At 63.7% G+C, this 57,671-nt stretch carries 52 protein-coding genes and 1 tRNA gene (2 of these 53 running past the window's edge); 33 read left to right on the top strand and 20 right to left on the bottom strand.

What is annotated here, in order from left to right:
- From IB277_RS23045 to IB277_RS23030, 4 genes are all read right to left on the bottom strand, one after another.
- A protein-coding gene (locus tag IB277_RS23045; protein ID WP_060519282.1) for a hypothetical protein crosses the window boundary here: on the bottom strand, positions 1-282 show its 5' portion. 132 nt of this gene lie to the left of the window's left edge; only the first 282 of its 414 coding nucleotides appear in the window; the start codon lies at positions 280-282; its stop codon lies off the left edge, out of view.
- A gap of 382 nt (positions 283-664) precedes the next feature.
- Entirely contained in the window at positions 665-1,348 is a 684-nt protein-coding gene (locus IB277_RS23040; protein ID WP_034789687.1) for a response regulator transcription factor, read from the bottom strand.
- Positions 1,309-3,117 carry a sensor histidine kinase gene (locus tag IB277_RS23035; protein ID WP_192371904.1) on the bottom strand — a complete coding sequence of 603 codons (1,809 nt, stop codon included), beginning with the start codon at positions 3,115-3,117 and terminating at the stop codon, positions 1,309-1,311. Before IB277_RS23035 ends, IB277_RS23040 begins: the two co-directional genes overlap by 40 nt.
- Complete coding sequence (locus IB277_RS23030) at positions 3,114-3,281, bottom strand: hypothetical protein (RefSeq protein WP_156400694.1); 168 nt, start codon at positions 3,279-3,281, stop codon at positions 3,114-3,116. Before IB277_RS23030 ends, IB277_RS23035 begins: the two co-directional genes overlap by 4 nt.
- A 317-nt stretch (positions 3,282-3,598) precedes the next feature.
- Between IB277_RS23030 and IB277_RS23025 the strand changes: the two genes are divergently transcribed.
- Genes IB277_RS23025 through IB277_RS23015 form a run of 3 tightly spaced genes read left to right on the top strand, consistent with a single transcriptional unit; the run spans position 3,599 to position 6,070 of the window.
- Positions 3,599-4,030, top strand: a complete 432-nt coding sequence (locus tag IB277_RS23025; RefSeq protein ID WP_034789693.1) for an SxtJ family membrane protein — start codon at positions 3,599-3,601, stop codon at positions 4,028-4,030.
- 46 nt (positions 4,031-4,076) lie between these two features.
- The gene (locus IB277_RS23020; RefSeq protein ID WP_192371902.1) at positions 4,077-4,226 is read left to right on the top strand and encodes a DUF5989 family protein; all 150 of its coding nucleotides are present in this window, start codon (positions 4,077-4,079) and stop codon (positions 4,224-4,226) included.
- Between the two features lie 11 nt (positions 4,227-4,237).
- Positions 4,238-6,070, top strand: a complete 1,833-nt coding sequence (locus IB277_RS23015; RefSeq protein ID WP_034789695.1) for a carbamoyltransferase — start codon at positions 4,238-4,240, stop codon at positions 6,068-6,070.
- A 107-nt stretch (positions 6,071-6,177) separates the two neighbouring features.
- Here IB277_RS23015 and IB277_RS23010 read toward each other — a convergent pair whose 3' ends face one another.
- From IB277_RS23010 to IB277_RS23000, 3 genes are all read right to left on the bottom strand, one after another.
- Positions 6,178-7,065, bottom strand: a complete 888-nt coding sequence (locus IB277_RS23010; protein ID WP_192371900.1) for a LysR family transcriptional regulator — start codon at positions 7,063-7,065, stop codon at positions 6,178-6,180.
- Between the two features lie 206 nt (positions 7,066-7,271).
- Complete coding sequence (locus tag IB277_RS23005; protein ID WP_060606083.1) at positions 7,272-8,975, bottom strand: amidohydrolase; 1,704 nt, start codon at positions 8,973-8,975, stop codon at positions 7,272-7,274.
- Between the two features lie 325 nt (positions 8,976-9,300).
- Positions 9,301-9,711 (bottom strand): hypothetical protein, encoded by a 411-nt coding sequence (locus IB277_RS23000; protein ID WP_034789708.1) that lies wholly within the window; start codon positions 9,709-9,711, stop codon positions 9,301-9,303.
- A gap of 315 nt (positions 9,712-10,026) precedes the next feature.
- Here IB277_RS23000 and IB277_RS22995 point away from each other — a divergent pair, with 315 nt between their 5' ends.
- The 4 genes from IB277_RS22995 to IB277_RS22980 all read left to right on the top strand — a co-directional run bounded on the left by IB277_RS22995 (position 10,027) and on the right by IB277_RS22980 (position 12,815).
- Positions 10,027-10,725: an RNA polymerase sigma factor gene (locus tag IB277_RS22995; protein WP_371813658.1), complete on the top strand. Its 699-nt coding sequence runs from the start codon at positions 10,027-10,029 to the stop codon at positions 10,723-10,725.
- Between the two features lie 89 nt (positions 10,726-10,814).
- Positions 10,815-11,336 (top strand): DUF4142 domain-containing protein, encoded by a 522-nt coding sequence (locus IB277_RS22990; protein ID WP_113188632.1) that lies wholly within the window; start codon positions 10,815-10,817, stop codon positions 11,334-11,336.
- Between the two features lie 8 nt (positions 11,337-11,344).
- Complete coding sequence (locus IB277_RS22985) at positions 11,345-11,659, top strand: cupredoxin family copper-binding protein (protein ID WP_112975228.1); 315 nt, start codon at positions 11,345-11,347, stop codon at positions 11,657-11,659.
- A 133-nt stretch (positions 11,660-11,792) separates the two neighbouring features.
- Positions 11,793-12,815 carry an LLM class flavin-dependent oxidoreductase gene (locus IB277_RS22980; RefSeq protein ID WP_192371897.1) on the top strand — a complete coding sequence of 341 codons (1,023 nt, stop codon included), beginning with the start codon at positions 11,793-11,795 and terminating at the stop codon, positions 12,813-12,815.
- A 111-nt stretch (positions 12,816-12,926) separates the two neighbouring features.
- Here the strand turns inward: IB277_RS22980 and IB277_RS22975 are convergent, their stop codons facing one another.
- From IB277_RS22975 to IB277_RS22955, 5 genes are all read right to left on the bottom strand, one after another.
- Positions 12,927-13,313 carry a hypothetical protein gene (locus IB277_RS22975; protein ID WP_192371895.1) on the bottom strand — a complete coding sequence of 129 codons (387 nt, stop codon included), beginning with the start codon at positions 13,311-13,313 and terminating at the stop codon, positions 12,927-12,929.
- Between the two features lie 113 nt (positions 13,314-13,426).
- Positions 13,427-14,197: an ABC transporter ATP-binding protein gene (locus tag IB277_RS22970; RefSeq protein ID WP_034789724.1), complete on the bottom strand. Its 771-nt coding sequence runs from the start codon at positions 14,195-14,197 to the stop codon at positions 13,427-13,429.
- A 9-nt stretch (positions 14,198-14,206) separates the two neighbouring features.
- Positions 14,207-15,190 carry an ABC transporter substrate-binding protein gene (locus IB277_RS22965; protein WP_192371893.1) on the bottom strand — a complete coding sequence of 328 codons (984 nt, stop codon included), beginning with the start codon at positions 15,188-15,190 and terminating at the stop codon, positions 14,207-14,209.
- A gap of 35 nt (positions 15,191-15,225) precedes the next feature.
- Positions 15,226-16,110, bottom strand: coding sequence for an ABC transporter permease (locus tag IB277_RS22960; RefSeq protein ID WP_060528972.1), 885 nt, complete (start codon positions 16,108-16,110; stop codon positions 15,226-15,228).
- Positions 16,111-16,119: 9 nt separating this feature from the next.
- Positions 16,120-17,472, bottom strand: coding sequence for an LLM class flavin-dependent oxidoreductase (locus IB277_RS22955; protein ID WP_112975230.1), 1,353 nt, complete (start codon positions 17,470-17,472; stop codon positions 16,120-16,122).
- Between the two features lie 399 nt (positions 17,473-17,871).
- Between IB277_RS22955 and IB277_RS22950 the strand changes: the two genes are divergently transcribed.
- The 4 genes from IB277_RS22950 to IB277_RS22935 all read left to right on the top strand — a co-directional run bounded on the left by IB277_RS22950 (position 17,872) and on the right by IB277_RS22935 (position 21,645).
- Entirely contained in the window at positions 17,872-19,233 is a 1,362-nt protein-coding gene (locus tag IB277_RS22950) for a dicarboxylate/amino acid:cation symporter (RefSeq protein WP_192371891.1), read from the top strand.
- An 81-nt stretch (positions 19,234-19,314) separates the two neighbouring features.
- Positions 19,315-19,773: an SRPBCC family protein gene (locus IB277_RS22945; protein ID WP_034789739.1), complete on the top strand. Its 459-nt coding sequence runs from the start codon at positions 19,315-19,317 to the stop codon at positions 19,771-19,773.
- A 225-nt stretch (positions 19,774-19,998) separates the two neighbouring features.
- The gene (locus IB277_RS22940; RefSeq protein WP_089042985.1) at positions 19,999-20,274 is read left to right on the top strand and encodes a metal-sensing transcriptional repressor; all 276 of its coding nucleotides are present in this window, start codon (positions 19,999-20,001) and stop codon (positions 20,272-20,274) included.
- Between the two features lie 48 nt (positions 20,275-20,322).
- Entirely contained in the window at positions 20,323-21,645 is a 1,323-nt protein-coding gene (locus IB277_RS22935) for an MFS transporter (RefSeq protein WP_060528975.1), read from the top strand.
- Positions 21,646-21,655: 10 nt separating this feature from the next.
- Here IB277_RS22935 and IB277_RS22930 read toward each other — a convergent pair whose 3' ends face one another.
- Positions 21,656-22,258: a TetR/AcrR family transcriptional regulator gene (locus IB277_RS22930; protein ID WP_060519254.1), complete on the bottom strand. Its 603-nt coding sequence runs from the start codon at positions 22,256-22,258 to the stop codon at positions 21,656-21,658.
- A gap of 457 nt (positions 22,259-22,715) precedes the next feature.
- Here IB277_RS22930 and IB277_RS22925 point away from each other — a divergent pair, with 457 nt between their 5' ends.
- Complete coding sequence (locus IB277_RS22925) at positions 22,716-25,859, top strand: efflux RND transporter permease subunit (protein ID WP_192371889.1); 3,144 nt, start codon at positions 22,716-22,718, stop codon at positions 25,857-25,859.
- Positions 25,860-25,874: 15 nt separating this feature from the next.
- On the top strand, positions 25,875-27,026 hold the full coding sequence (locus tag IB277_RS22920; RefSeq protein ID WP_034789769.1) for an efflux RND transporter periplasmic adaptor subunit: 1,152 nt from the start codon (positions 25,875-25,877) through the stop codon (positions 27,024-27,026).
- Positions 27,027-27,044: 18 nt separating this feature from the next.
- Here IB277_RS22920 and IB277_RS22915 read toward each other — a convergent pair whose 3' ends face one another.
- On the bottom strand, positions 27,045-27,941 hold the full coding sequence (locus IB277_RS22915) for a DMT family transporter (RefSeq protein ID WP_371813657.1): 897 nt from the start codon (positions 27,939-27,941) through the stop codon (positions 27,045-27,047).
- Between the two features lie 133 nt (positions 27,942-28,074).
- Between IB277_RS22915 and IB277_RS22910 the strand changes: the two genes are divergently transcribed.
- Positions 28,075-28,548 carry an Lrp/AsnC family transcriptional regulator gene (locus IB277_RS22910; RefSeq protein WP_034789774.1) on the top strand — a complete coding sequence of 158 codons (474 nt, stop codon included), beginning with the start codon at positions 28,075-28,077 and terminating at the stop codon, positions 28,546-28,548.
- A gap of 109 nt (positions 28,549-28,657) precedes the next feature.
- Here the strand turns inward: IB277_RS22910 and IB277_RS22905 are convergent, their stop codons facing one another.
- The gene (locus IB277_RS22905) at positions 28,658-29,137 is read right to left on the bottom strand and encodes an Rrf2 family transcriptional regulator (RefSeq protein ID WP_082572810.1); all 480 of its coding nucleotides are present in this window, start codon (positions 29,135-29,137) and stop codon (positions 28,658-28,660) included.
- Between the two features lie 320 nt (positions 29,138-29,457).
- Between IB277_RS22905 and hmpA the strand changes: the two genes are divergently transcribed.
- The 9 genes from hmpA (at position 29,458) to IB277_RS22860 (ending at position 41,512) form a co-directional block, all read left to right on the top strand.
- Positions 29,458-30,672, top strand: coding sequence for an NO-inducible flavohemoprotein (gene hmpA, locus IB277_RS22900; RefSeq protein WP_192371887.1), 1,215 nt, complete (start codon positions 29,458-29,460; stop codon positions 30,670-30,672).
- Between the two features lie 224 nt (positions 30,673-30,896).
- Complete coding sequence (locus IB277_RS22895) at positions 30,897-31,499, top strand: ANTAR domain-containing response regulator (protein WP_034789780.1); 603 nt, start codon at positions 30,897-30,899, stop codon at positions 31,497-31,499.
- Positions 31,496-32,710 (top strand): CmpA/NrtA family ABC transporter substrate-binding protein, encoded by a 1,215-nt coding sequence (locus tag IB277_RS22890; protein ID WP_112975234.1) that lies wholly within the window; start codon positions 31,496-31,498, stop codon positions 32,708-32,710. The genes IB277_RS22895 and IB277_RS22890 overlap by 4 nt, the downstream gene beginning before the upstream one ends.
- 325 nt (positions 32,711-33,035) lie before the next feature.
- On the top strand, positions 33,036-34,292 hold the full coding sequence (locus IB277_RS22885; RefSeq protein ID WP_034789792.1) for a nitrate/nitrite transporter: 1,257 nt from the start codon (positions 33,036-33,038) through the stop codon (positions 34,290-34,292).
- 17 nt (positions 34,293-34,309) lie between these two features.
- Positions 34,310-36,760, top strand: coding sequence for a nitrite reductase large subunit NirB (gene nirB / locus IB277_RS22880; RefSeq protein WP_192371885.1), 2,451 nt, complete (start codon positions 34,310-34,312; stop codon positions 36,758-36,760).
- Between the two features lie 4 nt (positions 36,761-36,764).
- Complete coding sequence (gene nirD, locus IB277_RS22875) at positions 36,765-37,100, top strand: nitrite reductase (NAD(P)H) small subunit (protein WP_370689609.1); 336 nt, start codon at positions 36,765-36,767, stop codon at positions 37,098-37,100.
- A 2-nt stretch (positions 37,101-37,102) separates the two neighbouring features.
- Positions 37,103-39,760, top strand: coding sequence for a nitrate reductase (locus IB277_RS22870; protein WP_192371883.1), 2,658 nt, complete (start codon positions 37,103-37,105; stop codon positions 39,758-39,760).
- The gene (cysG, locus tag IB277_RS22865; RefSeq protein ID WP_192371881.1) at positions 39,732-41,204 is read left to right on the top strand and encodes a siroheme synthase CysG; all 1,473 of its coding nucleotides are present in this window, start codon (positions 39,732-39,734) and stop codon (positions 41,202-41,204) included. Before IB277_RS22870 ends, cysG begins: the two co-directional genes overlap by 29 nt.
- On the top strand, positions 41,198-41,512 hold the full coding sequence (locus IB277_RS22860; RefSeq protein ID WP_034789799.1) for a hypothetical protein: 315 nt from the start codon (positions 41,198-41,200) through the stop codon (positions 41,510-41,512). Before cysG ends, IB277_RS22860 begins: the two co-directional genes overlap by 7 nt.
- Positions 41,513-41,718: 206 nt before the next feature.
- Here IB277_RS22860 and IB277_RS22855 read toward each other — a convergent pair whose 3' ends face one another.
- Complete coding sequence (locus IB277_RS22855; RefSeq protein ID WP_034789801.1) at positions 41,719-41,898, bottom strand: hypothetical protein; 180 nt, start codon at positions 41,896-41,898, stop codon at positions 41,719-41,721.
- A 375-nt stretch (positions 41,899-42,273) separates the two neighbouring features.
- On the opposite strand from IB277_RS22855, the gene IB277_RS22850 reads away from it, so the two are divergent.
- Entirely contained in the window at positions 42,274-44,343 is a 2,070-nt protein-coding gene (locus IB277_RS22850) for an ATP-dependent helicase (RefSeq protein ID WP_192357078.1), read from the top strand.
- A gap of 98 nt (positions 44,344-44,441) precedes the next feature.
- Here the strand turns inward: IB277_RS22850 and IB277_RS22845 are convergent, their stop codons facing one another.
- Entirely contained in the window at positions 44,442-44,600 is a 159-nt protein-coding gene (locus IB277_RS22845) for an intracellular growth attenuator family protein (RefSeq protein ID WP_162728707.1), read from the bottom strand.
- Positions 44,601-44,796: 196 nt separating this feature from the next.
- Positions 44,797-45,252, bottom strand: a complete 456-nt coding sequence (locus IB277_RS22840; RefSeq protein WP_112975237.1) for an SRPBCC domain-containing protein — start codon at positions 45,250-45,252, stop codon at positions 44,797-44,799.
- Between the two features lie 169 nt (positions 45,253-45,421).
- On the opposite strand from IB277_RS22840, the gene IB277_RS22835 reads away from it, so the two are divergent.
- Entirely contained in the window at positions 45,422-46,375 is a 954-nt protein-coding gene (locus IB277_RS22835) for an adenylate/guanylate cyclase domain-containing protein (RefSeq protein WP_192371879.1), read from the top strand.
- On the top strand, positions 46,345-46,476 hold the full coding sequence (locus IB277_RS38700) for a hypothetical protein (RefSeq protein ID WP_256436337.1): 132 nt from the start codon (positions 46,345-46,347) through the stop codon (positions 46,474-46,476). The genes IB277_RS22835 and IB277_RS38700 overlap by 31 nt, the downstream gene beginning before the upstream one ends.
- A 212-nt stretch (positions 46,477-46,688) precedes the next feature.
- Here IB277_RS38700 and selD read toward each other — a convergent pair whose 3' ends face one another.
- Positions 46,689-47,735 carry a selenide, water dikinase SelD gene (selD, locus tag IB277_RS22830; RefSeq protein ID WP_371813662.1) on the bottom strand — a complete coding sequence of 349 codons (1,047 nt, stop codon included), beginning with the start codon at positions 47,733-47,735 and terminating at the stop codon, positions 46,689-46,691.
- A 194-nt stretch (positions 47,736-47,929) separates the two neighbouring features.
- Between selD and fdnG the strand changes: the two genes are divergently transcribed.
- The 7 genes from fdnG (at position 47,930) to IB277_RS22795 (ending at position 57,075) form a co-directional block, all read left to right on the top strand.
- Positions 47,930-51,016, top strand: coding sequence for a formate dehydrogenase-N subunit alpha (gene fdnG, locus IB277_RS22825; RefSeq protein ID WP_192371875.1), 3,087 nt, complete (start codon positions 47,930-47,932; stop codon positions 51,014-51,016).
- A complete protein-coding gene (fdxH, locus tag IB277_RS22820; protein ID WP_159415688.1) occupies positions 51,013-51,999 on the top strand; it encodes a formate dehydrogenase subunit beta in 987 nt (328 codons plus the stop codon). Before fdnG ends, fdxH begins: the two co-directional genes overlap by 4 nt.
- A complete protein-coding gene (locus tag IB277_RS22815; protein WP_060604524.1) occupies positions 51,999-52,688 on the top strand; it encodes a formate dehydrogenase subunit gamma in 690 nt (229 codons plus the stop codon). The genes fdxH and IB277_RS22815 overlap by 1 nt, the downstream gene beginning before the upstream one ends.
- 102 nt (positions 52,689-52,790) lie before the next feature.
- Entirely contained in the window at positions 52,791-53,702 is a 912-nt protein-coding gene (gene fdhE / locus IB277_RS22810; RefSeq protein WP_192371874.1) for a formate dehydrogenase accessory protein FdhE, read from the top strand.
- Entirely contained in the window at positions 53,702-55,078 is a 1,377-nt protein-coding gene (selA, locus tag IB277_RS22805) for an L-seryl-tRNA(Sec) selenium transferase (RefSeq protein ID WP_192371872.1), read from the top strand. The genes fdhE and selA overlap by 1 nt, the downstream gene beginning before the upstream one ends.
- A complete protein-coding gene (gene selB, locus IB277_RS22800; RefSeq protein ID WP_192371870.1) occupies positions 55,075-56,979 on the top strand; it encodes a selenocysteine-specific translation elongation factor in 1,905 nt (634 codons plus the stop codon). Before selA ends, selB begins: the two co-directional genes overlap by 4 nt.
- Positions 56,980-57,075 (top strand) — tRNA-Sec (locus IB277_RS22795). It abuts the gene before it with no gap.
- 136 nt (positions 57,076-57,211) lie between these two features.
- Here the strand turns inward: IB277_RS22795 and IB277_RS22790 are convergent.
- Positions 57,212-57,671, bottom strand: partial view of a gluconokinase gene (locus IB277_RS22790; RefSeq protein ID WP_113080262.1) — the 3' portion only. Its footprint extends 50 nt past the window's final position; only the last 460 of its 510 coding nucleotides appear in the window; the start codon falls outside the window, past its right edge; its stop codon occupies positions 57,212-57,214.

Genomic DNA, 57,671 nt, shown 5'->3' with positions numbered 1-57,671 from the left:
CCGGATGCGCTTGGAGGAATCCGGCCGCAGGAGCTCGATCGGTCGAAGCAGCCCGGGCAAAGTCCCGTAGCCGGTCAACTGATCGCGAAACAGGCTGGTCGCGGCATAGACGACATCCGCCGTCTCGACCGCTTCCCGCACGCGGGCATCATCCGAAATCTTGACGTAAAGCACGCCAGGAATGAAAAGAGGCAACGTCGGCACCACGGGATCCAGGATCCGGTTGACCGCGGCCGGCGTCACCTCGTTTAAAACGAAGACGGTAAGCCGCTTCTGGCTCAAACGATAACCCTTTATGATTATCTCGACCGGAAGCCGACCGTCTGTTTCAGCTATTTCAATAACACTTTGAACATGCATAGTGGCTCTCCGGAACAGAGAAGAACACCGTCAATATCTTCAGAATACGAAAACATGAACTTATTCGTTATATAGCGACATGAGCTTCGGAGGTTTCACTTCTCTGCCGGAGACGCCTTACAATTCCGAACTCTATCCTAGGATTTTCGTTCTGAATATATCCAGATGGATATACTCCGGCCCTGTTTCTTACAGTTCGCTTGCGGCAGAAAGCGCCGGTCGCGGCGTCTCGTCGCGGGCTGGATGTTTTCGAAAGGGGAGGCTCAGGCCAGAAGCAGGGGGCCTGCAAGCGCGGGCGACGCCGTCATAGTGGGCTCTTCGGGAGCCGGTTCGCCAGATTGGCCAGCTCGACGCGCGTCGAGATTCCGAGCTTGCTGTAGATGCTGTGGAGATGCAGCTTGACCGTGCCCGGCGATATGCCGAGCCGGGCACCGATCTCCTTGCTGCGGATCCCCGAGGCCGCCAGCCGCGAGACCTCGATCTCGCGCTGTGTCAGGAGGTCGACGCCCCGGGTCTCAACGGCCTCCTGCGCGCGTATCCGCTCGATCGCGGACTTCAGCGCCTGATCCTGGAAATAGGTCTTGCCGCTGGCCACGACATTCATGCAGTCGAGCAGGGTGTCCGGGGCCTGTTCCTTGAGGACGATGCCGTTCACTCCGAGCCGGATCGCTTCGGCAACCTGATCGTCACCGATATCAGCCGTCAGGATGACGATCGCGATCTGCTGTCGGTGGGCGCTGCGCACCCGGCGTATGAATTCGAGCCCGTCCATATGCGGCATGCGAAGATCTGCGACGACGATATCGGCGCCCCGCTCGGACAGAACCTGCAGCGCATCGGTCGCACGCTCGCAGGTCGCCACCACCTCCCAGCCGGGCACGGTCTCGATCAGCCGGCGAAGCCCGTCGAGCACGATCAGATGATCGTCGACGACGACCGCGCGCAACGCTATTGCGGCATTGGCAGCATGACGACCACTCGAGTCCATTCCGCTATCCTTTCGATCGCAAGTTTTCCGCCACGCGCTGCCGCCCGTTCACGCAGGCTCCGCGGTCCGATTTTTTCTCGTTCAAGCTCGGCATGGTCAAGACGCTCACCATAACCGAAGCCGACCCCGTCGTCGTCGATCGTCAGCACGATCGATCCGTTGTCGATGCTGAGCGTGATCCTGACCTTCTGCGCGCCGCCGTGCCTGACCGCGTTGGCGGTCGCTTCGGACGTCATGCGCGCAAGCTCGTAGGTCAGCGCCAGCGGCAGGTCGATGCCGGACGGCGGGTCGAAGGCGATCGAGACGTCGATCTGCCATTGCTGCCGCAGCCGTGCGGCCACCGCTTCCAGTTGACGCTCGAGCTGCATTTCGCCGGTAGCCTGGAGATTGCCACCCGGCTCGAGCGCGCGGATGAAGCCGCGAAGCTCCCGCTGTTCTTCGAGCAGCATCGCCTGGATGGCCTCGAGGCGTTCAGCAAGCACATCCGGCCCCGCATCCTTGAGCTTGCGCAGCGACTGAAGCTGCAGTGCTGTGCCCGCAAGCGCCTGAAGCACCCCGTCGTGCAGGTCGCGGCCGATGCGGATGCGCTCGTCGACGGCCGCCTCGTCACTCAGGCGTCTAACCAGGATCGCCTGTTCGAACAGCGCCTTGATCCTGTCGGCGATGATCTCCGCGATCGCCACGTCATCGAGCGTGAGCGCAGGCGGCTCCAGAACGAAGAGGCGCGCCTGCAGATCGTCGACCTGGAAGAAGGTCGAGACCGCGGCGTTGATGTTGAAAGCTTCCACAAGCGCTGGCGAGATCGGGGGATCGGGATCCGACCATTGATGAAACCGCCCCTCGCCGATATGCACGAGAACGCGACCACGCGCGGCCTCGGTGACAAGCAGGCTGCTGCGCAGCAATTTTTCGTCCGTCCAGGTACCGAAGGCATCGGGCGGCATCTGCATGACCTCGAGTTCGCCTTCGTTCCACAGGGCCGCATAGGTCCAGGGCTCCTCCGCATCGGTCCACAACAAGAGGGCCCGCGGAACCAGCATGACATGGGCGGCATAATCGAGGGCCGCGCGCGCCGGCCACTCGCGTCCCCGCGGCTGGCTCGGTGTTCGCTGCACCAGCCGAAGAAGCTCGGCCCGGACCGCCTCCTGGTGTGCGCCCAGCCAGACGAGCAGCGCAGCCGCAACGAAGATGAAGAGGATCCGCGAGGCGTTCGTCGTCGTATCGGCATCCGGATCGAGCATATCGCCGGCATCGAAGTAACCGAGGTAGAGCAGGGCCGCCAGGCAGACGAGACCGGTGTAGAGCGCCCCGCGCCAGCGCCAGTGCAGCGTCGCGGACAGCAAAGTGAACGGCATCAGCATGAAGAACGGGCTTGCCGGGCCGTCGGTCATCGACATGAAGATCGCAAACGCCGCGACATCGATGATGTGACGCACCAGCGTGCCGCGCACGCGCGAAATCTCCGTGCGCCAGACGAGGAAGGCGGCCGCGATGGCATAGAAGAGATGGCCGATCAGCAGGAAGTAGATGGGCTCTGGCGGCAGCGGCACGTGAACGGAATCGAGCCAGGCGATCCAGACGCTGCCGAGCGCCAGCAGAATGCGCCCGACGGCGATCACCTTGTCGGAACGAGCTCGGAAGGTGTTCGTCCAGACCTTGCGGCCGGACGCCTGGTCCAGATCCATCGGCGCGCCGGCACCGTGTGGTGGAGCGGCCGCCGTCGGGCTCACGCGGCGGGCGCTGAAACGGTTTGACGGCTCTAGCTTCATGCCAAGTCTCCGCTCTGCGCCGCCCCTTTGAAAACAACCCTGCGCGTGACGAGCGAGAATAAATCAAATCGCGGCCACCGACCGTCGCCGACCGCATCTTCGACGACGAGGACGGCACGGCCCTGGCAGCCGCTGCAATCAGCATATTCAAGTGTCGTCAGCATACGCTCGTCTCTTCCAGCGCTCAAATGCATTCGCCACCAGTATAGCCAAGGTTACGCGCGCGCGCCCGGACCACACGAACCTTGCACTGCTGCAGGCAAGCCCTGGAACAGGGCCGACCGGCGGACATCAACCCGAGTATCAGAAGATCGCGCCAAGAATCGTAAGCCGGATATGACCCTCTATATCCATTGGCATATTGACCTACCCCAGTATTTGCCGCTCATATTCTCCCAATATAAATGACTAAAGAGTTTTTCATTCGTCGGCACAATGAAAATTGTGCGTTTTTTAGCTAACCGCTTTGAGGTGGATAGCAATGAGCATTTCTCACGGACCACTGAACGAGAAGCCCCCGGAAGGACCGTCGAACAGAAGTTTCGGCTACACCGTCGGTGGCATCCTTACCCTGATCGCGCTCGTGAAATGGTGGCGGGCTTCCGAGATTACGACCGTAACGGCTGTGCTCGCCCTGATCGGCGTGGTTCTGGTCGTGCTGGCCCTGATCGCGCCTTCGACCCTGACACGCGCCAACCATCTCTGGATGCGGCTCGGCCTTGTGCTGTTCAAGATCGTCAATCCGGTCGTGATGTTCCTGATCTACGTCACGACCTTCGTGCCGATCGGCATTTATCTCAGGCTTCGCGGCAATGACGCGCTGACCGAACAGTTCGACAAGAACGCCAAGACCTACTGGATCGACAAGCCACAGGGCGAAGCAGCCCAGGCAACGATGAAAAACCAGTTCTGAAATTTGAAGAACCTATCCCTTATTGTATCGGACAGAGGACACGAAAATGGACCTTGCTAGGGAACTCCTGTCTTACATGGGCAACCGGAAGAAATACTGGTTGCTGCCGATCCTGGTCATGACGACCATCTTCGGAACCCTGGTGGTACTGACGCAGGGAACGGCCGTCGCCCCCTTCGTCTATACGCTGTTCTAGGCGGCACCATCGTGCGTATCCTCGGTATCTCGGCCTTTTACCACGATAGCGCGGCCGCGCTCGTCGAAGACGGGCGCATCGTAGCCGCTGCACAGGAAGAGCGCTTTACGCGCCGGAAACACGACCCCGATTTTCCGGCGCGGGCAATAGAGTACTGCTTGTCGGAAGCAGGCTGCACCATGAACGACATCGACCATGTCGTCTTCTACGAAAAGCCGTTCCTGAAGTTCGAGCGGCTTGTCGAGACCTATCTTGCGACAGTGCCGCACGGCTTCAGTTCGTTTCGCGTGGCGATGCCGGTCTGGATCAAGGAAAAGCTCTTCCAGAAGAAGATGCTGCGCAAGGATCTCGGCAAGCTTGTCGGCAAGAAGGAATGGGATGGCTCGCTGCTTTTCACCGAGCACCACCAGTCCCATGCAGCGAGCGCCTTCTTTCCCTCGCCCTTCGCCTCAGCCGCAGTCCTCACCATGGACGGCGTCGGCGAGTGGTGCACCACATCGCTTGCCCATGGCCATGACAATCGCCTCGACTTCCTGAAGGAGCTGCATTTCCCGCACTCCCTTGGCCTGCTTTATTCGGCCTTTACCTATTACACGGGCTTCAAGGTCAATTCGGGCGAGTACAAGGTGATGGGGCTTGCGCCCTACGGGCGGCCGCGTTTTGCGCAGACGATCCTCGACAACCTGATCGATCTCAAGGACGACGGCTCCTTCCGTCTGGACCAGCACTATTTCGGTTATTGCACGGGCCTGAAGATGACCTCGCCGGCCTTTCACGACCTCTTCGGAGGCGAACCCCGCAAGCCGGAATCGCCGCTGACCCAACGCGAGATGGACCTTGCGGCCTCCGTGCAGGTCGTGACCGAAGAGGCGGTCATGCGGCTCGCCCGCTATGCCCGGCGCCAGACAGGCGAAAAGAACCTCTGCCTTGCCGGTGGCGTCGCGCTCAACTGCGTGGCGAACGGCAAGTTGCTGAAGGCCGGGATCTTCGACGATATCTGGATCCAGCCCGCCGCAGGCGATGCGGGCGGCGCCCTCGGGGCGGCCCTCTCGGTCTGGCACGAATATCTTGGAAGCGCGCGTGTCGTGAAGGACAGCGATTCCATGTCGGGCGGCTATCTGGGACCGGCCTTCGCGCAAGGTGAAGTCGAGCAGCGGCTTGCCAACGCCGGGGCGAACTTCGAGGTCCTCTCGGACGAAGAGATCACCTCCTCCACCGTCTCGGCGCTGACCGAGGAAAAAGCGGTCGGCTGGATGCAGGGGCGGATGGAATTCGGACCGCGGGCTCTCGGCGGACGGTCGATCCTCGGCGACGCCCGTTCGCCGACGATGCAGAAGATGCTCAATCTCAAGGTCAAGTATCGCGAGAGCTTCCGTCCCTTCGCTCCGTCGATCCGGCGTGAAGACCTGTCGGACTGGTTCGATATCGACACCGACAGCCCTTACATGCTGCTTGTCGGCGACGTCCTGGAAAGCCGCCGCCTGCACGCCAATCACCCGCAGGAAAATCTGTTCGGCATCGATCTGCTCAACGTGCCGCGCTCGGAAATACCGGCGGTGACCCATGTCGATTACTCCGCCCGTATCCAGACGGTGCACCGCGAGACCAACCCGCGTTACTGGGAGCTGTTGACCCGGTTCAAGGCGCGCACCGGCTGCCCGGTGCTCGTCAACACCAGCTTCAACGTGCGTGGCGAGCCGATCGTCTGCAATCCCGAAGACGCCTATCGCTGCTTCATGGGAACGGAGATCGAGCGCCTCGTCGTCGGCAATTGCATCCTGAAGAAGGAAAACCAGCCGGAGCACCTGAAGCAGGACTACAAAGAGAACTTCGAGCTCGACTAGAACCGGTCACGTAATCTGTTCCTTCAGAACGCCGGGCCGCAGCAGCGACCCGGCGTTCTAACGTCCGGCACGCAGCCGCGAGGCGCTTCGGCCGGAGGGCGCGACGCCTACTCGCTCGTCAGCAGCTTGACGAAAAACGGCACCAGCCCCGATTTCGCCCGCGACTTGTCGAAGGCTGCCTGGAAAGGCGCCCTGTAGCTGAAGAGGTCCGGGCGGATCGGCCGCAGCAACCCTTCGCTGACATAACGGCTGGCGAAGTGATCGGGCAGATAGCCGAGATAGCGCCCGGAAAGGATCAGCCGCGCCTCCGCCTCCATGTCGCTGACCGTCGCGCGCGGATTGGCGATCGAGAAGATCTTGAGGTCGCGCGCATTCCAATAGGAGCGACCGATCAGATTGTAGGACCGGATGTCGTCGATTTCGATCGTGCTGTCATCGCGGGAAAACAGCGGGTGCTCGGCCCCACAATAGAAGCGCTGCGTCTCCTCGTAAAGATCGACATATTCGAGCCCCAGCGTCGTGCGCGGGAAGCTCGCGATCGCGATGTGGAGCTCGCCCGTTATCACGTCGCGCAACAGTTCATGCGGCGGTCGGGTGACGATCGAAAGCGCCACCTCGGGCGCTTCATCCGTCATCCGCGCAAAGACGCGGGTCAGACGGGAGGCCGGGTCGGACAGGGTGTTGTCGATCAGACCAACGGAAAGCGTGCCGTTCAGCCGGTGCTGCAGCCCCTTCATGCGGATATCGAACTGGTCGATCGTGCCGAACAGGCGCTTGGCCTCCTCGTAGACTGCACGCCCCTCCTCGGTAAGGCGGAAACCGGACCGGCCCCGCTGGCAGAGGATCAGACCCAGGCGACTTTCCAGCGCCGAGATATGGTTGGAGATCGTCGAGAGCGACAGGTTGAGCTCGCCCTGTGCAGCCGCGAAACCACCCGCCTCCACGATCGTCACGAAGATCCGCAGCAGCCGCACGTCCAACGAGTTCAACGCCATTCCATCGCGTCCTTAGCTTGATAAGCTCCAAAGTGAAGCGCAATTATTATGAATTTTCAGGCACTAAGCCAGTGCACCATGGCCCTGAACGGCAAATCGGCCGGCGCTGGTAGCGCCGGCCGAGCGTGATCTGGATCGGTGGGAAGGCTGCCGATCGACGTGTCCTCGCACGGCGACCGGCAAGAGAAGGACGCTGCCGCCCCCGATCAGGGCCGGCGATAGACCTCGTTTCCGGCGAGATAGGTCGCCTCCACCTTGCGCTCGCGGATCGAACGGTCGAGTGGATCGGACAGAGTGCCGTCGATCACGACGAAATCCGCCCACTTGCCGACGCTGATCGAGCCGATCTCACCGCCCCAAGGCGTCATGTCGGCACCCGCCTGGGTGAGACCATGCAGGGCCTGGTCGAAGGTGACCGCTTGCTCGGGGTGCCAGGGACCGTCACCCAAGCCAAAGGGGCTCTCGCGGAAGACGGCATCGTTGATCTGAGTCAGCGGGCTCAGCGGCGATGTCGGCCAGTCCGAACCGAACACCAGCGGTACGCCGGCGTCGAGCATCGAATGCCAGACATAGGCCCGCGGCTCGCGATCGGTACCGATGCGTTCGGTGATGTACTTACCGATCGTGCCGGTCGCATGGTTCGGCTGCATCGAGGCGACGACACCGAGATCCTTGAAGCGCTGGATGTCCTTGGTCTCGACCACCTCGATATGCTCGATACGGTTCGGCTGCGGCCGGGGCACGGAGGCTTCGGCGAAAGCGTCGAGAACGAGGCTGACGCCGCCATCGCCGATCGCATGCACCGCCGTCGGGAAGCCGTTTTCGTTGGAGGCCTTGATTGCCGCCGCCAGCTGCTCCTTGGTCTCGAAGGGCTTGCCCTTCCAGCCGTGCTGGTCGGAATAGTCCTCATGCATATAGGCGGTGCGGGTCGAGAGCACCCCGTCGATCACCGACTTGGTGTAGCCGAGCTTCAGCAGCGGTCCCTTCTTCTCAAGCTCGCCGGAATCCGCGGCAATCTTGTCGACCTCCTCGCGATCCTTGACCGCTGCGGCGATCTTCTTCGGGTCGCCCTCGAAGAACCCGTACCAGACGCGTAGCGGCAACTTCTTCTCGGCAAGGATTGCCGCGTAGTCGTGCACGGCCGCGAGATGGGACATGTCGTTGACACCGGTGATCCCCAGGCTGTTGGCAAACTTCATTGTTTGCAGCAGCCCCTCGCGCCGCTCGCCGTCGCTTGAGACCGGCCGGTGCTTCGTGACGAGATCGCCGGCCATTTCGAGCAGGATACCGCTCGGCTCGCCCTTGTCGTTCAAGAGCACCTGCCCGCCCTCTTCGACTTCCGACTTCGCGGTAACGCCGCCCACTTCGAGCGCCTTGGAATTGACCCAGTAGGAATGGAAATCGATATCTCGCAGGACCACCACGCGATCCGGCACCACGGCGTCGAGATCTTCCTTGGTCGGCAGTTTGCCTTCGCCGAGCGTGTAGTCCCAGCCGCCGCCCATCAGCCAGACGCCCTTTGGCAGCCTGGCGTCAGCCTCCTTGATCTTTTCGAGCCAGGTCTTCTTGTCAGGAATGTAGGAGAGGTCGACACCGGTCACCATGTCCATACCGTCTGTCAGATGGGTGTGACCGTCGATGAAGCCAGGGGTCACGGTCTTGCCGCCGGCATCGATCACCTTGGTCTCGGCATCGGCCAGTGCCTTGATCTCGTCGTTGCTGCCGACTGCGGTGAACTTGCCGTTCTCGATTGCGAAGGCCTGTGCCTTCGGCTTGCCTTGGTCCACCGTGCGCACGTCGCCGTTGAGCACGATCAGATCGGGTGCGGCCCAAACCGGCTGCGCCGTGCCGACCAGGATCGCCAGCGCGGACGTTGCACCCAGAGCCCGGGTTACTGCTGCCAATGTCATGAAATCCTCCTCCCGCGGCTGCATCCCTCCACCCCCGGCGAGCCGCGCGGCACCGGCGTTGAGGGGATGATGCTGCAAGTGGGGAGGATCGCGATATACTCCCTCGGGCTAGGTTTGCGCCATGCCGCGCGACGACCACACTGTGTCCGTTGCAACGCGGTGCGCATCGGTTCGGGCTGAACAAAACCAGGTTTGCCACCCAGCCGGGCGCAATATCCTTGCCCGGCGCGAAAGCGAGGCCGCGCCGCTCACAAGAAACAGGAGGTTAGGGAAGCTTCCGGCTGGCGCCCTGGCTTCCCCCGAGGCTGGCCGATGGGCTCAGCCCTCAGCTAAAGAGCGCCTTCAGACGCGGCCAGAGACCAATGGCCGCGCGAACCCGACGGGCGGCATAGGCAGCCCGCACCGAACTACCGAAATTGCAGTCGCAGACGATGTCGTGCAGCTGATGATCCGATATTTCGAAAAAGCGTTTTGCTTCGCCGTAGCTGTCGTCTGCGAGCCCCGCGAGGCGCAATTGCGTATCCTCGAAGGCGACGGTCATGGGCGAACCGTTGACCTGCATGGCCTGACGCACGGCAGCAGTCGCACGTTCAGTACCGGAAAGCGTGCCAAGCCGGCGATCGGGATTGCTTTCCAAGAGTTCGGCCCAACGCTGAAGCCGTTCCGTTCTCGTCATGACGGGATCGGGACGGATTTCGGCGAGCGCCTGCAACTGTTCTATTGTTTGATGCTTCATCGTCGTCTCTCCTAGTGCGAAGATGCGACCGCGATACGCGCCCCTGCACACCGGGGTCGCCGATCCTCAAACTCGCCAGAGGGAACCCCAGTTCCCTGGCCAGAGAAAAAAAGAGGGCTTGCCAATACCGCTGCGCGAACGGAGCCCCAAGACCCAACTTCCGCTGGCGAAAACACGCGAAATGCCGTTTCGTAGAGGCACGCTCGCGACTGGAAGCACGCCCCTGTCCCTATTTCGGTTGCCGCTATCGCGGCGTATGTTTTCTCGGGAACGTTTTTGCCCGATCCGCATCAAACGGTGGTTTGGAGGTGGATGATGAAAGATGCCGTGCAGACAAAACCCGCCACGGCGGAAGCGGACCATTTGACGGACGAGACTCTCGTCGAGCGTGCGCTTGCGAGGGATCCGGAAGCCTTCCGGATCATCATGACAAGGCACAACCAGCGGCTTTTTCGCATCGCGCGCGCCGTCGTGCGCAACGACAGCATCGCCGAGGATGTGGTGCAGGAAGCCTATCTGCGCGCGTTCGAACACCTCGAAACGTTTCGTGGCGATGCCAGCCTCGCCACCTGGCTGCATCGGGTCGTGTTGAACGAGGCGCTCGGACGCCTGCGCCGGTCGGCGACGCGACGGGAGGTTCCGCTTGCGACGGACAACGCCGGCGCCGAGATCGTACCCTTTCCCAATGCTGCGAACGCCGACGATCCGGAACGCAGTCTCGCGCAGCGTCAGATCCTGCGACTGGTGGAAGAGGCCGCCGACGGCTTGCCGGAAGCATTCCGCCTGGTCTTTACCGCCCGCGTCATCGAAGCGATGAGCGTCGAAGAAACCGCCGCCCTCCTCGGCATCAACCCAAAGACGGTCAGGAGCCGCCTCTACCGGGCTCGTCAGCTGGTGCGCCAGCAGATCGATCGCCAGGTCGGGCCGGTGCTCATGAATGCCTTTCCCTTCGCCGGACGTCGCTGCGCGCGATTGACGGAGGCGGTCATGCACCGGCTCGGGCTATCAGGCTGACATTTTCGGGAACCTTTGACTGCGGCGCGCATCCAACGGGTGTCATTCATCAAGACCGGTGCCACTTGCGGCCGGAAAAGGAGTTCCCGATGTATGCCCGTTTCACTTCAGCCCTCGCCGTCGTCTGTCTCATCAGTGGCGCTACCCATGCAGCCGACACGAAGGTCACAGATCCGCAAATCGCCCATATCGCCTATACCGCCGGCGTCATCGATATCGAGGCCGCCAAGCAGGCCCTGAAAGTCTCGAAGGACAAGGAGGTCATCGGCTTTGCCAACGACATGCTGCGCGACCACGAGGCCGTGAACAAGCAGGCCCTCGATCTCGTCAAGAAGCTCAAGGTGACGCCCGAAGACAACGACACCAGCCGCGCGCTGACGAAAGCGGCTACGCAAGAGCGTGAAAAGCTGGCGAAGCTGAGCGGCGCCGACTTCGACAAGGCCTATGTCGCCAACGAGGTGGCCTACCACAAGCAGGTCAATGGCGCGCTTGAAACCCTGCTTATTCCCTCCGCGAAGAATGCCGAGCTCAAGGACCTGCTGGAGACCGGGCTCAAGCTGTTCCAGGGGCACCAGCAACATGCCGAGCATGTCGCCGGGATGATGAAGTAGGCCGCGCCATGATCCGGAAGCGAAGCCTTGGCGCCCTTTCCGGCCTGGCTCTGATGCTGGCTGCGCCATCGGCGTGGGCGGAGACCATCCGGGTGACGATCGAAAAGCTCGTGTTTTCGCCCGCCGAAATCAGCGCCGCCATCGGCGACGTGATCGAGTGGGACAACAAGGACGTCATGGCGCACACGGCAACGGCCAAGGGTGATTTCGACGTGGTGATACCACCGAAAAAGATGGCGACACTCACCGTCACCAAGGCCGGAACCTTCGACTATACCTGCCGCTTTCACCCGAATATGAAAGCGCGCCTGCAGGTGCGATGAAAGACTTGAGGACGGCAGTGCGAGCGCATCCCCACGCGCCGCCGTTCACGGCGAAGTCACCGGACACCGGCTGTATCCGGAAACCGAATTATGCCATGGAAGCGGCTGGTTCCATCGAGGAGGCGGCACGGCCATGAAGAAGATCGGTTTTCTTTCCTTCGGACACTGGACGCCCTCGCCGCAGTCGCAGACGCGATCGGCGGGCGACGCCCTGCTGCAATCGATCGATCTCGCCGTTGCGGCCGAAGAACTCGGCGCAGACGGCGCCTATTTCCGCGTTCATCACTTCGCCCGCCAGCTCGCCTCGCCGTTTCCGCTTCTGGCGGCGGTCGGTGCAAAGACGAGCCGGATCGAGATCGGCACCGCCGTCATCGACATGCGCTACGAGAACCCGCTCTACATGGCCGAGGATGCGGGTGCGGCCGACCTCATCGCCGGTGGTCGGCTGCAGCTCGGCATCAGCCGCGGCTCGCCGGAACAGGTGATCGATGGCTGGCGCCACTTCGGCTACCAGCCGTCCGAGGGCGAGACTGAGAGCGACATGGCAAGAAGGCACGCGGAAGTGCTGCTCGACGTCCTGCGCGGCGACGGCTTCGCCGAACCCAATCCGCGGCCGATGTTCCCCAATCCTCCCGGCCTGCTGCGCCTCGAGCCGCATTCCGCGGGCCTCAGAGAACGCATCTGGTGGGGCGCAAGCTCGAACGCCACGGCCGTCTGGGCCGCCAAGCTCGGCATGAACTTGCAGAGCTCGACGCTGAAGGATGACGAGACCGGGCTGCCGTTCCATGTCCAGCAGGCCGACCAGATCCGCGCCTACCGGGAAGCCTGGAAGGCGGCGGGGCACATGCGCGAGCCGCGCGTCTCGGTCAGCCGCAGCATCTTTGCGTTGATGGACGATCGCGACCGCATGTATTTCGGTGGCGGAAACAAGCAGGAAGACCAGATCGGTTTCATCGACGACAAGACGCGGGCGATTTTCGGGCGCAGCTACGCCGCGGCACCCGACGTGCTGGTCGAGCAACTGGCAAAGGACGAGGCGATTGCCGAGGCCGACACGCTGCTCCTGACGGTCCCGAACCAGCTTGGCGTCGAGTACAACGCCCATGTGATCGAGGCGATCCTCAAGCATGTCGCGCCGGCACTTGGTTGGCGCTAGCGACAGGCGACGCCTCAAACTCCAGGCATCTGAAATAGGCATCTGAATTCAGGCACCCGGCCGAATCAGGGAGCGCGGCTGTGCGGCCAGCCCCTTCACTTAGCTGGTTCTTCAGGGAACCTGCGGCGGATGCGCGACGCCCAGATAGTAGTCGCCCTGTCCGCCGCTCTGATACTCGCCCATGTAGCGCTGGCGGGCATCACCCAGCGTGCGGGCCGGCGGGCGGTAGACATAACCCGGCGCCGGATCGACATACGGATCGACATAGATGCTGCCAGTCGGCATCGGATCGACATAGACTTGCGGCTCGACAGGCTCGACATAGACCGGGCCGGGCGCGGGTTCGACATAGTAGGGTTGCCCGTAGAGCACCCGGTTCTGGGTGCCCGGCGGATTGTGCGGATCGATGCCGGTGTAGAAGCCGTTGGCGAGCGCCGGTGCTGCCGTGCCAAGGGCAAAAACGATTGCGGCGAATGACATTCCGTTCGAAAGCTTCATGGCGTTGCTCCTGTCTCGGCTGAGCATCCGACCATCTGGCAGCATCGCCCCCGGTGGATGCGAACGTCGAGAGAGAATAACGCGTAATCGCTGCAACCGTTCCGCACGCGACCTTAGTGCAGTCCGAAGATGCCGAGCAGTTCCTCGCGCTGGCGCACGAAGGCGCTGGCGCTGCGGTCGCGCGGCCGCGGCAGGTCGATCTCGATCAGCCGAGGTTCGCCGCCCTTTTCGCGCGGCAGGATGAGGATACGGTCGGCGAGATAGATCGCCTCCTCGAGATCATGGGTGACGAGCACGGTTGTCACGTCCTCGTCGCGCCAAATCCGCGCCAACTCCTGCTGCATGCTGATCTTGGTCATGGCGTCCAGCGCGCCCAGCGGCTCGTCGAGCAGCAGGATTTCCGGCTGGACCGCAAGCGCCCGGGCAATGCCGACGCGTTGCGCCATACCGCCCGACAATTGCCGCGGATAGGCGTCTTCGAACTGTTGCAGGCCGACCAGTTGCACGTAGCGCCGCGCCCGGTCTCGTGCCTGCCCACGGGAAAGACCACGCGTCTCCAGCCCGAAGCCGACATTGTCGAGCACCGTCAGCCAGGGCAGGAGCCGCGGCTCCTGGAAGATCACGGCACGGTCGGTGCCGACACCTCTCGTCAGCTTTCCGTCGATCAGCACCTCTCCGGCATCCGGATCCTCAAGACCCGCCAGCACCCGAAGCAGGGTCGTCTTGCCCGAACCGCTGGCGCCGACGATAGCGAGCGTCTCGCCGGAGCGGATATTAAGGTTGATATCCCGAAGCACAGGCAAGGGCGTGCCGTTCAGGCGGTAGGACTTGGAGAGGTGACGGATCGTCACCTCTCCCCGGCGAGGGTTCTGGGTAACGCTCATGGAACGTCCTCAGTTGCTGGCCGTTGCGCCGTCGACGGCCAAGAGAACGTCCTTTGGCGCCAGTTGGCCCTGCTTGAGCTTGCCTTCGCGCACCAGCACGTCGATCCAGAATTGGAGGTCACGCTCGACCGGCAGGCCACCGGCCCGCACCCCATAGCCGCGGAAGTACTGGGCGATCTCAGGATTTTCCCCGCGGGCCTTCAGGGCCTTGGCAAGGATGTCCTTCGTTTCCTGCGAATGTTCGCGGGCATAGTCGAGCGCGCGGGCCGACTGCAGCACGAAGGTCTTTGCCGCCTCCGGATGCTCCTTCACGAAGTCGCGTCTGAGCACGACGAAGCCGCCGGCGATCTCGCCGAGCACGTCGGTGTCGTCGAAGATCGCGCGCAGACCACCATTCTTACGAGCCACGCCCTCGAAGGTCGTCTGCCAATAGCCGAAGGCCGAGATATCCACCTGGCCGGAGCGCAGGACCTGTTCCAGTTGCGGACCGGGCACGACCACCTGGTTGGCGGCATCTGTCGGCAGGCCGACAGAGTGCAAGGCCTCGCGGATCGTATAGTCGAGGTGCGCACCGAGCGTGTTCACCGCTATGCTCTTGCCGGCGATGTCCTTGATGCTTTTGATCGGGCTGTCTTCCAGCACGTAGAAAATCGACTGCACTTCGTCATTGATGCCGTTGGAGGGATAGGCGGCCACGAAATCGTTGCCGCTGATAATCGAGTTCAGCACGGCCGATGTCGCCGCGCTGCCGATCTCGACGTCGCCGGAGGCCAGCGCGATCAGTGATGCCGGGCCGCCGGTGGCGTAGCCGACGCTCTCGATCGTGATGCCGGTTCCATCAAAATAGCCGAGTTCCTGCGCGAGTTCATGTGCCGACAGGCCGCTTTGGCTGGCGAGATAGCGAAGCGTGACCGCGTCGGCAGCGGCCGCCGGTGAAACAAGGCCAAGTGTGACGGCTGCCGAGAGAAGAAGATTGCGGGGGTGGAAGGTCATCTCGATATCCTTTCGAAGGGGAACTGGTAAGGCGGTCAGGCGTTCGGCGCAGACCAGCGGCAGAGATTGCGTTGGATGAGAACGAGCAGCGCATTGGCGGCGAGACCGAGCAGGGCAAGCAGCAGGATCGATGCAAACATCAGCGGGATCTGGAAGTTGTATTGGGCGTTCATCACCTGGAAGCCGATGCCCTTGTTCGCTCCGATCATTTCGGCAGCGATCAGAAGCAGCAACGCGGTCGTGGCCGAGAGCCTGAGGCCGACGAAGATCGCAGGCACGGAGGCCGGCAGAACCACGCGGCGGAAGACGGCGAGCGAGCCGGCGCCGTAGGTGCGAGCCATCTCGATCAGCTTCCTGTCGACCTCCTTGACCCCACCGATCGTCGACAGGAGGATCGGAAAGAGCGTCGCCCAGAAGATCACGAAGACCTTCGACGTTTCGCCGAGACCGAGCAGCAGAATGAAGACCGGGTAGAGCGCCAGGGCCGAGGTCTGGCGGAAAAGCTGCAGGACGGGGTCGAGTGCCTGTTCGACAAGCCGGACCTGGCCCATGAACAGCCCGAGCGGGATTCCCACCGCGACGGCGGCTGCAAAGGCAATGCCCGACCGCTGCAGGCTGATGGCGATGTCGTCGAGCAGCGCGCCGCCGGCGATGCCGTCCCAAAGGGCCGACAGGATCACGTCGAGCGGCGGAAACACCGCCGCGTTGACCCAGCCCACGGTGCTTGCAACCTGCCAGAAGGCCAGAAACGCAAGCACGAGGCCGTAGCGGGCGACGATTGCGCCGAGCAGGCGGCGCCAGCGCGGCACGGAGTTCGGCCGGGAATGCGCGGCGGGCGAAGTGGAACTCTTGGCAAGAGCCTCACGGCGCGCCGTTGCAAAGCCTGCCGCAAGCGAGGGGTTGATGGTTTCATAGGACATGGCAACACCTCACTCTGCTGCCTGAACGACCGACCGGGCAGCAGTCCAGCGGTTGACGGGAACGGGCAGGCCGAGGTTTTCGCGCAGCGTCCTGCCCTCGTAGGCAGTGCGGAACAGGCCGCGACGCTGCAATTCCGGGATCACCAGCTCGACGAAGTCGTCGAGCGCCGTCGGGAACCATGGCGGCAGGATGTTGAAGCCATCGGCGGCTTCGTTCTCGAACCATTCCTGCAGGGTATCGGCGATCTGCCCCGCCGTACCGACAATCGTGTAGTGGCCGCGCGCCGACGCGATCCATTGGTAGAGCTGGCGAATGGTGAAGTTGTTCTCGTCGGCGATCTGGCGGATCAGCGCCTGGCGGCTCTTCATGCCCTCGGTCGGCGGCGCCGGCGGCAGCGGCCCGTCGAGGTCGTAACCACGGAGATCGAGCGTTCCGCCGGTCAGGCCGTTGAGCAGGCCGATGCCGTCCTCCTCGACGATGAGCGAGGTCAGCCGTTCGTATTTCTCCCGCGCCTCGGCTTCCGTACGGCCGACGAAGGGCGAGACACCGGGCATGACCAGGATGTGGTCCGGGTTGCGGCCCAGGCCCCGGGCGCGGGCCTTGATATCGCGATAGAATTCCTGCGCCGTTTCGATGTGCTGGTGCGCCGTGAAGATCACCTCCGCAGTGGCGGCGGCAAGGCCCCTGCCATCATCGGACTGGCCGGCCTGCACGATGACGGGATGTCCCTGCGGCGAGCGCGAAATGTTGAGCGGGCCGCGGACCTTGAAATGCTCGCCGCGGTGATCCGTGTCGTGCAGCTTCGCCGGATCGAAAAAGACGCCCGTTTGCTTGTCGCGGATGAAGGTATCGTCCTCGAAACTGTCCCAGAGCTTCTTGACCACATCGACATGCTCGGCGGCGCGCCGGTAACGCTCGGCATGCGGAAGCTGCGTGTCGCGGTTGAAATTCTGGGCGGTCGGATCACCCGTGGTCGTCACCACGTTCCATCCGGCGCGACCGCCGGAAATGAGGTCGAGCGACGCGAACTTGCGCGCTGTCGTATAGGGTTCCTCATAGGTCGTCGACGAGGTGGCTATGAAACCGAGATGGGTGGTGAGTGGCGCCAGCGCCGAAAACAGGGTCACCGGTTCGAAGCCGGCAACACGGGCATTGCCGCCCTCTCGCGCGCCACCGAAGCCGATCGCCAGCCCGTCGGCAAGAAAGTAGGCATCGAACAGACCACGTTCGGCGGTCAGCGCCAGCTGCTTGTGAAACTCGAAACTGGTCGCCCCGTCGGCTGGCTGGTCGGGGTGGCGCCAGGCGGCAATATGCTGCCCGCCGCCGGGAAGAAAGGCTCCAAGCCGGATCTTGCGTGTCATCTCAATCCTCTCCTGTCTCGCTTTAAACTCGAGGAGATCACCCTGCCGAGGGCGAAGCGCACAAGGCGCTCCGCAACACGCGGCGAACTCCGGCCACGACAGACAGGTTACATTATATACTAATTTTATATAGAAAAAGAGGATTTCAACGAGACGTGCCGGGATTGAAATGTTTTTCGTCAGTTCGCCCGGTTTAGAGATCGATGACCGCTTCGCCGCCCTCAGGCGCAATCCGGCCGGAGCGAGAGTGCGCGGTTGATCCGGGAAAATATTCCACTTGGAATAGTTTTCGAGCCAAAGGTTTTCTTATCTCGACCAGAATACTCGACTATTTTTCGGGCACTTGCGGCGGCCATTGCCTAAAAATGTGGCCGCCGCCACACAATGAGAGTGAAAGACGTGTCCCAAGCAACCACCCAATCCTCACCAAAGCCGATCTATGCTTCCTTCGGGTTCCAAGTCCTGGCGGCCATGGTCATCGGCCTGCTGCTCGGCCTCATCGCCCGCAATATGGGCGTCGATGCCAGCGGCAATGCCAACTGGCTGACGGTCACCCTGCAGACGATCGGCTCGATCTTCGTCCAGCTTCTGCGTGCGCTCGTACCGCCGCTCGTCTTTACCGCCATCGTCGCCTCGATCGCCAACCTGGCGACGCTGCAGAATGCCGCCAAGCTCGTGTGGCAGACGCTGCTCTGGTTCGCGATCACCTCTCTCATCGCCGTCGTCATCGCCATCGCACTCGGCCTGATCATTCAGCCGGGCATCGGTTCGGCCGTTTCGCAGGAAGCTGCCAAGGCCCCCTCCTATTCCGGCTCGTGGCTCGATTTCCTGAAGGGCCTCGTGCCCGCCAACATGCTCGGCCTTGAAGCCAGCACCAAGGTCACCGACACGGGTGCCACCACCTCGCTCAATTTCAACGTGCTGCAGATCCTCGTCGTTTCGATCGCCGTCGGCGCCGCGGCGCTGAAGGTGGGCGATGCTGCCAAGCCGTTCCTCGCCTTCAACCAGTCGCTTCTCGCGATTGTGCGCAAGGTCCTCTGGTGGGTTATCCGGCTGACGCCGATCGGCACGATCGGCCTGCTCGGTCGCGCCGTTGCCCAGTACGGCTGGGAAACGCTGGCGCAGCTCGGCTGGTACACCGCTGCCGTCTATATCGGCCTTGCGATCGTGCTCTTTGTCGTCTACCCGGCGCTGCTCGTCGGCCACGGCCTGAGGCCCTCGCGCTTCTTTGCCGGCGCCTGGCCGGCGATCCAGCTCGCCTTCGTTTCACGCTCCTCCGTCGGCACCCTGCCCGTTACCGAAACAGTGACCGAAAAGAGCCTCGGCGTGCCGCGCGAATATGCCGCCTTCGCCGTGCCGCTCGGCGCCACCACCAAGATGGACGGCTGCGCCGCGATCTACCCGGCCATCTCGGCGATCTTCATCGCGCAGTTCTTCGGCCTGCCGCTCGGCATCCAGGAATATGTGCTGATCGTCTTCGTCTCGGTGCTCGGCTCTGCCGCAACCGCCGGCCTCACCGGCGCGACTGTCATGCTGACGCTGACGCTTTCGACGCTCGGCCTGCCGCTCGAAGGGATCGGCCTGCTGCTCGCCATCGACCCGATCCTCGACATGGGCCGCACGGCGGTTAACGTCGCCGGTCAGGCGCTCGTGCCGACGATCGTCGCCAAGCGCGAAGGCATTCTCGACGAGACCGTCTACAACGGCGACAAGGTGCTCGACGACCTGGAACCGCTTGGCGCCGCTGCACGCGCTGCCTGACGGCGTGAAACGACGCATGCGGGCCGCAAGGTCCGCATGCCGTGTTATACTTCAGGCGTTCCGCCTGTTGAGGGATCGGCGATGTCGTCGACCAACTTTCATCTCGTCACCGAATGGACGATCGCCTCCCAGCTTGAAGACGTGTGGCGTGAACTCAGCACGCCGGAACGCTGGCCCGAGTGGTGGCCATCGGTGAAGCAGGTTACGCTGCTAAACGAGGGGGACGAACATGGTGTCGGCGCCGTCAGGCGCATGCGCTGGTCGACGGCACTCCCCTACGAACTGGTCTTCGACATGGAGACCACCAAAGTCGAGCCGCCTCTCTTCATCGAAGGCCGGGCCTTGGGCGAACTCGACGGCATCGGCCGCTGGACCCTGCAAGGCGAAGGCAGCGCTTGCCGCGTTCGCTATGACTGGATCGTGACAGTCACGAAGCCCTGGATGGTCCGTCTTTCCTTTATCCTCAGACCCGTCTTTCGCTGGAACCACGGGGTGGTGATGGAGCGCGGCCGCCGCGGCCTCTCGAAGAGGCTGGCCTAAAGCAACGGCGGGCACATTCCGGAAAGACGCGCAGACGGACGACTATTGCGCCAGGCGCGTGCCTCGTGCCTGATGATTTCGCCCAGGCGCTGGGCACCCGGTCCCGCCGCATCTGGATCCGGATAGACCAGATACATGGCGCCACAACGCCCGCCTTCGGACACCGCAGCAACCATCGAAAATCACTCCCTTGAAATATCCTATCCAGGGGGATAGGATATTGATATGAGCGAGCACAGACACGACACCCATCCCGAGATCGTCAAGCGGCTGAAACGCGCGGAGGGGCACCTGAAGAGCGTCATCACCATGATCGAAGGCGGCCGCTCCTGCCTCGACATCGCCCAGCAGCTCCACGCAGTGGAGAAGGCGATCAGCCAGGCGAAGCGAACCCTGATCCAGGATCACCTGGACCATTGCCTTGAAGACACGATCGGGGCGCTTCCGCACGAGCAGCGCCACTCCATCGACGAGTTCAAGGCGATCACGAAATACCTCTGAGCAGCAAATCCGCTGCCACAAACCGCCACCGAGCGAGGCCCAATCATCATGCTGCAGATCCTCGCAAACCGCACCTATCGCCACCTGTTCCTAGCGCAGGTGATCGCGCTGATCGGAACCGGCCTCGCAACCGTCGCGCTTGGCCTTCTCGCCTATGATCTGGCCGGCGCCGAAGCGGGCGCGGTGCTCGGGACGGCGCTCGCGATCAAGATGATCGCCTATGTCGGCGTGGCGCCGATCGCCGCCGCCTTCGCCGAACGGCTTCCACGCCGTGCCATGCTCGTCAGCCTCGATCTGGTGCGCGCCGCCGTCGCGCTGTTCCTGCCGTTCGTGACCGAGATCTGGCAGGTCTATGTGCTGATCTTCGTGCTGCAGTCGGCCTCGGCCGCCTTTACCCCCACCTTCCAGGCGACCATTCCCGACGTGCTGCCGGATGAAAAGGAATACACCCGCGCCCTGTCGCTCTCGCGGCTTGCCTATGATCTCGAAAGCGTCGCAAGCCCGATGCTCGCTGCGGCACTGCTTACCGTCGTCAGTTTCCATGACCTGTTTGCCGGCACGGTGATCGGCTTCCTCGCCTCGGCCGCCTTCGTCGTGTCCGTCGCGCTGCCAAGCCCGAAGGCTGCGGAACGGCGCGGTATCTACGACCGCACGACACGGGGTCTGCGCATTTATCTCTCGACGCCACGGCTGCGCGGCCTGCTCGCGCTCAATCTCGCGGTCTCGGCGGCGGGTTCGATGGTCATCGTCAACACGGTGGTGCTGGTTCAGGCCGGCTTCGACCTTACCCAGACCGACACGGCGATCGCGCTTGCCGCCTTTGGCTGCGGCTCGATGATTGCCGCGCTGATGCTGCCGCGCCTGCTCGACAGGACGCCTGACCGTTTCGCGATGTTTTCCGGGGCGACGATCCTCGTCGCCGGCCTGTTCATCGGGCCCCTCGTTCCAAATTTCGCTTCGCTGCTGCCGCTGTGGCTCGCCATCGGTCTCGGCTACTCGCTGACCCAGACGCCGTCCGGCCGGTTGCTGCGCCGCTCCGCCCAGCCCGAAGACCGGCCGGCGCTCTTTGCAGCGCAGTTCGCCCTTTCGCATGCCTGCTGGCTGATCACCTATCCGCTGGCCGGCTGGCTCGGCGCTACCGCCGGGCTCGGCACGACCTTCATCGCGCTTGGCCTCATCGCCATCGGCGCTGTCGCCGCGGCCGCCCGGCTCTGGCCCGCGCCCGACCCGGACGAAATCGAACACACCCATCATGCGCTGGCGGGCGATCACCCCCATCTTGCCGGTGCGACGCGCGTCGGCAGCGGCCACCGCCACACCCATGTGTTCGTGATCGACAGCCATCACCCGGACTGGCCAGCCCAGCGGTAGGCAACGGCCGCTACTTGGAGGCGGTGCTGTTGCCGGCAAAAGACAGGATCGCCGCATCGGCGATCTCGGCGAAACGAGCACTTGGCCCTTCGGCGCCGCTGCTCTGCTGCGCGGCGCGCGCGCCATCGATCAGCAGCAGCAGCGTGTCGCCGAGCAGCTCTGCGTCGGCGATGCCGGCCCGGCGGCACAGCTCGACGACCCGGTCGCGCTGCGCATCCTTGAAGAGGCGGATCACCTCGCGGCCAGGGTGATCCTCATCGGTCAGCTGCACGGCGGCGCTCATCATTTCGCATTGGCACTTGTCCTCGCCGAGGTGCTCGGCGATACGCCGGACCCAGGCCCTGAGCTGACCGAGACCGTCGCCCGGGTGCTGGTCTTCCAGTTCGCGCCAGAAGCCATCCATCTCCATTCCCGCATGGCGCAGGCATTCGACGATCAGCTCGTCCTTCGAACTGAAGTGGCGGTAGAGCGTCATCTTGTTGCTCTCGGCAGCATCGGCAATCGCATCGACGCCGGTTCCGCGAATGCCGCGGCGGCGAAAGAGATCACGCGCAGCCTCGACGATGCGATCGCGCGGCGAACGACGGGATGGTTTGCAGAAATCCGTTGTCATCGCAGTGGCCCGGCGTGAACGGCGCGGAAAATCTTGCCCCTTGACGCCCTGTCATTGGTCGATAACATGCGACGATGTTACCGACCAGTAACATTTTCGCCACCGTGGTAAATCGAGGAGCATCCGCTTGCGGCAAAGAGCTCTTCCGGAAACGGCGGCGGTAACTGCAGAAAAATTTCATGCGCAGTGTCGGTGAGCGCGGTCGCCAGGCGTCTTTTAGCCAGAGCGCACACCGCAGAGACTTTTTAGATTCGATAACGCTCGTGATTTGGTCGTCGTGATTAGGACCGGACCGGCCCGTCATGATCTCGTGCTGGAGCCTTATGATGCGCATGCTGGATGGGCTGAAGGCTGGGGAGACCGTCGCTGACCGCAAGGTCCGCGCGGCGGGCGTGCCGGTGCCGAGTTTCCGCCACGCCGCCTGCTGCGATGGTGGCGCTCCCAAAGGATCGGCCCCATGATCGACTTCTTCATCCACCGGCCGATCTTCGCATCGGCGATCGCCATCATCATGACGCTCGCCGGCGGCATCTGCTATTTCCTGCTGCCGATTTCGCAATTTCCCGACGTGACGCCGCCGCAGATCGTCGTTGCCGCGAACTATCCGGGCGCCAGCGCCCAGGTGGTCGCCGACACGGTGACAACGCCGCTCGAGCAGCAGATCAACGGCGTGCCCGGCATGCTCTACATGACCTCGACCAGCTCGAACGACGGCTCGTCGCGCATCATCATTTCCTTCGAAGTCGGCTATCCGATCGACGTCGCCGCACTCGACGTGCAGAACCGCGTCTCGCAGGCCGCCTCCTCGCTTCCAGCCCTCGTCAACCAGACCGGCGTGACCATCGCCAAGCAGATCCCGAACTTCACCGTGCTCGTCAGCCTGGATTCGCCTGACAATTCGGTCGATTTCGCCGCGGTCAGCAACTACGCCTATCTGCAGATCCTCGATCCCTTGAAGCGCCTGCCGGGCGTTGGCGACGTCCAGCTTTTCGGCGAGCGCCGCTATTCGATGCGCGTCTGGCTCGATCCGGATCGCATGGCCAATCTCGGCATCACCGCCGTCGACGTCCAGAACGTCATTGCCGAGCAGAACATCCAGGTCGCCGGCGGCAAGATCGGGCAATCGCCGGCACCGGCCGGCACGCCCTTCGAGATGCAGATCAACGCGCTCGGACGCTTGAGCGACCCGTCCCAGTTCGGCGACATCGTGCTGCGCGCCGACCAGACGACGGGGGCAACGACGCGGCTGCGCGATGTGGCGCGCATAGAGCTCGGCGCGCTGCTCTATTCCTCGTCGGTCACCTTCAACGGCAAGGAAAGCGTCGTGCTTGCCGTCTTCCAGGCACCGGGCTCCAACGCGCTCGACCTGCAGGCCCGCGTGCAGGCGAAGATGGACGAGCTGTCGCAGCGCTTCCCCGCGGGCATCGCCTACCACATGTTCTACGACACCACGCGTTTCGTCTCGGCGGCGATGAAGGATGTCGTGTTCACGCTGCTCGAGGCGCTCGCCCTCGTCGTCTTCGTCGTCTTCATCTTCCTGCAAAACCTGCGCACGACGATCATCCCTACGATCGCCATTCCGGTTTCGTTGATCGCGACGCTGGTCGTCATGTATCTCTTCGGCTTCTCGCTCAACATGCTGAGCCTGCTCGGCATGGTGCTTGCCATCGGGCTTGTGGTCGACGACGCGATCGTCGTCGTCGAGAACGTCGAACGCCAGCTGGAGGCCGGGCTGCCGCCGCTCGAGGCCACCAAAAAGGCGATGCAGGAGGTGACCGGCCCGATCATCGCGACGACCGCGGTGCTGCTGGCCGTCTTCATCCCCGTCGCCTTCATTCCGGGCGTCGCCGGCAGCCTCTACAACCAGTTTGCGCTGACGGTCGCAATCTCCGTCGCTTTTTCCGCCTTCAACTCGCTGACCCTCAGTCCGGCGCTGAGCGCCGCGTTCCTGCGCTATCGCGGCGAGCCGCGTTTTGCCCTCTTCCGCTGGTTCAACAGCGGTTTTCACGCCCTGTCGCACGGTTATGCGCGCAGCGTCGCCGGGCTCGTGCGCTGGCGCTGGGCGCTGTTTGCCGTCTTCCTCGCCGCGATCGCCTCGACCTATGCGCTATGGCAGCGCATCCCCTCGACCTTCCTGCCGGTCGAGGACCAGGGCTATTTCTTCGTCGTCATCCAGTTGCCCGATGGTGCCTCGCTCGAACGCACCGAGGCGGTCGCGCGGCGATCCGAAGAGATCCTGCGCGGCACCGCCGGCGTCGATTTCGTCGGTTCGGTCGTCGGCTTCAACTTCCTGTCCTTCGCCGCCCAGTCAAACTCGGCCGTGCAATTCGCCGTATTGAAGCCATGGGACGAGCGGCCGCCCGAACAAGGCGCCTCGGCGCTGCGTGAGGCCGTCATGCCGCAACTGCTGCAGATCCCGGACGCGCTGGTGCTCGCCTTCGACCCGCCGTCGATCCAGGGGCTGGGTGCTACCGGTGGCTTCGAGTTCCAGGTGGAGGACCTTGCCGGCCGCAGCGCCGAGGCGCTGAACGACGCGACGCAGGCGCTGATCGCCGAGGCGCGCAAGCAGCCGGAAATCAATCCCTACCAGCTGTTCACCACCTTCAGCACCTCGAGCCCACAGTTCGACTACGACCTCGACCGCGACAAGGCAAAGCTGCTGGGCCTGAGCCTGCCGGATATCTTCAGCACGCTGCAGATCTATTTCGGCTCGCTCTATGTCAACGACTTCAACATCTTCGGCCGCACCTTCCGCGTGACGCTGCAGGCCGATCAGGGCGCACGCGCCTCGGCCACCGATCTCTCTCGTCTCTACGTGCGCAACACTGAGGGGGAAATGGTGCCGCTCAATACGCTAGGAACCTTCAAGCCGACAGTCGGCCCGGAGACCATCACCCACTACAACAATTACCCCTCGGCGCTGATCAACGGTGCGGCAGCACCCGGCTTCAGCTCGAGCCAGGCGGTGGCGGCGATGGAGCGGGTGGCAAAAACGACGCTGCCCAGGGACTACACATTCGAGTGGACCGGCATTACCTATCAGGAGATCCGGGCAGGCTCGATCGCCGCGCTCGTCTTTGCGCTCGCCCTCGTCTTCTGCTTCCTGATCCTGGCCGCCCAGTATGAAAGCTGGTCGATGCCTTTCATGGTGCTGCTTTCAGTGCCGCTCGCGCTTTTGGGCGCGCTCTCGGCGCTGTGGCTGCGCGGTATGCAGATCGACGTCTATTCGCAGATCGGTTTCGTGATGCTGGTCGGACTTGCCGCCAAGAACGCCATCCTGATCGTCGAGTTCGCAAGACGCCGACGCGAGGAAGGGCTCGACGTCGTCGCAGCCGCCGCGGAAGCGGCGCGTCTCCGGCTGCGGCCGATCCTGATGACGGCCTTCGCCTTCATTCTCGGCGTGCTGCCGCTGATGTATGCCAGGGGCGCAGGTGCTGCCAGCCGCCAGTCAATCGGCACCACCGTCTTCGGCGGCATGCTGGCGGCGACGATCCTCACACTCATTTTCGTCCCGGTCTTCTACGCGGTCATCGAAAAATGGCGCGAGGGCGCGTCCTCGCAGCCGATCGGCCAGCGTCACGAGCCGGAGGCGGCGGAATAGGAATTGGAGCCTGGCATGCGTGGTTCGAGACTGGTCCTTGCCGCAGCGGTCGTGGTCGCCGCCCTTGCTGCGGCCTATCACTACAAGAACGGCGGCTTCGAGCTGAAGGGCGGCGACGCCGGTGCGGCGGTGGGTCCGCCGCAACAGGCCATGCCCGTGCCGGTCGCCTCGGTCGTCAAGAAAACCATTCCGATCTATCTCGACTATTCGGCGCGCACCGAAGCGATCCGCAACGTGACGCTCCGCGCCAAGATCACGGGCTATATCGAGTCGCAGGCGGTGCCCGACGGTTCGGATGTAAAGGAAGGTGATCTGCTCTATCGGATCGACCCGCGCGATTATCGGGCAGCGCTCGATCAGGCAAAGGCCCAGGTCGAGCGCGACCAGGCGTCGCTCGCCTATCTCCGCTCCAATCTCAACCGCGGCAACGAACTGGCCACGACGGGTTACCTCGACAAGGACAGCTTCGATCAGCGCCAGAGTGCTGTGCACCAGGCCGAAGCGGCACTGGAGATGTCGCGGGCGGCGGTGCGCACCGCCGAGATCAATTTCGACTACACCGAAATCCACGCGCCCTTTGCCGGCCGGCTCGGCCGCGACCAGGCGCCGGAGGGAACGCTTGTCAGCAACACCGCCGGGACACCGCTCAACAACCTCGTGCAGCTTTCGCCGATCTATGTCTCCTTCAACCCGAGCGAAACAGAACTCGCCGACATCCAGAAGGCCCGGGCGAAGGGGAAAGTGCAGGCGGAAGTGCTTCTGCCTGGCGACAAGGAACCGCGCTATCGCGGCGACCTCACCTTCATCAACAACACGGTCGAGGGAAATACCGGAACGGTGGTGGCGCGCGTGACGATCGACAATACTGATCTTTCCTTGCTGCCCGGCCAATATGTCCGCGTCCGGCTGAAGATCCGCGACGAGCCGAACGTGCTGATGGTGCCGGAAACGGCGCTCGGCTCGAGCCAGCTCGGCAAATACATCTATGTCGTCGGCAAGGGGGAAACGGTCGAACAAAGGCTGGTCACTCTTGGCCCGACGAGCGGTGATCTCATCGGCCTGACCTCAGGCGTTGCGGAAGGCGACCAGGTGATCGCGGGAAACCTGCAGAAGATTTTCCCGGGCGCACCGGTCAAACCGATGCCGGCAGAGCAGGCGCAGAAATAGGCCGGTCGCCGGCCCGGCCTACGCCCTTTTCAGGATCGGGAAGACCATGCCGAACGTGATGACGGCAATGGCAACGACCTGAAGCAGCGTCGGAACTTCACCGAGAACGACGACCCCCGCCGCGGTCGTCGTCACCGGGACGCACGGCATGAACAGCGACGCAGGCTGCGGACCCAATTGACGGATGACATAGGTGTAGAGAACGCTCGCGAGCGCTCCGGCGAGAAAGCCTTGGATGACGAATTGCGTGGCAATTTCGGTGAAAGAGGCGGCAGCGAGCCCGCTGGGCGCCAGAATGTGCAGCAAGGGCAACGGCAGACAGGAGAAGAACACCACTGCGATCGTCGCCGTCACGGCGTCGACGGACCATAGCCGCACCAGCACCGCAAAGGTGGCAAACATCAACCCCGAAACGGCGAACAACAGATCACCGCGCAATGTCTCGGCGTCGGCGACGCCCGATTGGAGCACGAACAGCAAAAGGCCGGCAATGACCGTGGCAACGCCAGCAAGGCGCGTGCCGGAGGCCTTGTCCTTGAAGACGAGACGGGAAAACAGGAACGAGAAGAAGACGATTACGGCGGGAGAGAGTGCTGCCGCATGGGCGACCGGTGCCAGCGAAAGTCCCTGGTTGATGATGAGCGGATAGGGCAGCCCCGTCAGCAGCGCCAGCACGGTTGCCTTGCGCCAGCCAAGCTGCATCAACTTCGGCAAGCCGACGCTGAGGAACACCGGCAGGAAGGCCAGGGCGGCGCCAGAGAACCGCAAGGTGACGATGTCGGCGGCGGTCAGATGCTCGCGCAGACTGAACCGGGCGGCCACGAACTGTAAGGTGGTGATTGCGACGACCGCCACCCCTGCCCATATCGCCAGCCGCCGGCTGCGGTCGCCCTCCCCCATCGTAACACTTTGCACGCCCGTCTCTCCACATTGCGGAAGCCTTACCCGGCGGCTTCGACAGAAGCACCGTATTGCGCGAACGGCCGCGTCAAAATACACTTATTTCAATGAATCTAAGCGATTATCACTCTTTCATGGACAAAATAGCGTGAAGAACGAAATTGCAGGCCTCGACACCATCGATCGCACCTTGTTGAGATTGCTGCAGGAAGATGGCCGGCGGACCACACTGGAGTTGGCAGAGCGTGTCGGCCTGTCGCCAACGGGCACGAGCCAGCGCGTGAAGCGCCTCTTCCGCGAGGGTTATGTGAAGGCCGTGCGAGCGATCCTCGATCCGAAGAAGATCGGCCGGGGCACCGTCGTCTTCATCCAGGTGCGCCTCGACCATACCGCCCCGCATATCTTCGAGCGCTTCTCCGACGCGGTTGCAAAGGCGCCGGAAGTTCTGGAATGCCACATGGTGATCGGCGGCTTCGACTATCTGGTGAAGGCGCGCATTGCCGACATGTCGCTGTTCCAGGATTTTCTCGAACGGGTGATTTTGCCCCTGCCCGGCGTCAGGGAGACGCACACCTACGCCTCGGTCGGCGACGTCAAGCCGGACGCGCTGCTGCCGATCTGATGCTCAGGCGGGCTCCGGCCACTGCCAGGTTCGCCCCAGCAAAGCGGCGCAACCTCAAATCGGACGTGAAGTAGCAGGCCGCGGCGAGTCATTGGGGTGCCGGGCGTTATTATTCCTCGAGCGACTGGCGACCTAACGCGCGCGGGCTGCAATCTTCGCCCGGCAACGCTGCCCGGAAACCAAGGAGCACGCCGAGCGTCGAGCGTTTTTCGACGAGATCCGCGAGCGTGTACTTGTCGAAGACCGCGACGAAGGCGGCCGTGGCTTCCGAAAGGACGGACGGCAGGCTGCAGGCCGGAGCGATGCGGCAACCTCGGCAATCGATCAGATCGGACAACTCCTCCGTGTGCCGGAGGAGAGCGCCGAGATTGATTTCGTTCGCAGCCCTAGCGAGCCTGATACCGCCGTTCCGGCCGCGTACAGCCTCCAGAAACCCCGCATTCGCGAGGTCTTGAACCACTTTCATCATATGGTTCTGCGAGACCGAGAAGGTATCGGATATCTCCCGGATGGAGCTGAGCCCAGTGGGCTGGGAGCCCAGATAGATCATCAGGCGCATCGCATAGTCGGTGTATTTCGTGAGCCTCATCGCGGGATCTGCGTCAAAAAGTCCGTTCAAAAAACATGCATTTGATTAGCATCTTTGATCGCAAGCGAATAGATGCATTTTAGATACATCTTTAAGGGTCATTTGCGATGAACGCGCGAACGGTAGCCGGAGCTGAGATCAGGATGATCGTCGAATGCTTCCAGGGCGAAGTCCGCATTAACAGGATTTTTTGAGCGCGGGATTCGCGGCCGCGAGAGATTGGGACACAGTTCCCGATCACCGGGCCCGGTGAATTGCCGGCTGCATTTCCAGGATCACCAACCTGCCCCCACTGATACGTCCCACCGAAAGGAAAAATCATGCCGAAACCACTCTCCCCCGAGACTGTCCAGATCGTGAAAGCCAGCGCTCCGGCGCTCGCGGCCCACGGAACGGAAATCACGAAGAGCATGTATGCCCGCCTCTTCCGTGACGATCATATCCGCGCGCTGTTCAACCACGCCAATCAGGGCGAAGGCGGTTCACAGGTTAACGCGCTTGCCGCCGCCATTCTGGCCTATGCGCAGAACATCGATAATCTCGGCGTGCTTGGCCCGGTGGTCGAACGGATCGCCCACAAGCACATCGGCTACCATATCCTTCCAGAGCACTATCCCTTTGTAGCCAAGGCTCTTCTCGCCGCCGTCGAGGATGTGCTCGGGAGTGCGGCGACCCCTGAGCTCCTCAACGCATGGGGCGAGGCCTATTGGTTCCTGGCCGATATTCTCAAGGAGCGCGAGACCGCCATACGCGGCGAACTGATGGAGCGCTCGGGCGGTTGGAACGGCTGGAGAGATTTCGTCATCGCCTCAAAAGTTCGCGAGAGCGACGTCGTCACCTCGTTTATCCTGAAACCCAAGGACGGCGGTCGCGTTGCGCGCCACAGACCCGGCCAATATCTGACGTTTCGCTTCCAACTGGACAATGGCCTGGAGATGAAGCGCAACTACTCGATCTCCAGCGGGCCGAACGACAGCTTCTACCGCATCTCGGTAAAGCGCGAGGCGCAGGGGCAAGGCGGATCCCGATATCTCCACGATCAGGCGACCGTCGGCACGGTCTTGAGCGCGACCCCGCCGGCCGGCGACTTCTTCCTCCCTGAAGCGCCGGAAGCACCTATCGTATTGCTGTCGGGTGGCGTCGGCCTGACCCCCATGGTCAGTATTCTCGAGACGATCGCCGAGGAACATCCGAACCTCGAGGCGCACTTCGTCCACGGCGCGCTGAACAGCGGCACGCATGCCATGGATCGGCATGTTCGCGAACTCGCCGATGCACATGGCAAGATCACGATCAGCAGCTTCTATAGCGCGCCGGCGAACGGGGATGCCGTGGGGCTGTCGCACGACTTCGATGGCTTCATCACCGCGGAATGGCTTCGCAAGCACACGCCGATCGCCAATGCCGAATTCTATCTCTGTGGCCCCAAACCGTTCCTTCGTGCGCTCGTCCCGGCTCTTGCCAGGGAAGGCGTTTCCAGCGAGCGGGTCCACTACGAGTTCTTCGGCCCAGCCGACGAACTCATTGCAGCCTGAAACGCCTTCGGTCGGCACTTTCACGGACCGTGGAAGAGCTTGATCTCCTCATTGCCGCGGCGCTGCCTTCGCGCCGCGGCAAGCCGACCTGCGCCGAGGATTGCGGCAGTCTCGACGGTGCGTGAACGCCATCCGAAAGATCGCCCTTGATTTCGGACCGGTCATGCTGCATTGCAAAAAGAGCCGACACGGCAGGTCAAGATTGGTCAGAATGCGGTCGTGGCATGCAGCACAGCAGACTAAACGTCCTGGTCATCGACGAGAATCGCATCCGCGCCGCCATCATCGAGGACGGGCTGCGCGACGCGGGCTATGACCATGTCACCGTCATCGACAATATGCACGGCCTGGCGCGACGCATCGCGGACCTCAATCCCGACGTCATCGTGATTGATCTCGAAAACCCGAACCGAGACATGCTGGAAAGCATCTTCCAGCTTTCGCGCGCGGTGAAGCGCCCGATCGCGATGTTCGTCGACAAGTCCGACGAGGCCTCCATCGAGGCGGCTGTCGAGGCCGGGGTCTCGGCCTATATCGTCGACGGTCTGAAGCAGGAACGGGTGCGCCCCATCCTGAAGATGGCGATCAGCCGCTTCAACGCATTCTCCCGCCTCAACCGCGAGCTGGAAGAAACCCGCGGCGAGTTGGAAAACCGCAAGGTGATCGACCGCGCCAAGGGCCTCCTGATGCGCTCGCGCGGGCTCTCCGAGGAAGAGGCCTATGCGCTGCTGCGCCGCACGGCGATGAACCAGAACCGCAAGATCGTCGACATCGCCCAAAGCCTCGTCACGGCTGCAAGCCTGCTCGATCCGGGAGGAAAGGAATGACGACGCGCCACGCCATCACCGCCGGTTTCGTGCCGCTCCTCGACAGCGCCTTGCTCGTTGTCGCCCGCGAGATGGGCTTTGCTGAAGAACAGGGGATCGACCTGACCCTGCTGCGTGAGCGCTCCTGGGCGAGCATCCGCGATCGGCTTGCGGTTCGCCATGTCGATGTGGCGCATATTCTCGGGCCGATGCCGATCGCCGGCAATTTCGGCCTCAATGTGCCTGCCCCGGAAATGATCGTGCCGATGTCGCTGGGTCTCGGCGGCAATGCGGTGACGGTGTCTCCGGCGCTCTGGCAAAGGATGGCGGAAAACGGCGCGACCACGGATCTCGATGCGCGCGCGAACGGTGCAGCCCTGCGCAAGGCGATCGATACGCAGGCGGGCGCGCCGCTGCGTTTTGCCGTCGTGCATCCCTATTCCGGGCACAATTACGAACTGCGCTACTGGCTGGCGGCGAGTGGCATCGATCCGGACCGTGATATCGAGATCGTCGTGCTGCCGCCGCCCGACATGGGTGATGCGCTCGCCGAAGGCGTGATCGACGGCTATTGCGCCGGCGAGCCCTGGAACACCTTCGGCGTGCTTCGCCGCGGCGCACATCTCGCCACCGTCAAGGCGGCGATCTGGCGGTCGAGCCCCGAGAAGGTGCTTGGCGTCAACGCAAAGTGGGGGGAGGCCAACCCGGAGGCGATGGCCGCCTTGCTCGTAGCGCTTCATCAGGCGTCAATTTGGTGCGCCCGCCCGGATAACCACGAGGCACTCGCGACCCTTCTGGCAAAGCCTGCCTATGTGGGGCGCGACGCCGAACTGCTTCTTCCCGCCCTCAAAGGCACCCTGCCGGTCGGCGGCGGTGAGGTCCGGGTGGTCAGAGATTTCTTCGTTCCGAATGCCAAGGCGGCGACCTTCCCCTGGAAGAGCCATGCCCTCTGGTTCTACACCCAGATGGTGCGCTGGCGGCAGATCGAGCACACGGCAGAGCGCCAGCGTATCGCCGCGGAAACCTACCGGCCGGACATCTACCGCGCCGCATTGAAGCACCTTGGTATCGCCATGCCGTCGGCAAGCGCCAAGGTGGAAGGCGCCTTGACCGTCGAAACCCCAGTCGGCTCATCGGGCGCGCTGACGCTCGGGCCGGATGGTTTCTTCGATGGCGGACGCTTCGATCCCGACGACCTCGATGCCTACATCGCTGCCCAGTCTGCAGGCTGAATGCGCGACGCCTAATTTATGCGCATTGCACAAAAAATGGCTTCGCACTGCACCAAGGAATGTCACCCACCGGGATGACGCCAGGCCGACGATTTCACTTTTTCTTTTAGATCAATAGCTTGCCAAAACTGGCACGCTGATTGCTTTTATATTCTCAGGCCCTCGGGCCAAGAGATCGGTGTCCAACGACGGGCGCCCTACCAGCAAAGCCGCTGATCAGGACTGCGCACACGGAGCGAACCGTGTCGGGCATACCTGGCCAGCGGCTTTTTGTTTTTCACCCCCAAGATGGAGCGGCACGACCTTGTCGGGCCTCGGAGAAGCCATGTCTGAGAACAAGCAGCCATTATCCGCCAGCGAACCCGCCACGGCTTTGTGGATGTCCACTTTTGCCTTCACGATCTGTTTCGCCGTCTGGACGATCTTCGCCATCATCGGCATCCGCATCAAGCAGGACCTCGCGCTCACCGAAGCGCAGTTCGGCCTGCTGGTTGGCACGCCCATCCTCACCGGTTCACTGGTGCGCATCCTGCTCGGCGTCTGGACCGGGCGCTACGGCGGGCGCCTCGTCTATACGCTGACGATGCTGGCCGCAGCCCTTGCGACTTTTCTGCTCACCTACGCCACCACCTATCCGCAGATGCTGCTCGCCGGCCTCGGCATCGGTCTTGCCGGCGGCTCTTTCGCGGTCGGCGTCGCCTATGTCTCGCCCTTCTTTCCGCCGGAAAAGCAGGGCACGGCGCTTGGCATCTTCGGCGCCGGCAATGTCGGCGCGGCGGTGACGAAATTCCTGGCGCCCTTCGTCCTCATTGCCTGGGGCTGGCAGACGGTTGCCGAGATCTGGGCGGCCGCACTCGTCGTCACGGCACTCGTCTTCTGGTTCACGACAAGCGACGATCCGGCCTTCCGCAGCCGCCGCGAGCGCCAGCTGCCAAAGCGCAGCCTGCTCCAGGAGTTCGCACCGCTGAAGAACGCCCAGGTCTGGCGTTTCTCGCTCTACTATTTCTTCGCCTTCGGCGGTTTCGTCGCCCTCTCGCTCTGGCTGCCGCGTTATCTCGTCGGCGTCTACGGCTTCGATATCGCCGTGGCGGGCATGGTCGCAGCCGCCTACTCCATCCCCGGCAGCGTCTTCCGTGCCTTCGGCGGCGTGCTTTCCGACCGCAAGGGCGCGCGTAGCGTCATGTACTGGATGCTCGGCATCTCGGCGGTGGCAACACTGATCCTGTCGCTGCCGGCCGCCGGCGAGGGCCACGGCTTCGGCATTACGCCTGCCGTCTTCATCGTCACGGTCTTCGTGCTCGGCTTCGTCATGAGCCTTGGCAAGGCCGCCGTCTACAAGCACATCCCGGCCTATTACCCGGAAAACGTCGGGGCGGTCGGCGGCATCGTCGGCATGGTCGGCGGGCTCGGGGGCTTCGTGCTGCCGATCGCCTTCGGCCTGCTCAAGGACGCGACCGGCCTGTGGTCGAGCTGCTTCCTGCTTCTCTTTGCCGTCGTCGTCGCATCGCTCCTGTGGATGCATCTTTCGATCCGCCAGATGGAACGCCGCGCGCTCACCCTGCCGACGGCTGCTGCCGCGTAAACAGACAAGGACAGACCATGACCGAGAAACTCGTCATCATCGGCAATGGCATGGCGCCGGGGCGCATGCTGGAGCACCTGCTGGAAAAGGCGCCCGGGCACTACGACGTGACCATTTTCAACGCCGAACCACGCGTCAACTACGACCGCATCATGCTGTCGCCGGTGCTGTCGGGCGAAAAGGATTACGAAGAGATCATCATCCACGGCGACGGCTGGTACATCAAACACGGCATCACGCTTTACAAGGGTCATCGCATCGTCGCGATCGACCGCGATGCCCAAACCGTGACCTCCGACCATGGCGTGACCGAAAGCTATGACAAGCTGGTGATCGCGACCGGTTCGGTGCCCTTCATCCTGCCGGTGCCCGGCAAGGACCTGCCCGGTGTCATCACCTATCGCGATCTCGATGACGTGCAGGCCATGCTGCTCGCCGCCCAGTCGCGCGAAAAAGCCGTCGTCATCGGCGGCGGCCTGCTCGGCCTTGAAGCGGCCGCCGGCCTTGCCGGTCGCGGCATGGACGTCACCGTTCTTCACGTGATGCCGACGCTGATGGACCGCCAGCTCGACCCGGCCGCCGGCTATCTCCTTGAGAAGGAGCTGGAAGGCCGCGGCATCAAGATCATCTGCAAGGCCAACACCAAGGCGATCGTCGGCAACGGCAGGGTCGAAGGCATCGAGCTCGACGACGGCCGCATCATTCCGGCGACGCTCGTCGTCATGGCCGTCGGCATTCGGCCGAGTGTCGGCCTTGCGAAGGAGGCCGGCCTTGCGATCAACCGCGGCATCGTCGTCGACCAGGGCATGCAGACCTCGGATGGCCGCATCTGGGCGCTCGGCGAATGTGCGGAAGTGGGCGGCATGGTCTATGGCCTCGTCGCGCCGCTTTACGAGATGGCCCGTGTCGCCGCCTCGCATCTGGCTGGCGACCGCTCCGCCGCCTTTGTCCATTCCGACACGCCGACCAAGCTCAAGGTCACCGGCATCGAACTTTTCTCGCTCGGCGACTTTGCCGATGGCGACGACCGCGAGGAGATCGTCCTGCGCGACGCCACGGCCGGCGTCTACAAGCGGCTGGTGCTGAAGGGCAACCGCATCATCGGCACCGTGCTCTATGGCGAAACATCCGACGGCGCCTGGTTCAACGATCTGAAGAAGAAGGAGACCGACGTCTCCGAGATGCGCCAGACCCTGATTTTCGGCCAGGCCTTCCAGGGAGGCGCTCCGCTGGACCCTATGGCGGCCGTTGCAGCCTTGCCGGATGATGCGGAAATCTGCGGCTGCAACGGCGTTTGCAAGGGTAAGATCGTTTCCACGATTGCCGAGAAGGGCCTGACGTCGCTCGACGAGGTGCGCGCCCATACCAAGGCATCGGCCTCCTGCGGCTCCTGTACCGGCCTTGTCGAACAGCTGATGACGCTGACGCTCGGCGAGAGCTACAGACCGGCCGCCGTCCAGCCGATGTGCGGCTGCACCGATCTCGGCCACGACGACGTACGTCGGCTGATCAAGGCCAAGGGCCTGAAGACCATTCCCGCGGTCATGCAGGAGCTGGAATGGAAGACCTCCTGCGGCTGCGCCAAGTGCCGCCCGGCGCTCAACTACTACCTCGTCTGCGATTTCCCGGACGAATATGCCGACGACTACCAATCGCGCTTCATCAACGAGCGCGTTCACGCCAACATCCAGAAGGACGGCACCTATTCCGTCGTGCCGCGCATGTGGGGTGGGGTCACCAATTCCGGCGAGCTGCGGGCCATCGCCGACGTGGTCGACAAGTTCGAAATTCCGCTGGTGAAGGTGACCGGCGGCCAGCGCATCGACCTGCTCGGGATCGAAAAAGAAGATCTACCGGCCGTCTGGGCCGATCTCGGCAAGGCCGGTTTCATCTCGGGCCAGGCCTATGCCAAGGGTCTGCGCACGGTGAAGACCTGCGTCGGCTCGGACTGGTGCCGCTTCGGCACGCAGGATTCCACCGGGCTTGGCATCCGGATCGAAAAGTTCATGTGGGGTTCCTGGACGCCCGCCAAGCTGAAGATGGCGGTTTCCGGCTGTCCGCGCAATTGCGCGGAGGCCACCTGCAAGGACATCGGCGTCATCTGCGTCGACTCGGGCTTCGAGATCCATTTCGCCGGTGCTGCCGGGCTCGACATCAAGGGCACCGAGGTACTTGGCCTGGTGAACAGCGAGGACGAGGCGCTGGAACACATCGTGGCGCTGACGCAGATGTACCGCGAGCAGGCCCGCTATCTCGAGCGCATCTACAAGTGGGCGAAACGAGTCGGGCTGGACGAGATCCGCCGCCAGATCATGGAGGATACGGACAAGCGCAAGGCCTACTACGACCGCTTCGTCTTCAGCCAGAAATTCGCCCAGGTCGACCCCTGGTCGGAGCGCGTCTCCGGCAAGGACAAACACGAGTTCCGGCCGATGGCGACGGTCGGCTTCCCCCAAGCTGCGGAGTGAGATGATGAACATGACCTGGCACCCGATCGGCGACATCTCGGACATTCCGCTGCGAGGCGCGCGCTGCGTGAAGACGCCTCAGGGCAAGATCGCCGTCTTCCGCACAGCCGAAAACGAGGTCTTCGCCATCGAGGACCATTGCCCGCACAAGGGCGGGCCGCTGTCACAAGGCATCGTCCACGCGAAGGCGGTCACCTGCCCCTTGCACAATTGGGCGATCTCGCTCGAAACCGGCAAGGCGCTCGGGGCCGACGAAGGCGCGGTGCGCACCATTCCGGTGCGTATTGACGGCGGCGCGCTGTTCATTGCGCTCGAAAGCCTGCTGATTGCGGCGGAATGACCATGGAAAAGGAGGTCAAGACCACCTGTCCCTATTGCGGCGTCGGCTGCGGGGTCATCGCGACGGTCGATGACAACGGCGCCGTCGCCGTGCGCGGCGATGCCGACCATCCCGCCAATTTCGGCAGGCTGTGCTCCAAGGGGTCCGCACTCGCCGAGACCCTCGACCTCGACGGTCGGCTGCTGCATCCGGAGATCGACGGATGCCAGGCTGGCTGGGACGAAGCGCTCGACCTCGTCGCCGCACGCTTTGCGGAAACGATTGCCGAACACGGCCCGGATTCGGTCGCCTTCTACGTCTCCGGCCAGCTGCTCACCGAAGACTACTACGTCGCCAACAAGCTGATGAAGGGTTTTGTCGGTTCCGCCAACATCGATACCAATTCACGTCTCTGCATGTCCTCGTCGGTTGCCGGTCATCGCCGTGCCTTCGGTTCGGATACGGTACCCGGGACCTATGAGGATCTGGAGCTGGCCGATCTGGTCGTACTCACCGGATCGAACCTTGCCTGGTGCCACCCCGTCCTCTACCAGCGCCTTGCCGCCGCCAAGGCGAAACGGCCGGGCCTCAAAATCGTTCTCATCGATCCGCGCCGCACCATGACGGCCGATATCGCAGACCTGCATCTCGCGATCCGGCCCGACGCCGATGTGGCGCTCTTCGTCGGGCTGTTCTCACATCTGGTTTCCAGCAATGCCGTCGACCAGAACTATGTCGCGGCGCATACGGCCGGCTTCGGTGATACCTTGCTCGCAGCGGGCGGTGTTTCGTTCGACGACGTGCTCGAGCGGACCGGTCTTCCGGCGATGCAGTTGCGCGAATTCTACCGGCTGTTTTCGACAACCGAGAAGGTCGTGACCTGCTACAGCCAAGGCGTCAACCAGTCGTCTTCGGGCACCGACAAGGTCAACGCGATCCTCAACTGTCACCTTGCGACCGGCCGCATCGGCCGGCCGGGCATGGGGCCGTTCTCGCTGACGGGGCAGCCGAATGCGATGGGCGGCCGCGAGGTCGGCGGGCTTGCGAACATGCTCGCCGCACACATGGCGATCGAAGATGCCGGTGATCGCGATCGCGTCCAGCGCTTCTGGCGTTCGCCAAAGATTGCCGAAAATCCCGGGCTCAAGGCCGTCGATCTCTTCCGGGCGGTGGCAGACGGTCGCGTCAAGGCGCTCTGGATCATGGCAACGAACCCCGTCGTCTCGATGCCGGATGCCGACGCCGTCGAGGCCGCGATCAGGGCCTGTCCCTTCGTCGTGGTTTCCGACATCCTGAAAGAAACTGATACCGCCCGCCACGCGCATGTGCTGCTGCCGTCGCTCGGTTGGGGGGAAAAGAGCGGCACGGTCACCAATTCCGAACGCCGCATCTCGCGCCAGCGGGCGTTCCTCGCCGCACCGGGAGAAGCCCGGGCGGACTGGTGGCAACTGGCCGAGGTCGGTCGCCGCCTGGGCCATACCGATGCTTTCGCCTACGAAGCGCCCGCCGCGATCTTCCGCGAACATGCCGCGCTCTCGGCCTTCGAAAATGCCGGCAGCCGCGATTTCGACATTGGAGCCTATGCCGATCTTGCGCTTGAGGACTACGACGGGCTGACGCCCTTCCAGTGGCCCCAACGGGAAGGCCAGAAGCGCGCCGAAAGCCGTTTCTTTGCGGCGGGCAACTTCTATCACGCTGACGGCAGAGGCCGGTTCGTGGCCGTTCGCCCGGCAGAGACCGACCGCACCAATGCCGATTACCCGTTCACGCTCAACACCGGCCGCATCCGCGACCAGTGGCACACGATGACCCGCACAGGCAAAAGCGCGCGCCTCTCGGCCCATATCGCCGAACCGTTTGCGGAACTGCACCCGCGTGATGCGATGGAGATCGGCGTCGGCAACGCCGACCTTATCGAGATTGAAAGCCCTGAGGGCAAGGCGTTCGTGCGTGCGCTCATCACCGAGCGCCAGGCGCGCGGCAGCATCTTCGCGCCGATGCACTGGAACGACCAGTTTGCGGCGAAGGCACGCATCGATGTCCTCGTGCCGCCGATCACCGATCGTCTTTCCGGCCAGCCGGCATCGAAGAACATTGCGGTCGCCGCGCGAAAGTTCAAGGCGACGCACTACGCCTTCGCTGTCTCGCTGGCAAAGCCGGTCGATCCAGATGCTGCCTATTGGGCGCTGGCGAAGGCAGCTGGCGGCTGGCGATTGGAACTGGCTTTTGCCGAGCCGGTGGACGACTGGGCCGGCTGGTGCCGCCGCGTTCTTGCGATCCCGCAAGGCGTAGAGCCGCTCGGCTATGCGGATGCACAGACCGGCGACATCAGGCTCGCCTTCTTCGATGGTCCGCAGCTTCTCGCGGCCTTCTTCCTAGCGCGCGAACCGGTCGCCGTCGCGCGCAACTGGGCGATCGCACAACTCGGCGCTGACCACGCCAATCTGCGCAAGCGCTTCGCGCTCGTCGCGGGCCGTCCGGGGGCGGACAAGCCGGATCCCGGCGCCACCGTCTGCTCCTGCTTCGGTGTTGGCGTCAACCAGATCGTCGCGGCCGTACGCGGCGGTTGCCACAGCGTCGAGGCCGTCGGCGTGGCGCTCAATGCCGGAACCAATTGCGGCTCATGCCGCGCCGAAATCAGGGGGATCATCGATGGATGTCTTGCAGCAGCCGCAGAGTGACGGACCCGCCCGCATGGAGGCGCTCGCCAAGCTGCCCGTCTTCTGGGCGCTGGAGGGCCGGCGCGTCGTGGTGGCCGGTGCAACGGACGGAGCGATGTGGAAGGTCGAGCTTCTGGCCGCCTGCGGCGCCCGCGTCGACCTTTACGCTGAAGGGAACGACGAGGCGCTCGCGGCATTTGCCGGCCGTACCCCGCAACACCCCACCGCCAGCGTCACGCTAAACCGCCGGCACTGGGCGCCCGCCGATCTTGACGGTGCCGCGCTCGCCGTCGGCGATTGCGAGGACCAGGCGGAGGCGCGGGCATTCTTCGCCGCCGCCCGCGCGGCGGGCGTTCCGGTCAACGTCATCGACCAGCCGGACTTCTGCGAGTTCCAGTTCGGCTCGATCGTCAACCGCTCGCCCGTCATCGTTGCAATCTCGACCGATGGCGCCGCCCCGATCCTCGCCCAGACGATCCGCCGCAAGATCGAGACGCTGCTGCCGAAAAGCCTGAAGGCCTGGGCAGCGCTGGCCCAGTCTCTTCGTGGAGCGGTGAACCGCCGGATCGAACCCGGTCCCCGGCGGCGCCTCTTCTGGGAACGTTTTGCCGATCGCGTCTTTTCGACCATGGATACGCCGGAGGAGGGCGTAGGCGGGGTGCTTTTTGCTGATGCCGAAAGGCTCGCGGGAGCCCCCGCCATCGGTCACGTGACTTTGGTCGGCGCGGGACCGGGCGATGCCGAACTCCTGACGCTGAAGGCCGTGCGCGCGCTGCAAGCGGCCGATGTCATCCTTTTCGACGACCTCGTTTCTTCAGACGTGCTCGAACTCGCCCGGCGGGAGGCAAAGCGCATGCTCGTCGGAAAGCGCGGCGGCCGCGAAAGCTGCCGGCAGGAAGACATCAACGCCATGATGGTCAAGCTCGCCAAGGCTGGGAAACGCGTGGTGCGGCTGAAATCCGGCGACCCCATGGTTTTCGGCCGGGCCGGCGAGGAAATCGCCCATCTCGACCGCGAGAACATTCCCGTCGATGTTATCCCCGGCATCACTGCCGCAAGCGCCATGGCCTCCCGTCTCGGTCTGTCGCTGACCCATCGCGACTATGCCCAGTCGCTTCGGCTGGTGACCGGTCATTCCCGCCACGGCGGCCTGCCCGATGATGTCGACTGGGGAGGCATTGCCGATCCGCGCAGCACGGCGGTCTTTTACATGGGTGGCCGAACGGCGAGGCTGATTGCCGAAAAGCTTATCGGCGAAGGCCGTTCACCTGAAACACCGGCCGTGATCATGAGCGATGTCAGCCGTCCGACGGAACGCAGCTGGCGCGGCGCGCTCGCGACAATCCCCTTGGGCATAGCGGAGATCGGCTACGACAACCCGGTCCTCATCGCTGTCGGCGACGTGTTTTCGGCCCGAGACAAGCAGGCCGGATCGATCGAGTGCACTCTCGCAGGAGCATGCTGATGGGCATCTCCCTGGTGTTCATCGTTCTCGCCATCGGCCTCAGCTGGCCGCGTTTCAGGCTCATCTTCCTGGCTCAATCGAACGCTGCGCTGGCCGCAGCGCCCCTCACCATGGTTGCGAGTGCCGTGAACCTCTGCGCCATCGGCCTCGCTGTTGCAGAACACGGTCTGCTTTTCGGCGGATTGCTCATCGCCGGCGGTATGTTCTTCGCGAAAATAATGCAAGCCGTGCCTTCAACGCCGGGCATCTTGGCTTCAGCCCTGTGCCTTGCCGCCTACATCGAAATGACGATGACGGTCGTAGCGTGACGAGCTCAATGCTGCCCCTGAACAGACACCAGCGTCTGCTGACGCGCCAAGGGATATTCGAAGGCGTCGCCTCGTATCGACGTCCCGAATATCCCAAGGTCGCCACCGTAGGCTGGTTCTAAGCGCGCAGGCAGATCACGGCCATCCCCCAATTGAGGAATGAATGCCTGTACCGAACAAGTAAAGCCGCTGCCCCGCGGCCGACATCAGTCGACTGCCGTTTCCGATCCATCGCCGCTTTCGTCGAGTACGACCGTCTCGCCGAGCGGGGTCGCTGCAATTGACCTGATCTCTTGGGCGAGCGACGCCAGCTTGCGCGCAATCTCCTGCAATTCGGCGGTCGAGCCGGTGGCCTCGCAGGTATTTTCAACGCTCCGTTCGTCCATGTGCTCTTCCTCTTTCGAGTGGACGCAGGAGCGGAGCATATTTCTAATCTACTATATAAGGCCACAAGCCGTCGCGCGTTCTTCGTGCGGCGCACAGCCATAGGTATAGGCCGATCGATAAGCCGGCGATCACCCGCGACAGATCTCGATCCACGGCCGATTGGCCTTACCTGCAGCAATCAAGCCCATCGGCGATCTCGCAGGTCATCAAAACCTTGGAAGAGTGACATTCCGACGTTGCAGGAGCGAAAACTCGGCGACGTCAGGGTTTTCATCTGGATGCTAAATTGCTAGTTCTTTCTTTGTTCCTGCCCGTCTCTTGGATGCAAATCGATGCGGGCAGTGACTGAGTGCGACGAAAACGAACGGGAACGCATGAGCGCCGCCTATCTCGAAAAACTCAATGACCGCCAGCGTGAGGCGGTCGAGCACGGTATCGGCTTGCCGGAAGGACAGGTCGGCGGCCCGCTTCTCATCATCGCCGGTGCCGGCTCCGGCAAGACGAATACCCTCGCCCACCGCGTCGCGCATCTCATCGTCAACGGTGCCGATCCGCGCCGCATTCTGCTGATGACCTTTTCTCGACGCGCAGCAGCCGAGATGACCCGCCGGGTCGCGCGCATCTGCCGCCAGGTCCTTGGCGACAACGCTTCAGTCATGACGGACGCGCTCTCCTGGGCCGGCACCTTCCATGGCATCGGTGCCCGGATCCTGCGCATCTATGCCGAACAAATCGGTCTCGGCCTGGATTTTACGATCCACGACCGGGAGGACAGTGCCGACCTGATGAACCTCGTGCGCCACGAGCTCGGCTTCTCGAAGACGGAAAGCCGGTTTCCGACAAAGGGAACGTGCCTTTCGATCTATTCGCGCGTCGTGAACTCCGAAAGCTCGATTGGCGACGTATTGAAGTCGGCCTATCCCTGGGTCACCGGCTGGGACGAACAGCTCAAGGCGCTGTTTGCGGCTTACGTCGATGCCAAACAGGCGCAGAACGTGCTCGATTATGACGATCTCCTGCTCTACTGGGCGCAGATGGTTTCCGATCCGGAGCTTGCCGAAGATATCGGCGGACGCTTCGATCATGTTCTTGTCGACGAGTATCAGGACACCAACAGGCTGCAGGCGTCGATCCTGATGTCGCTCAGACCCGGCGGCCACGGATTGACGGTCGTTGGCGACGACGCCCAGTCGATCTATTCTTTCAGGGCTGCGACGGTTCGCAATATTCTCGATTTCCCGAACGCCTTTTCGCCCGAGCCTGCCGACGTCATCACCCTCGACCGGAACTACCGCTCGACGCAGCCGATCCTCGCCGCTGCGAACGGCGTGATCGGCCTGGCGCGGGAGCGATTTACCAAGAACCTCTGGACGGACAGGCAATCGGAGCAGCGCCCGTTGCTCGTCGCCGTCAAGGACGAAGCGGATCAGGCCGCCTACATCGTGGAGCAGGTTCTCGCTGGCCGCGAGATCGGTATCGCCTTGAAGCAGCAGGCGGTGCTTTTTCGCTCGTCCAATCACAGCGGAACGCTCGAAGTCGAACTCACCCGCCGCAACATTCCGTTCGTGAAATTCGGTGGCCTGAAGTTTCTCGACAGCGCCCATGTGAAGGACCTGCTCGCAGTCCTGCGCTTCGCGCAGAACCCGCGTGATCGCGTCGCAGGTTTCCGGTTGCTGCAGATGCTGCCCGGTATTGGCCCGCAGACCGCTGGAAAGATCCTCGATGCGATCGCCGCCGATCCGGAACCGCTCGCGGCTCTTGCTGAGATCCCGCCTCCCGCCAAGACCGGCGAGAACTGGACCGGCTTCGTCGACCTGGTGTCCGGTCTGCGACGGGCCGAGCCCGGATGGCCGCAGGAGATTGGCGCTGCGCGCGCCTGGTATGAGCCCCATCTTGACCGGATCCATGAAGACGCCGACACGCGCAAGGCCGACCTGCTGCAGCTCGAGCAGATTGCCGGCGGCTACCAGAACCGCGAACGTTTCCTGACCGAGCTGACCCTTGACCCGCCCGATGCCACGAGCGACCAGGCGGGCGTGCCGCTGCTCGACGAGGACTATCTGATCCTGTCGACCATCCATTCGGCGAAGGGCCAGGAATGGCGCTCGGTCTTCATGCTCAACGTCGTCGACGGCTGCATTCCGTCCGATCTCGGCGTGGGCACAACTGCCGAACTCGAAGAGGAGCGGCGGCTGCTCTATGTCGGCATGACACGGGCACGCGATCATCTCTCCCTGGTGACGCCGCAGCGCTTCTTCACCCACGGCCAGAACGCCCAGGGCGACCGGCATGTCTACGCCTCGCGAACCCGCTTCATCCCGGCGACATTGCTTCAGTTTTTCGAGACGACGAGCTGGCCGAAGATCTCGGCAAGCGCCAGCGAGCGAAGCGCCAAGCAGATCCGCATCGACGTCGGCGCCCGCATGCGCTCCATGTGGAAGTGAGCGAAGGCGGTGGCGAGCTCGCGAATTGTGCGCTCGTGTCTGCAGACAGACCAAGCGAGGAGCGCGTGCCGCTCGCCAACCGCCGGTCTGTAGCGTTGTTAGCCTGGCAAGCTCGGCGGCGCGATAAACTGATAGTACGACCACACCGCAACCAAGGCGGCTATCAGTGCCAGCCAAATCAACGCCTTCCGCGGCACAGGGCTGGCCTCCTTCTTCGGCTTTGGTCGTTCAAATTTGATGATGTTGTTGTCGTCCATTCGCTCCCATCCCGACTAAACTCATACATGTCCCGGTGCGTTCAGCCAGCGCACCGCAACGACATATGCCGCCTAACGTCCTGATTTGGCATCAATAAGATGTGAACGCAGGTTCGCGCCAATCCCAAGCAACATGGCATTCCAGCGCCGTCGTCAAGCCTTCAGGACCAGTCGTGGCAAGCAAGGGACGTCTGCATCAAGCCGCGCCGTCGCGGCCGAGCCAGGGATCGGGGCCTGGATCGCGGCCCGACGCAACCTGGCCCAGCCGCTCCAGATAATGCGCCCAGCCTTCCGCATGGCCGGCGCATTGTTCGGCGCTGGGCAGACCCGTTTGCGTAAGGCGCAGCAATGTTCCGGGCGGCTGCTCGATCAGGTCGCTCTCGATCAGGCTCGAGCCGGGCGGGACAATGTCGCTGCCTTCCCAGCCGAAGCTATAGGCGAGCCGATGCACCGGCACGACCTCGCGGAAAGACCCGCGGGCAAAACGGGCCCCGGTCACGTTGACGAGATAGAGACCGCCGGGCTCCGCCTTGGTGTCGGCCTCCGTTCCCATCCAGCGCAGGATCTTTTCCGGGTCGGTCAAAAGAGCGAACACTGCGGCGGGTGGCGCCGGAATATGCGCTTCGCGGCGGACGACGAGGGCTTCTGGCATCGGTCTTCCCTTTGCTGATTGGCCTGCCTGCGGCTTGAGAGTCCTTCTGCAGGCTGCCGCAATCATAGACCGCCGGGGCGGACGGCGCCACCGTCCGCCCCTGACTTGCGCGCAGCGCGGCGGCGGGAAAGGGCTTGTCCATAGGGCGCTCGACCCTATCCTCTTCGGCATGGATTTGTCCGCCTCCCTTGCCTGGCTCGTGGACGAGGCAAGCGCCTCGCAGGAGCCAGACCGATTCCTGTCCGACCTTGGCCGCCAGCTCGTCGCCGACGGTCTGCCGCTCTCGGGCGGCGCGCTTACGCTCGCCGTGCCGCATCCGATCATCGCCCGCCGCACCTGGCTTTGGCGAGCCGAGACCGGCGTGGTGATCGAGAGCCTGGGCTTTGCCGGCGCCGTCTCCGACCGGGCGGGAGAGGAGTGGCTGGCCGGGCTCGGGCCACTGCTGCAACAATCGACCGGTTCGGGGAATGAACGCGCGTCGCTCGGCTGGGCCGGGACGCGCCCGTTCGGCCCGGAAGAGACGGCGCGGCTTGGTGATGTCGCGCGCTTTGCCGTCGCGCCCTTGGCGGTTCTTGCCGAGCGGGCCGCGCTCACCGCTCTGCTCGACGCCTATCTCGGCCGCCGCAGCGCCGCCCGTGTCCGCGCCGGAGCGCTCACCCGCGGCACCGGCGAAACCCTTCGCGCGGCCCTACTCTATGCCGATTTGCGCAACTTCACGGCGCTGTCCGAAACATCGGAACCCGCCGTGGTGATCGCGGCCCTCGACGCCTGGTTCGATCGCCTCGCCGGCGCGATCCATGCCTTTGGCGGCGAGGTGCTGAAATTCATCGGCGACGGCGTTCTGGCGATCTTTCCGGTGAGCGGCTCGCCGAGCGAAGCCTGCGACGCAGCCTTGCGCGCGGTCACCGCCGCGCGCGCCGGCATGGCGCATCTCGACCAGGCCCGGCAGGCCGAGGGGCTACCGCCGCTCTCCTTCGGCGTCGCCCTGCACCTCGGCGACATTCTCTGGGGCAATATAGGTGCCGCCGATAGGCTCGACTTCACAGCCATCGGCCCGGCGGTCAATCTCGTCAGCCGCCTGGAGGGTGGCCTGTGCCGGCAGTGCTCGACAAGCCCTACATGACGATGCCGGTTGACGAGATCGATACCATCCGATCGGTATTGACCCTGCTTGGCGGCAAGGTCGTGTACGATGCCGGCGCGCTCCGGTCTGCCGAGCAATAGCCGGGGTCAGAAGCGCACCCCAACCGTCACGCCGTGGCGAGATCGTGCCTCCGCATCCATCTTGTTGCGGCCGACACAGCCCGGCCGCAATACAACGATCATCGCCGGGACCAACCCGTCCCGACGAAAGACGTTGCGACCACTCTGGTCGACGCGAGATTTGGCTTAGAGAGACGCAGCCAAGCTCGGCAGGGCCGGGTAAGCGCCAAAGGCTACGCGATCACCAATCCCGCCGGCGCGGCCACAGTTTCCCCGATCACCGCCGCGCCGAAACCGTGCTTGTCGAACAGGTCGAGCACCGCCTGCGCGGACGACCGGTCACAGGCGACGAGCAAGCCGCCGCTCGTTTGTGGATCGCAAAGCAGCGCCTTGTCGATCGCGCCCATCTCGCGGGCAAAGGCCACGTCCTGCCCATAGCTTGCCCAGTTCCGCCCGGAGGCGCCGGTGACAAACCCGGCGGCAGCCAGATCGAAAGCACCTTCCAGAAGGGGAACGGCGGACCAGTCGACCCGGACCTGGCAGTTCGACCCGCGCGCCATTTCGAGCGCGTGGCCGGCAAGGCCAAAACCCGTCACGTCCGTCATGGCATGCACGCCGGAAAGCCGCGCGAGATCGGGTCCGGCCGTGTTGAGGCGCGTGGTGCTTTCGATCATCCTGATATAGCCGGCTTCATCGAGCGCGCCCTTTTTCAACGCCGCGGAAAAGATGCCGACGCCGAGCGGCTTGCCGAGGATCAGCACGTCACCCGGCTCGGCTCCGCTGTTGCGCTTGAGATGGGCCGGATCGACGAGCCCGATCGCGACGAGACCGTAGATCGGCTCGACGGAATCGATCGTGTGGCCGCCGGCGATCGGAATGCCGGCCGCCCGACAGGCCGCCGCCCCGCCGTCGAGGATGGCGCCAATGGTTTCCGTCGAGAGCACGTTGACCGGCATGCCGACCAGCGCCAGTGCGAAGATCGGCGTTCCGCCCATGGCGTAGATGTCGCTGATGGCATTCGTCGCGGCGATCCGGCCGAAATCGTGGGGGTCGTCGACAACAGGCATAAAGAAGTCCGTGGTGGCGACCACCGCCTGGTGATCGTTTAGGCGATAGACCGCTGCATCGTCCGAGGTCTCAATGCCGACCAGAAGTTCCGGCGGGACCGGCAGTTGTACCCGTCCGCGCAAAATGTCCTGAAGCACGCCCGGGGCGATCTTGCAGCCGCAGCCGCCGCCATGGGCAAGCGAGGTCAGGCGCGGTTCGGCAGAAGCGGAAATACTGCTCACGGTTGGAACTCCCTTCATACGGTTGCGTCAAAGGCGGCCCTGTCGCAGCTCGCGATCATGACCGATGATCCCGGGCAAGACCATGACTTTTCGGGGCAAATGCCATTCAATTCCTTCTTGACACCAGGGCCTTGAGGTTCAACCATCCCGGTAAGACCGATACGCATGGAAGAGGATGACCTCCAATGAACATCGATCTTTCCCGCCGCAGTTTCCTGAAGCTCGCTGGCGCAGGAGCCGCGGCCACCACGATCGGCGCCATGGGCTTCGGAGCAGCCGAGGCCGCAACAGCCGCCCATGTGCGTGCCTTCAAACTCGCAAGCACCACCGAGACCCGCAACGTCTGCACTTACTGTTCGGTCGCCTGCGGCATCCTGATGTATTCGAAGGGTGATCTTTCCGCCGGCGAGAAGGCGGAGCTCATCCATATCGAGGGCGATGCCGATCATCCGACCAACCGCGGGACGCTCTGTCCCAAGGGCGCGGCGCTCAAGGACTTCGTGAAGTCCGAGACCCGCGCCACGAAGCCGCGTCACCGCGCTCCGGGCGCCGACACCTGGCAGGACATCTCCTGGGAAGATGCCTTCGACAAGATCGCCCGAGCGATCAAGGACGACCGCGACAAGAACTTCATCGAGAAGAACGCGGCCGGCGTGACCGTCAACCGCTGGACGACGATGGGCTTCCTTGCGGCGTCGGGCGGCACCAACGAGACGGGATGGCTGACCTACAAGACCGTCCGGTCTATGGGAGTCGTCGGCTTCGACAACCAGGCACGCGTCTGACACGGCCCCACGGTAGCCAGTTTGGCTCCAACATTTGGCCGCGGCGCAATGACGAACGCCTGGACCGACATCAAGAACACCGACCTCGTCATCGTCATGGGTGGCAACGCGGCCGAAGCTCATCCCTGCGGCTTCAAATGGGTGACGGAAGCCAAGCATCATCGCGGCGCCCGGCTGATCGTGGTCGATCCGCGCTTCAACCGCACGGCCTCGGTCGCCGATGTCTATGCGCCGATCCGCCCCGGCTCCGACATCGCCTTCCTGATGGGCGCGATCCGCTACTGCATCGAGAACGACAAGGTGCAGTGGGACTACGTCAAGAACTATACCAACGCCACCTATCTGGTGAACTCGGAGTTCGGCTGGGCCGATGGTCTCTTCACCGGCTATGACGAGGAGAAGCGCGACTACGATCGTACCGCCTGGGACTACCAACTCAACGAGGACGGAACGGTCAAAACCGATCCGACTCTCACGGACCCGCGCTGTGTCTGGAACCTCCTGAAAGAGCATGTCGCAGTCTACACACCGGAATTCGTGGAAAATATCTGCGGCACGCCCAAGGATCGCTATCTGAAGATCTGCGAGATGATCGGCGCGACGTCGGCGCGCGACAAGGTGATGACCTCGCTCTACGCGCTCGGTTGGACGCAGCATTCGAAAGGCGCCCAGAACATCCGCGGCATGGCGATGCTGCAGCTCATCCTCGGCAATGTCGGCCTGCCGGGCGGTGGCGTCAACGCGCTGCGCGGTCACTCCAACATCCAAGGATTGACCGACATCGGCCTGCTTTCCAACTCCCTGCCGGGTTACATGAACCTCGCGACGGAAAAGGAGACGGACTACACCACCTACATGTCGACGCGCGGCAACAAGCCGCTCGTTCCCGGCCAGACAAGCTATTGGCAGAACACCCCCAAATTCATGGTCAGTTTCCTGAAGGCCATGTGGGGCAGCGCTGCCACGAAGGAAAACGACTGGGGCTTCGACTGGTTGCCGAAGCTCGATGTCCCCTACTACGACATCCTCAGGATGTTCGACATGATGAGCCGCGGCGAAGTGAACCTCTACTTCTGCCAGGGCTTCAACCCGCTTCTGTCCTTCCCCAATCGGGCGAAGCTGACCGAGGGTCTGTCGAAGCTGAAACTGCTCGTGACAATCGACCCGCTGCAGACCGAGACGGCGCATTTCTGGGAAAACCACGGTATCTACAACCAGGTGGACTCCGCCAAGATCATGACGGCGGTCTTGCAACTCCCGGCGACCTGCTTTGCCGAGGACGAGGGCGCCACTGTCAATTCGGGCCGCTGGCTGCAATGGCACTGGCCGGGGGCGACACCGCCTGGTGACGCCAAGCACGACACCTGGATCATGGCCAACATCTTCCTGCGGGTGCGTGAACTCTACCGCAAGGAAGGCGGGGTCTGTCCCGAGCCTATCCTGAACCTTGCCTGGGATTACAAGGACCCTTACGAGCCGGAACCGGCCGAGCTTGCCCAGGAGATGAACGGACGGGCGCTGCAGACGCTCTATGACCCGACCGATCCGACGAAGGTGCTGGTCGAGGCGGGCAAGCTCCTGCCGAACTTCGGCGTGATGCGTGACGACGGATCCACCATGTCGGGCTGCTGGATTTACGCCGGCTCCTGGACGGAAGAAGGCAACATGATGGCCCGGCGCGACAACAGCGATCCGGGCGATGTCGGCACCTTCCTCAAATGGACCTTCGCCTGGCCGGCCAATCGCCGCATCCTCTACAATCGCGCGTCCTGCGATCTCCAGGGCAAACCCTGGGATCCGGCGCGTAAACTGATCGAATGGAACGGCGAGCGTTGGGCCGGCTTCGACGTTCCCGACATAGCGGTGACGGCAAAGCCCGAGGCGGTGATGCCGTTCATCATGACGCCGGAGGGCACCGCCCGCCTCTTTGCCCGCAAGCTGATGCGGGACGGGCCGTTCCCAACACATATGGAGCCGTTCGAAAGCCCGGTCGAAAATCCGTTCAACGCCAAACTTCGCGGCAATCCCGTCGCGCGCATCTTCCCCGGCGACCTGCAACAGCTGGGCACGAGCACCGACTTCCCCTTCGTTGCCACATCCTACCGCCTCACCGAGCATTTCCACTTCTGGACCAAGCACAGCCGGGTCAACGCCGTGCTGCAGCCGGAATTCTTCGTGGAGATCAGCGAGGAGCTGGCGGCTGAACGCGGCATCACCAAGGGCGGGCGGGTGCGCGTGTGGAGCGCACGTGGCGAGGTCTGGGCGAAGGCAGTGGTGACGAAGCGAATTCGTCCGCTGATCTGCAACGGCAAGCCGGTCCATGTGGTCGGCATTCCCTTGCACTGGGGCTTCATGGGTGCGGCCCGCAAGGGCTTCGGCCCGAACAGCCTCACCCCCTTCGTCGGCGACGCCAATATCGACACGCCGGAGTTCAAGGCCTTCCTGGTCAACATCGAACCGGCGGCGGAAGAAGGAGCTTCGGCATGAGCGAACGCGCACCGGAACCGGTAACGGCCGCCGCCAACCCGCCGCTGCAACCGCTGGCGTCGAACCTGTTGCCGAGCGACGTCGTCAAGGCTTCGGCAACAAGCAACGTGCCGGCACCCGAACGACAGCTGACCCCGGTCGCCAAGCTGATCGACGTGTCGAAATGCATCGGCTGCAAGGCCTGCCAGTCCGCCTGCATCGAATGGAACGACACCCATCCGGACCTGGAGGAAAATGTCGGCGTCTACGAGAACCCGCATGACCTGACGGCTGATATGTTCACGCTGATGCGGTTTGCTGAATACGAGAACCCGGTTACCAACGAGTTCGAGTGGTTGATCCGCAAGGACGGCTGCATGCACTGCGCCGATCCCGGCTGTCTCAAGGCCTGCCCGGCACCGGGCGCCATCGTGCAATATTCCAACGGCATCGTCGATTTCATCTCCGACAACTGCATCGGCTGCGGCTATTGCATCGCCGGCTGTCCCTTCAACATTCCGCGTATCTCGAAGACCGCGCATGTGTCGAAGAAATGCACGCTTTGCTCGGACCGCGTGGCGGTTGGACAAGGACCGGCCTGCGCCAAGGCCTGCCCGACCAAGGCGATTTCCTTCGGCACGAAGGAAGACATGGTCACGCTTGCCAACGAGCGTGTCGAGGACCTGAAGTCGCGCGGCTACGATCATGCCGGCCTCTATGACCCGCAAGGCGTCGGCGGAACGCATGTGATGTATGTGCTGCACCATGCCGATCAACCGTCGCTCTATTCCGGGCTGCCGGAGGATCCGCAGATTTCGCCGGTGGTGCGCGGCTGGAAGGGTCCGGCCAAAACCGTTGGTCTCGCCGTTGCCGGACTTGCCGCCGCCGGCGCCGTGCTGCACGGCATCTTCGCCCGGCCGAACGAGGTGACCGCCCATGAGGAAGGCGAGGCGGAGGAACTCGTCGAGGATCGCAACCGCCCGCAAGGCGGCAGGGAGGCGTGATGGCTGACAAACGTATCTATTCGGCCCCCGGCGACAGGATCGAGACGAAGCATCCGGTCACCGTCAATCGCTATCGTGGTTATACCCGTCTCAACCATTGGGTCACCGCCGCCTGCATGATCGTGCTTCTGATCTCCGGACTTTCCTTCTTCCACCCGTCGCTGTTTTTCTTGACCGGCCTCTTCGGCGGCGGCCAGACCACGCGATGGCTGCATCCGATCGTCGGACTTATCCTCGTCGCAAGCTTCCTCCTCCTGTTTGCGCAGATGTGGAAGCTCAATCTGCCGCGGCGCGAGGATGTGGAATGGAGCCGCAAGTTCGGTGATCTACTCCAGGGCAACGAAGAGAGCCTGCCCGAACTCGGAAAATACAATGCCGGCCAGAAGATGGTCTTCTGGGGCATGTCCGGTCTGATCGTCGTGCTCGTGACGACCGGCATCATGATCTGGGAGCAGTACTTCCCGGACCTCGTTTCCATCCCCGTTCGCCGCATCGCGGTCGCGGTGCATTCGCTGGCGGCGCTTTTCACGATCCTGATCTTCATCGTCCATGTCTATGCGGCAATCTGGACGCGCGGCACGATAAGGGCCATGACCCGCGGCACCGTCACCGGCGGCTGGGCCTTTCGGCATCATCGCAAATGGCTGCGCGAACTGGCTGGACGCCAGGGCTCCGACCCGTCAAAATGAAGGTCTCCTACAGCGCCGCGCGTCCTGTCAGGCGCGCAAAGGTCGCTGTAGCACCGTGAATGCTGCTTGATCCGGCGTCTCTGTCGGATCGCCGGAGATGCGATGGCAGAAGACGTACAACCCGATCCCTCCCTCATTGGCGGCGTGCCGAAACCGCCGCTGGCTTTCCTGCCCGAGCCGGTCAAACTGTTCCAGACACGCGCGCGCCGCTTCGCGTTTCTCGCCGAAAGCAACGCGCTTGCGCCGTATCTCGCCTTCCTCGCGGCGCTCTCCAAACTTCAGGCTCGCTTGGTCGTGACCCTTCCGCCCGTCGCGGCGCCCACATCGGCGCGCCTCGCCGAGGCCGCACGCGCCGCCATGCCGCCGTTCGACCGAATGGCGCTTGTCGATGACCCCGGCCTTTCCGCAACCCTCGACGCGCTTCTCGAAGGCGCTGCCGATCTCGCCATGCCCGACCCGGCCCGCCTGGCGCTCGATGCGGTACGCGCAGCAGAGGACGGCGACCGGCACTGGTTGCTCGCCAACATCCTATCGGATCGGGTTCCGGAAGACAGCGCCGCTCCCCATCTCTTCGTCGCGGCCGCGGTGCAGGTGCACATGGCGCGGCTCGCCGCGACGCTCGATGCGGAAGCGCTCGTCCCTGTCAGCCTCGGCGTCTGTCCCGCCTGCGGCGGCCGGCCGGCGACGTCGTCGGTCGTGGGTACGCAGGGCGTCGAGAACGTGCGCTATGCCGCCTGCGCCTGCTGCGCCACGCAATGGAACGAGGTGCGGGTGAAGTGTCTCTGTTGCGGTTCGACCAAGGGCATCAGCTATCGTTCGGTCGAGACCTCGGAGGCGACGGTAAAGGCTGAGACCTGTCGGGAATGCCATGCCTGGGTCAAGATCTTCTACCAGGTGAAAAACCCGAGCCTGGAGCCGATCGCCGACGACGTCGGCAGCCTTGGCCTCGATATCCTGATGAAGGAGACCGAGTTTCGTCGCGGTGGCTTCAACCCCTATCTCGCGGGGTATTGATGCAGGATTTTCGCGTGCTTCCCTCGGTCGACCAGATGCTGACCTCGCCAGAGGGACTGGCGCTGACGGAAGAACATGGCCGTCTCGCCGTCGTCACCGCCGTCCGCGCCGGGCTTGAGATCGCGCGGGAAAAAATCCGTGCGGGCGACGATGGGGCAACGCTTGCGGCCGACCTGCCGCGCCGCGTCGGCGAGGAGCTGGCGGCCGCCGCCCGCTCCGCCCTTCGCCCGCTCATCAACCTCACCGGCACCGTGCTGCACACCAATCTCGGCCGCGCCATCCTGGCCGAAGAAGCCGTCAGCGCCGCAACCGCCGCGATGGCCAACCCGCTGGCGCTGGAGTTCGACCTTGACGGCGGCGGGCGTGGTCAGCGCGACGATCATCTGCGTGGCCTGCTCTGCGAACTGACCGGCGCCGAGGACGCCACAATCGTCAACAACAATGCCGCCGCCGTGCTGATTGCGCTCAATACCCTGGCCGACGGACGCGAGGCGATCGTCTCGCGCGGCGAACTGATCGAAATCGGCGGCGCCTTCCGCATGCCCGACATCATGGCCCGCGCCGGCGCCAGGCTGGTGGAGGTCGGCACCACCAACCGCACCCATCCGCGTGACTATGAGGGCGCGATCGGGCCTGAGACCGGCGTCATCCTCAAGGTCCATACCTCCAACTACCGGATCGAAGGGTTTACCGCCGAGGTGCCGGCGCCAAGACTGGCCGAGATTGCCCGCAGGGCCGGTGTCCCCCTCTTGAACGACCTCGGCTCGGGCTCACTCATCGATCTCTCCATCTTCGGATTGCGACGCGAGCCCACGGTGGCGGAAGCCGTCGCCGAAGGCGCGGATCTCGTCACGTTTTCGGGCGACAAGCTGCTCGGCGGGCCCCAGGCAGGCTTCGTGGTCGGTCGGCGCGATCTCATCGCCGCCATCAACCGCAATCCGCTCAAACGCGCCGTTCGTCTCGACAAGATCCGCATCGCCGCGCTCGAAGCGACACTGAAGCTCTATCGCGATTCCGATCGGCTGAAGGAGCGGCTGCCGACGCTGCGCTTTCTTTCCCGACCGGAGGCCGACATCGGCGCACAGGCGGCCCGTCTCGCTCCGGCAATCGATGCGCTGCTCAAGCCGCACAGCTATTCGGCAGCAGCTTGCGCGTGCCAGAGCCAGGTCGGCTCCGGCGCCTTGCCGGTCGATACGATCCCGAGCGCCGGCCTGCGGCTGACAGGCAGCGGCGGCGACGCGCCGGAACGGCTTTCCGCACGGCTTCGCGCCCTGCCCATCCCGGTCGTCGGCCATATCCGTGATGGCGCGCTGGTCCTCGATCTGCGTTGCCTGGAAAGCGACGAGATGCTCATCGCGGCCCTGGCAGCACTATGATCGTCGGGACGGCAGGGCATATCGACCACGGCAAGACGGCGTTGGTGAAGGCCCTGACCGGCACGGACGCCGACCGCCTTGCCGAGGAAAAAGCCCGCGGCATCACCATCGACCTCGGTTTTGCCTATACCGACCTCGGCGGCGGGACGGTCACCGGCTTCGTTGACGTGCCGGGTCACGAGCGGCTGATCCATACGATGCTTGCCGGCGCTGGCGGTATCGATTTCGCGCTGCTGGTGGTCGCAGCCGACGACGGCGTCATGCCGCAGACGCGCGAGCATCTCGCGATCCTCGACCTGCTCGGCATCACCAGAGGTTTCGTTGCGCTCACCAAGGCCGATCTGGCCGGGCCTGAGCGGCGCGCGGAGGTAACCGCGGAGATCCAGACCGCCCTCGCCGGCACCGGTCTGGAAAACGCGCCCATCCTTGCCGTCTCCGCCCTTACCGGCGAAGGCATCGAGGTCCTGCGCGCGGGGCTCGCCGCCGCCGAAGCGGAAACCGCCGCACGCAACGATGCCGGCCTGCTGCGCTTTGCCGTCGATCGCAGTTTCACGCTTGCGGGCGCCGGCACGGTCGTGACCGGCATGGTGCTCGGCGGCCGTGCGAAGCTCGACGATAGCGTCACGGTCAGCCCGTCCGGCCTGACCGCCCGTATACGCGGGATCCATGCGCAGAACCGGAAAGCAGCAGAGGGGCTTGCCGGCCAACGCTGCGCGATGAATATCGCCGGCGAACGGGTGACGAAGGACGCGATCCGGCGCGGCGACGTGGTCCTCGCCCCGGCACTGCATGCACCGACGGACCGGATCGACGCGGAGGTCCGCGTGCTTGCCTCGGAGGCCAAGCCGATCGGCACCTGGTTTCCCGCACGCTTGCACACCCATGCGACAGAGGTCGGTGTGCGGATCGTGCCTCTTGCCGGCCCGCTCGATCCCGGGACACAAGGCCTCGTGCAACTGGTCCTCGACCGCCCGATCGCCGCGACCATCGGCGACCGCTTCATCCTGCGCGACACCTCGGCCATCCGGACCATCGGCGGTGGCCGTTTTCTCGATCTGCGCCCGCCGGCGCGAAAGCGTGGCACGCCGGAGCGCCTGGCCTTCCTTACCGCTTCTGGCAACGAGGACCCGGCAGCGGCCCTTTCCGACCTGTCCGACCTGGCACCGATCGAGCTTGCGGCCTTCCAGCGCGACCGTGGCCTGGGCGAGGACACGCTTTCCCGGCTGCTGATTGCCGCCGGGGCGAGGGCCATCGGCGACCACGCGCTCTCGTCCGCAGCAGCGGACGGATTGCGGGCGAACCTGACTGACACACTCACAGCCTTCCACGCAGAAAACCCGGAGCTTGCCGGGATCGGTCGCGAACGGTTGCGGCTCCTGCTCAAACCGCGCCTGCCGACGACAAGCTTCCTCGCGTTCCTCCGAGACGAAGCCGCGGCAGGTCGAATCGTGCTTGACGGCGCCTTCCTGCGCCTGCCGGGCCACGAGGTTCGGCTGTCGCCGGCGGACGAGGACCTGTGGCAGCGGATCCATCCGCACCTCGTCGGCGATAGCCGCTTCCGGCCACCGCGTGTGCGCGATTTCGCGGCCCTTCTCAATGCCGACGAGCGCGACATACGGCGCGTGCTGAAGCTCGCCCAGAGGCTCGGGCAGACCCACGAGATCGCGCACGACCATTTTTTCGCCCGCGCCGTCGTTGAGGAGATGGCGGCCATCGTGCTCGATGTGGCGGCACAGGCGGAAGACGGCTGGTTCACCGCGCCCAGCTTTCGCGACCGGGTCCACAACGGCCGCAAGGTCGCCATCGAGGTCCTCGATTTCTACGACCGGCTCGGCCTGACCTTGCGCAGGGGAGATCTGCGTCGCATAAATCCCCATCGCAGCGACCTGTTTGCGCGCTGAGGAAGGGAATCGTCTCCGGTGGGACGGCCGGACTTCAAATCCGGTTGGGGCAGCGAGCCTGTCCTGGGTGGGTTCGACCCCCACTCCCCTCCGCCAGCGCTCACGCATTGGAGCTCAGGCTGCGGGATGCGCGGACGTTCAGGGATCGCTTCGCCTTCAATGCGCGATTGCACGCCCCGTCCCCGCCGTACAGCGACTGTCCGCCGAAGTGAGAAGCGCAAGCGCGGCTGGGCTAGTTGCCCAGCCCCTGGATGGCTAGATCGACCTGCTCAGCTGTTGGAAGAGCCACGTCGACGACGACGCCATCCTCGTCCGGACCGAGCGGCTCGAGGGTCGCAAGCTGAGTGTCGAGCAGGGAAGCCGGGAAGAAGTGTCCCGCCCGATGCGAGAGCCGGTCGGCCAGCACGGTGCGGTCGCCGTGCACATGCACGAAGCAGACGCGCGGCGCGCCCGTGCGCAGGATGTCGCGATAGGACCGTTTCAGGGCCGAGCACCCGACCACCGAAGGGCTGCCAGCCGCCTCGTCCTTGGCAATTTCTGCGGCCAGCGCCCGCAGCCAGGGTTCACGGTCATTGTCGTCGAGCGGAATGCCCGCGGACATCTTGGCGACGTTCTCCGGCGGGTGAAAGCTGTCGCCCTCGACAAAACGCCAGCCGAGCCTTGTGGCCAGCGCCTCGCCGACAGTGGTCTTC

Origin of the sequence: Ensifer sp. ENS07, assembly GCF_014852185.1 — a bacterium.
Classification (GTDB): domain Bacteria; phylum Pseudomonadota; class Alphaproteobacteria; order Rhizobiales; family Rhizobiaceae; genus Ensifer; species Ensifer adhaerens.
Note: the sequence above shows the minus strand (reverse complement) of the source record. Positions and strands in the feature narration are given on the sequence as shown.

Coding starts and splice junctions, on each gene's coding strand:
- IB277_RS22985 (WP_112975228.1), top strand. CDS start 11,345: ATGATCCGGAAGCGAAGCCTTGGCGCCCTTTCCGGCCTGGCTCTGATG.
- IB277_RS22860 (WP_034789799.1), top strand. CDS start 41,198: ATGCTGATGGGCATCTCCCTGGTGTTCATCGTTCTCGCCATCGGCCTC.
- IB277_RS22895 (WP_034789780.1), top strand. CDS start 30,897: ATGCAGCACAGCAGACTAAACGTCCTGGTCATCGACGAGAATCGCATC.
- IB277_RS23020 (WP_192371902.1), top strand. CDS start 4,077: ATGGACCTTGCTAGGGAACTCCTGTCTTACATGGGCAACCGGAAGAAA.
- IB277_RS22835 (WP_192371879.1), top strand. CDS start 45,422: ATGGATTTGTCCGCCTCCCTTGCCTGGCTCGTGGACGAGGCAAGCGCC.
- IB277_RS22935 (WP_060528975.1), top strand. CDS start 20,323: ATGCTGCAGATCCTCGCAAACCGCACCTATCGCCACCTGTTCCTAGCG.
- IB277_RS22945 (WP_034789739.1), top strand. CDS start 19,315: ATGTCGTCGACCAACTTTCATCTCGTCACCGAATGGACGATCGCCTCC.
- IB277_RS23025 (WP_034789693.1), top strand. CDS start 3,599: ATGAGCATTTCTCACGGACCACTGAACGAGAAGCCCCCGGAAGGACCG.
- IB277_RS23030 (WP_156400694.1), bottom strand. CDS start 3,281: ATGCTGACGACACTTGAATATGCTGATTGCAGCGGCTGCCAGGGCCGT.
- IB277_RS22970 (WP_034789724.1), bottom strand. CDS start 14,197: ATGAGCGTTACCCAGAACCCTCGCCGGGGAGAGGTGACGATCCGTCAC.
- cysG (WP_192371881.1), top strand. CDS start 39,732: ATGGATGTCTTGCAGCAGCCGCAGAGTGACGGACCCGCCCGCATGGAG.
- IB277_RS22870 (WP_192371883.1), top strand. CDS start 37,103: ATGGAAAAGGAGGTCAAGACCACCTGTCCCTATTGCGGCGTCGGCTGC.
- fdhE (WP_192371874.1), top strand. CDS start 52,791: ATGGCAGAAGACGTACAACCCGATCCCTCCCTCATTGGCGGCGTGCCG.
- IB277_RS22965 (WP_192371893.1), bottom strand. CDS start 15,190: ATGACCTTCCACCCCCGCAATCTTCTTCTCTCGGCAGCCGTCACACTT.
- IB277_RS23040 (WP_034789687.1), bottom strand. CDS start 1,348: ATGGACTCGAGTGGTCGTCATGCTGCCAATGCCGCAATAGCGTTGCGC.
- IB277_RS23010 (WP_192371900.1), bottom strand. CDS start 7,065: ATGGCGTTGAACTCGTTGGACGTGCGGCTGCTGCGGATCTTCGTGACG.
- IB277_RS23000 (WP_034789708.1), bottom strand. CDS start 9,711: ATGAAGCATCAAACAATAGAACAGTTGCAGGCGCTCGCCGAAATCCGT.
- IB277_RS22840 (WP_112975237.1), bottom strand. CDS start 45,252: ATGCCAGAAGCCCTCGTCGTCCGCCGCGAAGCGCATATTCCGGCGCCA.
- IB277_RS22855 (WP_034789801.1), bottom strand. CDS start 41,898: ATGGACGAACGGAGCGTTGAAAATACCTGCGAGGCCACCGGCTCGACC.
- IB277_RS23035 (WP_192371904.1), bottom strand. CDS start 3,117: ATGAAGCTAGAGCCGTCAAACCGTTTCAGCGCCCGCCGCGTGAGCCCG.
- IB277_RS22920 (WP_034789769.1), top strand. CDS start 25,875: ATGCGTGGTTCGAGACTGGTCCTTGCCGCAGCGGTCGTGGTCGCCGCC.
- IB277_RS22960 (WP_060528972.1), bottom strand. CDS start 16,110: ATGTCCTATGAAACCATCAACCCCTCGCTTGCGGCAGGCTTTGCAACG.
- IB277_RS22925 (WP_192371889.1), top strand. CDS start 22,716: ATGATCGACTTCTTCATCCACCGGCCGATCTTCGCATCGGCGATCGCC.
- IB277_RS23005 (WP_060606083.1), bottom strand. CDS start 8,975: ATGACATTGGCAGCAGTAACCCGGGCTCTGGGTGCAACGTCCGCGCTG.
- IB277_RS22850 (WP_192357078.1), top strand. CDS start 42,274: ATGAGCGCCGCCTATCTCGAAAAACTCAATGACCGCCAGCGTGAGGCG.
- nirB (WP_192371885.1), top strand. CDS start 34,310: ATGACCGAGAAACTCGTCATCATCGGCAATGGCATGGCGCCGGGGCGC.
- IB277_RS22940 (WP_089042985.1), top strand. CDS start 19,999: ATGAGCGAGCACAGACACGACACCCATCCCGAGATCGTCAAGCGGCTG.
- selA (WP_192371872.1), top strand. CDS start 53,702: ATGCAGGATTTTCGCGTGCTTCCCTCGGTCGACCAGATGCTGACCTCG.
- IB277_RS22815 (WP_060604524.1), top strand. CDS start 51,999: ATGGCTGACAAACGTATCTATTCGGCCCCCGGCGACAGGATCGAGACG.
- IB277_RS22890 (WP_112975234.1), top strand. CDS start 31,496: ATGACGACGCGCCACGCCATCACCGCCGGTTTCGTGCCGCTCCTCGAC.
- IB277_RS22995 (WP_371813658.1), top strand. CDS start 10,027: ATGAAAGATGCCGTGCAGACAAAACCCGCCACGGCGGAAGCGGACCAT.
- IB277_RS22980 (WP_192371897.1), top strand. CDS start 11,793: ATGAAGAAGATCGGTTTTCTTTCCTTCGGACACTGGACGCCCTCGCCG.
- nirD (WP_370689609.1), top strand. CDS start 36,765: ATGAACATGACCTGGCACCCGATCGGCGACATCTCGGACATTCCGCTG.
- IB277_RS22885 (WP_034789792.1), top strand. CDS start 33,036: ATGTCTGAGAACAAGCAGCCATTATCCGCCAGCGAACCCGCCACGGCT.
- fdxH (WP_159415688.1), top strand. CDS start 51,013: ATGAGCGAACGCGCACCGGAACCGGTAACGGCCGCCGCCAACCCGCCG.
- selB (WP_192371870.1), top strand. CDS start 55,075: ATGATCGTCGGGACGGCAGGGCATATCGACCACGGCAAGACGGCGTTG.
- IB277_RS22955 (WP_112975230.1), bottom strand. CDS start 17,472: ATGACACGCAAGATCCGGCTTGGAGCCTTTCTTCCCGGCGGCGGGCAG.
- IB277_RS22975 (WP_192371895.1), bottom strand. CDS start 13,313: ATGAAGCTTTCGAACGGAATGTCATTCGCCGCAATCGTTTTTGCCCTT.
- IB277_RS22930 (WP_060519254.1), bottom strand. CDS start 22,258: ATGACAACGGATTTCTGCAAACCATCCCGTCGTTCGCCGCGCGATCGC.
- IB277_RS22845 (WP_162728707.1), bottom strand. CDS start 44,600: ATGGACGACAACAACATCATCAAATTTGAACGACCAAAGCCGAAGAAG.
- IB277_RS22905 (WP_082572810.1), bottom strand. CDS start 29,137: ATGAGGCTCACGAAATACACCGACTATGCGATGCGCCTGATGATCTAT.
- hmpA (WP_192371887.1), top strand. CDS start 29,458: ATGCCGAAACCACTCTCCCCCGAGACTGTCCAGATCGTGAAAGCCAGC.
- IB277_RS22990 (WP_113188632.1), top strand. CDS start 10,815: ATGTATGCCCGTTTCACTTCAGCCCTCGCCGTCGTCTGTCTCATCAGT.